This window comes from Caballeronia sordidicola (assembly GCF_000729995.1).
Taxonomy (GTDB): Bacteria; Pseudomonadota; Gammaproteobacteria; order Burkholderiales; family Burkholderiaceae; genus Caballeronia; species Caballeronia sordidicola_A.
The window spans coordinates 288358-345183 of record NZ_JNFG01000214.1 but is presented as its reverse complement, the minus strand read 5'-3'; the positions used below and the strand labels follow the sequence as shown (position 1 = coordinate 345183).

The window sequence follows — 56826 nt, the reverse complement described above, 5'->3', positions numbered from 1 at the left end:
AGTTGAGCTTCAGCTTATAACCGTCGCGGATACCGCCATCTTCGGCAATGTTGATGCCGAGCGTCGCCACCGCGCCGTCGAACGTCAGCGACCAGTGTTTGTAACGGCCCGGCTCCGTGCGGTAATCGACGCGCTGGCCCACTGGCGCTGCGACGGTTTCTGCCTGTACTGCGGTTGCGGCCGATTGGCCTGCCGAGGCCGTGCCGTTAATGCCGGCCTGCTCCGCTGATTGCGCGACTGCCATGGATGTCTCCTTCGGACACGGGATATGATTTGTGTACGATAGTGCATCTAACGGATGACAGCAAGCATTTTAATGCTCTTATCGGGTTAATGCGGAGGCCAGACGACTGCTATTCGGACGCAAGTCGTGCCGCCAGCCGATCTCGCAGCGATAAATAGCATTCCGCCAGCGACTTTCCGCTGGTATCGAAGGTCATGTCGGCGCGACCGTACAGCTCGCTGCGCCCGGCCAGAATGCGCTTCAGGTCATCCATGGATTCCTTGTTACCCGACATCGGCCGTAGATCCCCCTGGGCCACCACGCGGCGCATATGGTCTTCCGGCGTGGCCTGGAGCCATACCGTAAAACAGTGCGTCAGCAACGCGTTCAAGGTAGCCGGCTCGGACACCAGGCCACCCGGCGACGCAATCACCGCACGCGGATGCTCCTGGATCACCGCCTCGAGCGCGCGATGCTCATATCGACGGTAAGCCGTTGCTCCATATAGCGCGTGAATCTCCGACGGCGGGCAGCCGGCCAGTTGCGCGATCACGCGGTTGATCTCGACGAACGGCACTTTCAGTTCATCGGCAAGCATCCGGCCGAGCGTCGATTTACCCGCGCCGCGCAAACCGATCAACGCGATCCTTTCCAACCGGTGAGGGTCCTGCGGGGCCGTGGCAAGCATCTCTTCCAACGCTATCCGCGCGCGTTTGAGGGTGTCGTGATCGCGGCCGTTCAACAACTCCCGGATGCGCATCCAGTCGGGCGTCAACGTGGTTTCGTCCCCCACGATTTCCGCCAAGGTGCAGTTTAATGCTTTCATCAACTGCCGGAGAAACAGCACGGAAGCATTGCCGACACCCGATTCGAGGTTCGCCAGATATCGCTCGGACACGTCAGCCTCTTTCGCCAGCGCTTTTCTCGTCAGTCCGCGACGCGCACGCATCAAACGCACGCGCTCACCCATCCCGACCAGGAAAGGATCGCGGCTCTCGCGCCCTTTTTCGACGTCCGCACTCTGATCTCCGCCCTCAATTGGCTGCAAAACGGCGGTTTGCTTCATATCCATAACTCTCGGTGAGGTATATAAATGTATTATAGTGCTTGACATGCAACGTGTTGCAAGCTAAGTTTAATGCACCCAAGTACGAAGAAGCTGACCCGTCGCCGCGAATATCGTGGAGATCGGCGCGGCTAACGGCGAACAGCGCTTTAGCGCGACGGAGATACGCATGTCCCCCAACGAGTTCCAGAGCCTGATTGCGCGCGTAACGGCAAGGATCGCGTCCCGGCCACTCGATGCAGCGCTTGAAGCGTGGCTGAACGTCGAGTACGCGGCAGGCGGTACGGGATATACCGAACTCGCGAGCGCGTGCCGCACCGGCGTGCAGGAGGGCTGGCTTGCCGAGCGTGAAGCGGCCGGAATTCGTTACGGACGCATCTTCAAGGCGCTGCCTGATACCCACGGCTTTTCTGTTGATGTCGTGCAGATGAACAATATCGCCGGTCCCCACCATGCGCATCCGAACGGCGAGATCGACCTGATCGTGCCGCTGACCGAAGGGGCGACGTTCGATGGCCACGCCGCCGGCTGGTGCGTGTACGGTCCCGGCAGCGCACATCGGCCGACCGTAGCAGGAGGAGAAGCGCTCGTGCTTTATCTGTTGCCCGAGGGTGCGATCGAATTCACGAAGCACGCGGCCTGAGCAAGTGCTTCGGTTCAAGTCGCTCCATCAATGACCACCAAGGGCTTTTGAATGGCCGAACTATTAAGAAACTATGTCGCGGGCGAATGGGTGGCGGGCAATGGCGACGGTACGACGCTCACCGATCCGGTCACGGGAGAAGCGCTCGTGCGCGTTTCCAGTGGTGGTCTCGATCTCCGCGCCGCCTTTGACTACGCGCGCACGTCCGGCGGCGCGGCATTGCGCGGCTTGACCTACGCCGCTCGTGCCGCGCGGCTTTCGGAAGTCGCGAAGCTGCTGCAAGCACGACGCGATGACTACTACGCCATTTCGCTCGCGAACTCGGGAACGACGAAGAACGATTCGGCGGTCGATATTGACGGCGGCATTTTCACGCTTTCGTATTACGCGAAACTGGGTGCCACGCTGGGCGACGTGCACGCGTTGCGCGACGGCTCGCCCGTGAGTCTTAGCCGGGACCAGAGTTTCCAGTCGCAGCATGTGTTGACGCCCACGCGTGGCGTCGCGCTATTCATCAACGCGTTCAACTTTCCGTCCTGGGGCCTGTGGGAGAAAGCGGCGCCCGCGCTGCTCTCGGGTGTGCCGGTGATCGTCAAGCCCGCTACCGCGACGGCGTGGCTGACGCAACGCATGGTGGCCGATGTCGTCGATGCGGGCATCTTGCCGGCCGGCGCGTTATCGGTGATCTGCGGCAGTTCAGCGGGCCTGCTCGACCAGATCGAAACATTCGACGTCGTGTCGTTCACCGGCTCCGCTGAGACCGCCGCGACGCTGCGCGCCCATCGCGCGTTCGTTGCACGCGGCGCCCGGCTCAACGTGGAAGCGGACAGCCTCAACAGCGCCATCCTCGCAGCCGATGCGGCTCCGGGCACTGCCGCGTTCGACCTGTTCATCAAGGAAGTCGTGCGCGAGATGACGGTCAAGTCGGGGCAGAAATGCACGGCCATCCGCCGCGCGTTCGTGCCGAAACAGTATCTGGGCGCAGCGGCCGACGCGCTGAGCGCGAAACTCGCAGACGTGAGCGTGGGCAATCCGCGCAACGAGTCCATGCGCATGGGTTCACTCGTCAGCCGCGAACAATACGACGCGGTTCGTGCCGGCATCGCGTCCTTGCGCGAAGAAGCGCGCCTGGTGTTCGACGGTTCACAAGTTCAGCTCGTCGATGCCGATCCGGCTATTGCCGCGTGTATCGCGCCACATCTTTTCGTGATCGACGACGCAAGCCGCGCGGTACGTGTCCACGATGTCGAAGTGTTCGGTCCCGTGGCGACACTGTGTGGTTATGAAGTCACGACGGGTGACGCGCTGCTCGAAGAATCTCACGCAGTTGAACTCGCGCGGCGCGGCCAGGGCTCATTGGTCGCTTCGGTCTATTCGAACGACGACGCACGCCTTGCCCGCATTGCGCTGGAACTCGCCGATACGCACGGTCGCGTTCATGCCATCTCGCCCTCGGTCGCGCAGAGTCAAACGGGCCACGGCAACGTCATGCCGATGTCACTGCATGGCGGTCCGGGACGCGCCGGAGGCGGTGAGGAACTCGGAGGAGTTCGCGCCCTGAATTTTTATCATCGACGTGCGGCAATCCAGGGACCCGCCGCTTCTATCGAAGCGCTCACGGAATCGACAGGAAAATACGAAATTTGAAGGACCGCGCTGACCATAGCGGCCCGCGTTAAACGCATCACCGGTCCGCAGCAATCTGCGCACAGACAGAACCGAACGCATGGCGCACGGCATTCGCCCGGCGCATAGGCGTCGCCCCATTATCAGGAAGGAGACAGCATGGACGCCATCATTGCGCCGCCCGCGACCGCCGGACAACCCGCCGCCAATGCCCCGCCGGTCCAATTCAACTTCGCAACGCATCTGTTCGCGTTGAACGAAACGCGAGCGCAAAAAGTTGCCTACATAGACGATGACGGTACCACGACGTATGGCGAATTAGCGGATCGGGCGCGCCGGTTTGCTTCGGTGCTGAACGCGCTGGGCATTCATCCCGAGGAGCGCATCCTGCTGGTTATGCTCGACAGCGTGGACCTGCCCATCGAGTTTCTCGGCGCATTTTATGTGGGAGTTGTACCGGTTGTCGCTAACACCTTGCTGACGCCGATGGACTACGCCTACATGCTCGATCACAGCCGCGCACGCGCGGTCATTGCATCGGCTCCGTTGCTGCCGGGCATCGCGCAAGCATACGCCGATACCGCCAATGAAGGCCGCGCGCTGATCGTGTCGCATACGCAAGGGGACGACCTGCCGGGCGAGCGCGTGTTCAAGCCGATGCAGAACCGCGTTCCACGCCATTCATGAGCTGCGCTAACGACATCGCGTTCTGGCTCTATTCGACGGGCAAGCCAAAAGGCGGCGTCCATAGGCGTTGTTCGAAGGGTGAGGATCTCCCCGCCGCGGACGCAACTATGCATTTTTTTACACGGCCGGACTTGCTGATTGTCGCCGTCCACTGCAGGCCCCATGCGTTTTCAGCACAGTATGTTCAACATCGAGTGTTCGGCGATGGCCGGAGGTGCCGGATTCATAGGGCAGGCAATCATTTGGCGCGCGCCACCTGATGCCGAACCGGAGGGAGCCTTTAGGTCGGGCGATCTCTGCTCCTTTCCAACCAGCGCGCAAGCGATCGGATCCGCTAGATTTCAGGCCGAGATCTGGTGTGATGAAGCCGACGGCTTAGGTGGCAGCCGGGACGACTTCTCCTATGAGCGGCTTCTATTGCCAATCGCAAAACCGCTCCCCCCGGCGCAAGGCAACCGTCCACCACCCGGAACACTTAAGCGCCGGTCCTGAGCATGCGGCGGAGGATGTTGCTTTGAACGGCGAGCTATTCGGCTTTGCGACAGCCGCGGGCGCGTTTCGAGGGAACTACGACTTCCGCTTCGAAGAAAAATTGACCCGTCGCTAGGGGCGGACTTGAACGTTCGAAGTCGTTTTGGTCGATTTTTCCTAAGGCGTGGGATCGGGATGAAGTCCAGTTTGTCGATGCGACCCACGTTCGCGTTCAGGTGCAGGCCTAATTCACGATACCCGAAATGCAGCGTTGGAATTTCAGGGCTATGCGGCGAACTAGATATCCAACAACAACCGCTGTCCTTTGCAGCGGCAAATCTCTCGGCCCAATGCTCCTCCCGCGCGTCGCGGGAGTTTTTTCCCAAGAATCGCGGGTTCCATCCCTGAGCCGTCTGTCACCCTTGCCACTGAATGAGCACCGCTCTGACCTGTGCAAGGGCTTGTTTCGAATGCCCCAGTGAAACAAGTATCTCGGCCGTATCTAACGCACTCAGCGCCTCACTATCGCCTTCGAATGAACACCGAACGTCTGAAATAAGCGCTCCGATATCCGTGAGCAACCTCATGTAATGAGCTGGAGTGCACGTGTCCGCGCGCTCTAGCAATGGCCGCAGCGCGACGTAGAAGTTCCAAATTTCATTACTGTCAGGGGTTCTGGACACATTCCCTCCCAATGTAGGGAAAAGTCTGCAGCGCAGACGCTAAAACCGTTCGCGCTCTAATTGCGGTTCCCGCAATACAAGAAGGCGCCTCACTTTAAGCAACGCGGCTAAAGGAAGGCCTACGAGCAGAAGGGAACTTGCGGTGTCCAGAGTGCTCAATGCGAGTGGGTCTGCAGGGTAAAGCAGGCCTGCCCACCATATGGTCGTATTTATCTCCGCGTGCAGCACACCAAGATCATCAGGTAGCCCGCGTTTAAAGCTATTCAGCAACGCCACAACGATCACGTAGAGGTCATCGCTTTCGATGGAAGTTTGACGGTCGTCCATACCAGCTCCTGAGGATTGTGTGATTCTCACATCGCTCTGTGCCAAACGCTAGCTTCGCGTTCGCTAGGTACGCCACGAAAAGCACCCGTATAAACGCTTTGAAAAACCCGCCGAAGCTGGCTCCCCCATGCTAGCCAACTAGAACAACCCGCTCGGCCTCGCTGCGTCGTTCCGGCTAAAAATGATCAACTCCTGGCTATATAACCTTCTCGGATTTGTCATGTTGCGCATTAACTGTATCGTCGTTCCAAACTTCCAAGTCATGATCTTCGGCGGCCTGACGGCGATTGAAATGGCGAACAGGCGCCGCAGGAAATCCGAGCGATTGAATTGTTCGCGCAAGGCGGCGGCGCTCATGCGATAAGCAAAGCCCGGGAATTGAACCTGGACGCGCGTCGGCATGGTATCGCCGCCGGTCAGGATAGGAACGCCGGTCACCTTCACGGCCGATTGCTGCGATTTCCGCCGAGTTGCCGTCTTCCATCGAGCGCAGCAGAGAGATGATGGCCGTCGTCGGGAAATTATTCCTTAGCCATCCGCTTAACGTTTTCCGCTCGTGCGTGTAGTGTAACGTGATGCTCCAAAAATGTAGGAACAAACGGCACATCGCGGTAAGGGACTTTGATAAGCTTATCGATGAGGGCCGCTCGTTAGCGCTGGTACGGCGCCTTGGTGTTCGGGCCAGCGAAATCAATGCAAGCTAGTGCTCTGGCTCCTTCGAGGCCCGAGCTCCGCGCAAAACCGCTTCTAAACTCGTCGCATCCACCGGCTTCGTCATGTGAGCGTCAAAGCCTGCCTCCATCGCAGCTATCTTGTCCGAGTCGGATGCATAGCCCGTAATTGCGACGAATGTAGTGTTCGCCAGACACTCAAGGCCACGCATGGCCCGTATGAGCGCGTAGCCGTCCATGTCCGGAAGCCCGATGTCGCTCAGTACAACCTCAGGCTGCCACTCGTTGGCGATGGCGAGCGCTTCGGCCGCGCTATAAGCGACGCGGGTGGTATTGCCCGAAAGCTCCAAATAAAGTGCAAGCGCGTCCGCTGTATCGTGATTGTCCTCGGCAATCAAAATGGACATGGGCATGGTCGACGCCGCAACTTCGACACGCGCCGCGCCGGGCATGTCCTGAGGAGTCGCGCGGCCAAGCGTTAGAGTGAATTCGCTCCCGCGCCCGATGCCCTCACTGCGAGCGACGAGCGTCCCGCCGTGCAACTCGGCCAATTTTCGGGCGAGTGTTAGACCTAGCCCCATTCCTCCTGCGGACCTGGCGAGCGGCCGCTTCCCCTGCTTAAAAAGCTTGAATATCGCATCAATGTCCTCGTGCGCGATTCCAATGCCGTTATCCGCCACGCGAATGAAGACGTTCGAGCCGTCACCGTCCGCCGTCATGTGTATGTGCCCGTCGGCCGGCGTGTATATGGCAGCATTCTCTATCATGTTCGCTATCACAATTGAGCACTGAGTCGGGTCAGCGCACGCATAGAGTGACGCGGCGACGGAGGTCGAAACCGTGTGCCCTCGGTCGACGATGGCGGCGTTGGTAAGCTCCAGGGCGTTTTCAATCAAATCCTTCACAGCGACCGGTTCCGGGTTCAGTTGCATGACGCCGGTGGTCGCCAACGACGTCGATAGCAGATCGTCGACGATACGGCTCATCTGCCCGACATGGCGCCGAACAATCTCTCGCGCCCAGGCGCGGTCTGCGTCCGTGGCTTCAGGTCGGTCGAGAATGGCGATGCCGGTCTGAATGGGCGCCAGCGGCGCGCGAAGCTCATGCGCAAGCATTGCGAGAAACTCTTCCTGGTAATGCTCAGTCTCGTCGAGGCGGCGTTGCATCTCCAGCAGTTCTGCCGACGCTTGCCGTTTTTCAAGATGCAGCACGGCGTGTTCCGCCAGAGTTTTAAGTGCCGCTCTCTCGGACTCACTGAGATTCCGGGGCTCATGAGCGATTACGCACAGCGTTCCAAGGGCCGTGCCATCCGACGCTTTCAATACCGCGCCAACATAGAAAACGACGTTGCGCTCACCAACCACCTGAGGATGGCTCCGAAATTCTTCATCGGCGGTCGCATCTGGAATAACAAGGAAATCGTTAGTCAGGAGGGCCTGCGCGCAAAGCGACTCTTCCCGCTTGGCCGACTGGGGCTCCATTCCCCACGCTGACTTACACCACTCTCGGGTTTCGTCGATGAAGTTGAGCAATGCAATCGGAGCCTGCAACAGACTTGCAGCAATCCTGGTAATGGCGTCGAAATGCTCCTCCACCGGGGTGTCGAGAATCCCGAACGTTTTGAGTCTGCGTAATCGATGAGACTCGTTAAAAGGAAAGGCCACAGCCATGGCAGGAAACCTTTCGGGAGGGAGTCACCGGGGAGGCGCAATAATCATTCCGCAGCTGAAAAGTGTCTGTCCGAGAACGACAGCACGTTATGCCGGACCCGCTGGCTAGCTTGACGCGCTTTCGACCGTCGTGGCACGGTGATTGCAGCGAATTCAGAGCGCAGATGGACCGGTCGCGCAACTCGCTTCTTCGCGAATAAAGGAGACTGCCATGCAAGCTTCCACAAGGGATTGTTGGTTTCGGCGTTCGTTTTGACTTTGTCCGGCGCCGCTTATGCGCAGCGACCAGGTGGTGGTACCGCGGGAGGCAACGGTGCTGGACAAGGTGGGAACGGGATGGGGACGGCGAATGGAAGCGGCATTACCGGTTCAACGCCCGACGCTTCCGGTTGGAGCGCGTTGGGGACAACATCAGGCAACTCGCAGAAGCAAATGAATAACGGGAGATAGATTCGCCTGCGTCGGGCAGCGGAATAAAGAAGCCCTATTGACGGCGGTGCTCAGGTTTGGGTCTCGTTGGCGTTTGCATAGCACCCCCATGCCAACGAGGGTTGAGCAGATCCTTCAGTTTCGCGACCTTGGATATGGCGGTCCGGCCTGTGGACGCTAATGTACTGCTTCTGATCTAGATCGAGTGCGCATTGAGTCTTGCCTGCGGCATTGATACCCGGTTCGCGTGCCCATGCGCAAGCTTGCAATCAATCCGACTGAAGAGCCCCATGCAGTGGAGCGCTTCCTCACACCGCTCTTTAGTCCCTTCCCCGCGGGTGTGCTGCTAGCCGCCCCGCCGCTCCCTGCGCGTCACAAGTGAGTGGACTATTGAAGCCGCCCGATTCTGCGCCGCTCGTTCGACCAAAGACAAGCGGCGCTCATTTTTTAAATGTATCGGTTTGTACCTCAGCGCCGAGGAATAGAATGCCCGATTCGCACGCCATGACGTCGAGCCCCACCTATGCACGGTCGTCTCGCTCCAGCGCCAAGTGTCATTTCAAACCGCGTCTGCCCGCCTGATAAGCCTTCGCATTGACAGATCCACCTCGAACTACGACTGTTGAAGGCGACGCGTGCGCCGCTCACGTGGGCCATGAGCAGCAACGCTCACCAATTTGCCAAACGACTGGGCAACTACCACGCAGGCCCGGTTGCCGAGCCTGCCTACTACCTGGTGGTCAGGGCGTCGAGCCGCGCCATGCACCTCGGACTCGCTACGCCGCCGCGTTTATACCACTGCAGTGCGCGGGGCCGGTCCGGGAGAACGTCGCCTGGCGCGGCGCCGCTCCAACAGTTTTCCCAGTAAAGCCCGAGGGTATGAGCCGCATCTCGCATGCCGAGTTCGAACGCTATCTCGTACTGAGCTTTGGCAAGCGTTAGGTCCACGTCTTCTCCACGCCCTAACCGCGCGCTGTCGCCAAGAGCGGCGGCGGATAGGCCTTTGAGTTTGTCCGGGGCGTGTTCATCCTTCAGCACATCCCTCAGCACGCGGTGACCCAACGCGTAGTCGGCCTCGCCACCGGTGCCACTGAGCAGCGATATCGCGTAAGTGACCCGCAGGGCCGGGTGTTTGTCGACGCCCACCTGGTCCAGCATCTTGCGCCCAAGATACGCCGCCCCAGGCAGTGCGGACACGAGCAATGCGTTCGCAGTGGAAGCGATAGATTCTAAAGGCGCAAATCCAGACTTATAGGCCGACAGCACGTGTCGATAAAACTTCTCGATGTCGAGACCTGGGTCGTGCCGGGTCAGTGCTGCCCACTCGCGGTCTATCTGGTTGAACCAACTAACTTCAGCCATGGCAAGTCGCTCTGTAGTGGAAATCGCCGCCCATGATACGCCCTCCGATTTCGGCCTCGCCTCGTTACGGTGAAGCCGGCTGAACTGGCGTTTGAATGGGGTACGCAATGGTCTCGGCGATTTCTTCGGCGAACTTGGTCAAAAGAGCATCGCCGGTCATCACCGTCGGTTGACGGTGCAAGAGCCCGTCGCTGTTGTTCCAGAGCGCACGCTGCTGCACATCGGCTAGTCGTTGCCAGCGTCTGGGTGCAGAAACGCAAGCAGTTGCTGCCGTTGCCAATAGAGACGAGCCGACGCCATGTGGTTTGCAAGTGAGCGCGTGGTCGTCACCCGAGGGCGTGGACGCCGGTTCGCTCGCTGCCATCGACCGTTTTTCAATCCCATCGCCGCGCCGACGTCGTCGACCACGACCGTGAACAGAAAACGCCCCTCGGATTTTCGTCAGCGAGGGGCGTTATTACTTCAGAACAACTGCTCTTACAGCGCGGCGTCCTTCAGCTTCTTCAGCGGGCGCACCTTGAGCCGCACCGAAGCGGGCTTGGCCGCAAACCATTTGTCATCACCCGTGAACGGGTCCTTGCCGAAGCGCTTCTTCTTGGCCGGCACATCTTGCGCGACCACCTTCAGCAATCCCGGCAGTGTGAACTCCTGCGCGCCCTTCTTGTGAATCGATGCGAGCACCGTTTCTTCGAGGGCTGCCAACAACGCCTTGGCCGCCTTCGGCTCCACGCCCGAGCGCTCGGCCAGGTGAATGGTCAGCGACGCTTTCGTGAACGTATCCTTGATCGGTTTCAAGGGAGCCGCCGCATCTGGCTTCTTTACTGCAGGTGCAGCGGCCTTTTTCGCGACTGGCGCAGCTTTCTTGCTGACAGTCGGTGCTTTTTTCGTAGCGGGCGCTGCCGCTTTCTTCGTAGCGGGAGCAGCGGTTTTCTTCGTAGCAGTTGTTGCCATGAATGCCTCTCTTCTAAATTAGTCAAAGGTTGCCCAAGGCCTTTGCCTTTGCGTCGTCACCGACTAACGCAAAGGTACAAATTCTCGGGTTGGCCGCCAGCGTAACAACACCGACTTGAAGACGCAACGTTTCGGCCCATGAATCAAGGGGTTTTTGCCATAAAGTCACGCAAATGCTGACCTGTACCCCGCTTTATGGAGGCTGGTCCAGTAGAACTCTTACCCAATACGGCTTGGAACACGCTCAAAGACAGTCAAATCAAACAATAGACTGACGCTCTGACGATCACTGTTCTGCGAAAACCAGCGCCTCGCCTCGCATGACGCGGCGTTATCGAGCGTACACAAACGGTGGCAGCTAGACTCAAATCGCAAAGGATCCTAACCGGTCCAACCGTCGTCGTTGGTTGCATCTGCGTAACGCGAAGACCCTATCAGCGCTTTCACACTATCGAGGCTCATGGCATAGTGCGGCCATATCCATTTAAGGAGCTCACGATGCCCACCCTCGAACAGATCCAACAAAAGATGAAGAAATTGCAGGTGCAAGCAGATACGTTGATTGCAAAAAAGGCGCAAGCGGCGGTCGACCAAATTCGAAAAATTATGCTCACGCACGGTTTGACGACCGTAGACATCGAGGCCAAAGCAAAGGTAAAGCGCGATGCTAAAGCGGCGAATTGGAGTACTCCAAACGTCAAGGTGAAGGCTGCCAAAAGTCTAAAGGGCGGCACGCCGCCCAAGTATCAACATCCTATTGATATTTCCGTAAAACATGACAACCAATTGGAGCCCGGCGCGTTATATCTTCAATGAACTGTTTGAGGGTATGAGGCATGGTCAAGAGGCTATCGGACGAGGCGACAAAGAAACGATTGCGTGCAGCGCGACTGCTGCTCAAGGGGAAAAAGCCTGCCGAAGTCGCACTCGAAGTGGGGGTGGCCCGGCAAACCGTGTACACGTGGAAGGCCTTGCTCGATGAAGGCGGGATCGAAGCGTTGCGTAGCGTGCCATCGAGGGGCCGTCCTGCCAGACTGGACGAGTCCCAGTTGGAAGGTTTGCGCCGAGCCATTCTGCAAAAGCCTACCGAGCACGGCTTTGGTACAGAGCTTTGGACGCTCAAGCGTGTGGGAGTGCTTATCGAACGGCTGTACGACGTCAAGTTCGGCCAAACGCAAATCTGGCGAATCCTGGGCGCCTTGGGCTTTAGCGTGCAAAAGCCTGAGAAGCGGGCCATCGAGCGCGACGAAGATGCAGTGCGCAGTTGGAAACGCTGTACGTGGCCGGCTCTCAAAAAAAAGCCCGTCGAGAAGGTCGACTGATTGTCTTTGTAGACGAGTCCGGAATCAGCGAGCGCCCTACGCGCGTGCGCACCTGGGCGCTCAAGGGTCAGACGCCGGTCATCCAGTTTCACTTCAACTGGAATCACGTCTCGGTGATCGCCGGACTCACGCGCACCAACTGTTTGTTCAGATTGCACGAGGGCAGCATCCGCAAGGAAGAGATCGTCGAATTTCTCAAAGCACTCAAGGCCCATCTCAAGCAACCTCTGCTGGTAATCTGGGATGGTTTGAAGGCGCATCGCAGCCGCTTGGTGCGCGACTATCTCGATGCACTGAACGGGCACATCCAAATCGCCTTTCTTCCTCCCTATGCCCCGGACCTCAATCCGGTCGAATATCTGTGGGCGTGGCTCAAGCGACATGGGCTGGCCAACTACTGTCCTAACGATCTGAGCGAGTTGCAGTTCACCGCGCGCAACAAACTCAAGAGCGCTCAAAAGCGACCCTCGATCATTGCGGCGTGCTGGATGCAGGCTACGCTCTGGTAATGTCATGAATTATGGAAGTCTCAATAAGACGGGCGCCACCTGGACCGGCCACGGTCGCGCGCCGGCGTGGATTGCGGATACCAAGAACCGCGCCAAGTTCCTAATTGCGAGTAGTACCGAGGATATCCGCGCGGCGAGCGTGAGTGCTGTGAATCCAGTAAATAGGGCCAAGACCGCAACCAAGAAAGCCGCGGTAGCAGGCGCACTTGCTTCCAAGGGACAGCGTAAAGGACCGCAGCCGGCAAAATACCTCGACCCGAAGACCGGAGCCACATGGAGCGGACGTGGTCCGGCACCCGCGTGGCTGGCGGCAGTGAAAGACCGGACGAGGTTTCTGGTTGACGGTGCCGACACCAGTGCGACGGATGCGAGTAGCGCGAAGCTTCCTGGCAAGAAAGCTTCCGCCAAGAAGGTAGCGAAGAAGACAGCTGTAGCGACGAAGCCTGCTGCCAAGAAAGCGCCGACCGCCAAGAATCTGGCTAGAAAAGTTGCGGTGAATGCGATGCCGAAGGCAGCCGCAACGAAGGCGCCGACGAAAAAGATTTCGCCAAAGAGCACGGCCGTGAGCAGCCCCTCGGCAGTTGTCGAGACCCGTGTCGGCTCAACGATCTGAAGGTGATCGCCCGGTTTGGTCAGCGACTGCTTGCCACACCGGGCGAACCAAGGACACAACGTCTTGTTGGCGCTGCAATAAGGAACCGGTGCCAATCCTTTCATCCACAGCCGTGTCTAGGGGCGTAGTCGCTATGCTCTTGGTACATTTGCAGTGGAGACCAGCTCGCCCCCCAACGATGCCACCCAGCCCACCTACACCACGTGATCCGCTCGGACCTATCCGGTCGAGTCCGCATGGGCTCGACTCTCGAAGTTTCAGACGCTTAACCGTCTAAGCTGGCAGCAACTCACGGAAGCACTATCGGTATTTCGCATGACCAATGCAGAATGTCGCATCGATCCGCACGCCTCGGATTTCTTCGATTTCCTCAATCTAGCGAGAACCCTGAGAGTTTCTCCCGCCGATCTTCAAAGTGCATTTTTTTAAGGATCAGCCACGAAGCGATAGTCGATTCCGCCAGTCCTTTTTACGCTTCAGGCAATCTTCCGCTGAGACTAGATTTCACGCGACGTTGTTCCAGTTTGCGGCATTCACGTATTGTCCGGTCCATCATCGCATCCTGCGCGACACCTCTGGATTCGATCAAGACCGGCCTCCGAAATCGTATTTCGAGACCTCGTTCGGTGGCCTTATCAGGCCGATCATCCCCTGCTCGATAACGCCGATCCGCAACAGCCGGCTTCGCTCCGTCCAGTCAGTCCCCGACGGTAGGCGTCGATGGCATAATTGGCTTCCACCTGAACGGCCGCCGGCTCCCGATTTCAAGCATGCAACTCGATATTTTTGCAGACAGCCGTGATGTGATGCTGCGCAACGATGTCCTGAACGCGCTGCAACGCTACGACGCGATTGAGACACAGCAGACCCTTCGGCGGTTGAGTGACGAGTATCCCGATGACGACAGCGTTCCCCAACTGACCGTACTGGCTGGCGCCCTCGATCTGCGGTCATCCACCGCGTTCTCCAATCATCAATCCGCGGCTGAAGCACGCAGTGCTCTCGTTGAAAAAACCACGCCGGCCGCCCTGCGCATGTGGGGCGAGCATGCGGGCAGCAGATGGCTTCTACCCCTATGGCGGGAACTGGCGCAGCGCGCGAGTTTGCTGCCCTTCCGAGCCGATTCGATCGACACCCATGCAGCAGCGCTATGGCTGAAGGCAGGTGGTTGGTCGGATGCGCGCGACGCGGTCCTTACTATCGAATCATGGCGTCGCATTCCAGCGCCGCTAGCATGGATGGCCGAAGCCTCCTACCGGCTCGACGCACTGGAGCAAACCTGGCCCCTCCTGGCGGAGCTCGCATGGCTCGCGCCGGATCGCTGTGCCGGGCTTGTCGAACGAATGGGCGACAAGCCGTTGGATTCGTTGCTCAGGAAGTTCTACGCGAGCTTTGAAGGCGCATACTGCCTGGGTCTTGATCGAGAAACCCGCTCTTGCGCGCCTCCTGATCGCAGCGCAGCCCTCAACGCAGGCGAGTCCAGAACGCGCGATGCGACTGCTGCTTGAATTGCTCAGCCTTGAGCGACAAGGCCGCCACTACGACGTTTTGGATTACCGCAAGAAGCTTCAGGGCTTGCAGACTTCGCTCTACTTGTCCTACATGAGCACTCGCTGATTGAAAACTCCCACGATCGGAAGTAGCCCCCACAAGTGGGCATTCGCTTCCCACTTTCGACGTCAGGCTTTCGGTTGGCGCTCAGCGCTGCCGATTCAGCGTCTGAAGGAAGCGGTAACAGAAATCAAGCGCGCGGCGCGCACCGACCCTCTGCTTGCGGCCGACGGCGCTGTTTTGCTTCTCGAAAAGCTCTCGCCCGCGCTGGAGCAAGTCGATAGCTCCTCCGGCGCACTGGGAAGCGCGGTGAATCGCGCCATCGACGTGCTCGTCCCGATCATCGCCGCGCCAGACGTGACAGAATCCGTGCGCGAAGCATGGCTTGAGCGGCTATTCGATGCGCTACAAGAAGACCGGATGCCGTACATCGAACACTTAGGTGACTTTGGGGGCCAGTTATGCGTGACGCCGTCAATCGCCTCGGCTTGGGCAGAGCGGCTTTTGACGACGACCACACGCGTGTTAGGCCGAATGGCACTTACTTAAGCCAGCATGGAGGAGAAGACGCGGGTAAGTACTTGAAGAGAAACGGAGGAGGCTGATCCAGGGATTGATAGGATGGTTGTTACCAGGCAAACACCCGTCTCATTCCAAGGACCAGCCCCCATGGATCGTAATGCACGAAGTCATCACAGGCAAACACTAGGCGGCGTTCAAAGCCGGGCACGCAGGGCCCAGGCGGTTGACTACTTCAACATACTGACGAGCCCGGAGCTGTTGGACATAACGGAAGCGCATTTGCCAGAACATCGGGAACGGCTGTATCCGCCGACGGTGACACTGTCGATGTTCATGCGCCAGGCACTGGAAGAGGACGCCTCGTGTCAGAAGGCGGTCAACGGGTGGGCTGCGCAGCGAGCTGCCGACGGGCTGCGACCCATGAGTGTGCGTACGGGAGGCTACTGCCGCGCTCGCCAGAGACTGCCTCTGATGATGGTGCGGGAGTTGACGCGCGAGACAGGACGTCAACTGCACGAGCAGGCCAGAGCGGCCTGGACGTGGCGCGGGCGCCCGGTCAAGCTGGTTGACGGGACAGGGATCTCGATGCCCGATACGCCGTCGAACCAGGCCCGCTTCCCGCAGTCCAGTTCTCAGGCCGAAGGAGTGGGATTTCCGTTAGCCTATCTGGTTGCGGTGATCTGTCTGGCAAGCGGCGCAGTGCTGGAGGCGAGTGTCGGAACGTACGCGGGCAAAGGCAGCGGGGAGCTGACGGCGTTTCGCATGCTGCAAGATACGTTTTGCAAAGGTGATGTGATCGTCGCCGATGCCTTGTACTGCCACTACTTTCTGATGGCCTCAATGATCGCCGCCGGAGTGGATGTCGTGATGCAACAGCATGGGGCGCGCCGCACCGACTTTCGGCGAGGCAAGTCGCTGGGCATGCGCGATCACATTGTGACGTGGCCCAAACCCCGGCAGCGTCCCGACTGGATGACGCGTGAGCAGTACCAGGCCTTCCCCGATGAACTGATGGTGCGCGAGTCCAGGCTGCATCACCGGGTGCTGGTCACCACGATGCTTGATGCACGCAAGACCAGCAAACAGGAGCTCTCGCAGTTGTACGCCAGGCGTTGGAACGTGGAACTGGATCTACGTAACATCAAGACGACGATGGGTATGGACGTACTGCATTGCCAGACCGCCCACATGAACGAGAAGGAGATCTGGGTCCATCTGCTGGCCTATAACGTGATTCGGTTGCTGATGGCTCAGGCCGCGAGCCACTATGCCACCGATCCGAGAACACTGAGTTTCAAACACACCGTGCAGTTATGGACTGAATGGCTGGCCCGAGGTCTGGCAGCAACCCACGACCAGAGTCTCCTGTTCAACCTGATCGCGCAGTCTTGCGTTGGGAATCGTCCCGGTCGCATCGAACCACGAATGCGCAAACGAAGACCGAAGTCTTACCCATGGCTGAAAGAGCCTCGTCACATCGCACGCGAGCGCGTCCGAAAATATGGGCACGTGCCACGGGCTTAAGTAAGTGCCATTCGTGTTAGGCCCTGATGGCCACGGCGATTTCTTTACGGGCACAAACTGCTTGCCTGAGCGCGCTCTACGGCGCGCAACGCTACGACGAATTAATCCGGTTGGTGGACAGCGCGCGCTTCAGCTGGTGGCACTACCGTCGCTGGGGAGTCGATGCGCTGATGGCGCAAGGCCGACCAGCCGAAGCACTCCGCTATGCACAGGCTTCACAGGCATCCAATGCCTCACTTGGCGCGGTCGCGAAAGCCTGTGAGACGATCCTCTTGCAGTCCGGAATGATTGATGAGGCTTACGCCCGCTACGCAATCATCGCCAACGAGGGAACCACCCATCTGGCGACATTTTGATCTGGTCCCCGAAAAGTGGACGCCATGAGGTTGATAATGAGCCTTGTGGAGGCAGCCATGAAATCAGGACCGAATCGGAGGTACACGGAGCAGTTTTGCACGGCGGCGGTTGAGCAGGTGCTAGTGGGCCGGCGTGGACTGCGGGAGGTTGCGCGGAGTCTGGAGATGTCCGACAAGACGCTGGCGAACTGGGTGGGCAAGGCGCGTAAGGGGGAGGCGCTAGTCAAGCGTGGGCCAAGGCCTCCGGTAACGGATCTTGAGGCTGAGAACGCGCGTCTGAAGCAGGAGAATGCGCGGCTGCGAATGGAGAAAGAAATATTGAAAAAAGCAGCGGCGTACTTCGCGAAGGAGTCGCTGTGAGGTACACCTGGATTGAGCGACACCGAGACGCATACCCGGTCGGGTTGATGTGCGAATCGCTGGGCGTGTCGAAGAGCGGCTGGTACGCTGCCCGCAGGCGCGCGCCATCGCAACGGGACGAGCAGAACGCGCGTCTTGTTACACGCATGCAGTCGCTGCAGCAGCGTCATCGCGGCCGCTACGGTCGCCGGCGCATGCATCGGGTGCTGCGCGGCGAAGTCGGCGCGATCAACGAGAAGCGCGTCGGTCGTCTGATGCGTGAACACGGTCTGCAAAGCCGGCTGCGTCGACGCTTCCGGGTGGTGACCACCGACTCCCGGCACGCGTATCCGGTAGCGGCTAACGTGCTGGATCGCGACTTCGAGGCGAGCGCACCCGACCGCAAGTGGCTGGTTGACCTGACCTATGTAGCGACCGACGAAGGCTGGCTTTATCTCGCACTGGTGCTTGATCTGTTCAGTCGCAAATTCGTCGGCTGGGCGATGAGCGAGCGCATCGATGAAGACCTCGCACTGCAGGCGCTGGTCATGGCGCTGGACTGGCGCCGCCCCGCGGGCGAGCTCATGCATCATTCTGACAGGGGGTCGCAGTATGCGGCAAACGAATACCGCAAGGTCCTCGCCGCACGCGGCATCACCGTCTCAATGAGCCGCAAAGCGAACTGTTGGGATCAACGCACCGATGGAATCGGCCAACGGCACGGTGAAGGTCGAGTGCGCGTATGCAGAGCACTACGCCACGCGCGAACAGGCCCGGTTGTCCATCACGGAGTACCTCGCGTACTACAACACTGAACGCCTGCATTCGTCGTTGAATTACGTGAGCCCGAGTGAATTCGAGCGGCGCTGGCGCGCCGGGAACAAACACAAGGAGGAACCCGCGTCATAATGAGTGTCGAGTTACCCACCGCCGGCCGGCGTCGTGGTCGTAGCAGGCGACCCGCCGACCGGCCGTGGATAACTCTTGAAAGCCAGTTCATGGCGTCCACAAAATGGGTACCGCTCCATTTCGCGCCATCGTTAAAAAGTACCCGCACAAGCAGGCGGGCGATGTCCTGCACGACCTCGTGGCCAGCGATCCGGGCTCGGAAGGCAAATGGTTTGCAGCGACCAAGGACGCGAGTCTCTTCGAATTGGCCGCGTCGCTTGCCAGACAAAGTCCCACCGATCCGCGAACACTCACCCGCGCAGCGAGAGACTTCGGCGATAGTCAACCTGACTTCGCGATGTCATGTGGGCTGAGCGCGCTGCACTGGATGGCGTCGGGCTATGGTTACGATATTACACGTATCGATGTACTCAACGCATACGCTGCAATCGTCCATGCCGGCGAAACGCTGGGCATAGCCACGGCCGAAATCAACGCGCGCATTCGAGCCCAGCTAGGCAACCGAGGCAGAGATCGAACAGTGGTCGAGGAAGCTTTGGCACATTGCATCCGCTGATGCGAACACCAGCGCGCAAAATATGAGTGTGCGTCGAAACGATTAACGCGGATTGCGCGAACGGCCCTTGATGAGCCGACGCAATGACTTTCGTCGACCCTCAAGCGACGCTCGCAATTTCCCGAAGCGGACGTTCATCTAAGCCATATCTATAACGTGCGTATCGACGGCCGATCCGTACAGTTCGATCTGGCCAACGGTCCGGGCGAACTGGAAACCATCGTTGTGCGCATGCGCAATCGCGAAGAGGCAAAGGTGCTGGTTGATGCGCTTCCGACGCAGGTAACCTGTACTTACGCGACCGAAAACCGAGCGCGGCTGCTGTTCCTGGAACGCATCGACGCGCGCACGCCGCACGTGTGGGCCACGTGCACCATCGTCACGATCTCGACGCTGGTGTACATCGTGGTGCCACACAGACAGAGGCGATCAATGTCCTGGATCCGCAGTGCATCCAGCGCTTAGATGCCCGGTATCTTTAAAAAAAATTACGCCGACAGCGAAACCTAAAGAATCGCAATTGTGGGCCGTAAAAGAAGATGCGCCTTTTCGTCGGTCGATGCATCTGATGCAGTCCGATCCGTCGAGCAGCGGCTACCGGGGCTAGCTTCTCTTCCAGATAATCCGAAAGAATAGAAACAAGAGATATTTATGTTCAATACGAAACGTACAATCGTGCTTGCCGGTGCAATCGGTCTTACCCTATCGCTCTCCGCCTGCATGACGCCACATTCCTATGTGGACCAGTCGCTCGGCGAGCCGCACTACGCGGATCTGAAAAAGTCCGCAAGCCCACAGCCAATCCAGTTGCTGGTCGAATTCCAAAGCAAGGGCGTAGCAAATGCACGGGCTACTGAGGCCGTTAAACCACGCGTATACGAGCAGGTATCGCAATCCGGCCTGTTTAGTCAGGTGTCGTACGACCCTGTACCATCTGGCCGCAAGCTGTCCATTTCAATCAACAACATCGCGTTGACAGACAACGTAGCAGCCAAGGGATTCGGTGTCGGACTGACGTTCGGCCTCGTGGGCACGATGGTCACCGATGGGTATATCTGCACCGTCAACTACGTCGAACCTAAACATGATGCAGTGACCAAGGTGGTCAAGCACGCTATTTACACGACGATCGGTAACGCATCTGGCCCCACGGGACTTCAACCGATGCCTATTCAACAAGCCTCCGACACAATGATCCGACAGATCGTGGCCAGGAGTCTCGAAGAAATCGATCATTCGTCGGACCTAGCCCAGTGACACGCTACCTCGGAGCCCGTCGGCGCTTTGCCAGATCGCTTGCCGGATCGGCGCTCCTGGCTGGTGCGCTGACCGTGAGCGGGTGCGTCACGCAGCAAGTGCTGTCCTACCAGGCCAGCGTGGCGAACCAGATGACGCTAGCGCGTCTTCCTCCGGAAGCACGCTACCGAGTGACGACCGGGGCCGATCCCGCCGACGTTCAGACATCGGTGCGAGCCATTCGATTCTCTGCGCCCGGAAGCGGTTCGTGGTCCTCATACCTGAACGAAGCGATGCGTACCGAGCTGTCAACGTCGGGGAATTACGACGCTAGCGCTACTGCGACGTTGGAAGCAACGCTGCTTGAAGTCCACGTGACAGACGGTAAGGCAGAACTGGCGGCACACTTTGTCGTCAGACGGGGCCAGACCGTCCGGTATGACAAACTGCTGCGCGTGAACACCCATTGGGATTCGGAGTTTCTTGGTGTGCTCGCCGCGTCGAACGGGCTTAACCACACCACGGCCATCTTCCAGGATCTGCTTCGCAAGCTCTTCGAAGATCCGGATTTCGTCAAAGCCACGTAGTCCGGAGCTTCGTCTGGATCGCCAGGTTGGGCGGCAACTGGATATTTAATCGCTAGTGCATGCATTGCGATTCGTCAATTCTCAGGGTGTTGTCGTTCGACTCATACGGGGATCGGTCCGGAAACGTCGAGATCCCCGTATGCGGTCGAATTGCGACCCTGCATCGGCCATACCGCAGGCTGCAGGTCGCTCGTTTCATGCCGGCCGCGATAAGAAAGATGAGCGCATTTGATAGCGCTTCGCAATCGCCAAAATTGCCGATCCGAAGGTCGCCATCCGGCGGCGCCTGGGTTCAAACTTCAGTCTGCTCCACCATCTCAAGCACATCATCTGCCCCGATGCCAAGAGATACCATCGAGGCAAAGGGGAACGTTGCAGAGCGTTCAATCCATTGCCGCGCTGGCTTCATCCATGCTCGATGCCAATCAGCCGCGCGTCCAGCCGCCGCGCCAGCGCCGCGCCGCCTTCGCGCATCACTGCATCGTGGTTCCATCGGAAAACCGGTCGCAACAACGGCGCCAATGCATTCATCCACGCACGGTTCGTATGCACGCACCAGTCATAGCGGACCACGGTAAGGTTGCATCCGTCGGTCGAAAAGCTCCGCCGGCCGGCGCCTTCGACGTCGCCACTGGCTTCCCCCTCTAGCGCGACCAACGGGTCGACACGCGTCACCCGCATCTCGAACACGAGGCGATAGGGCAACCAGCCTTTCCAGGTATAGCGTTGTACGACGCCCACACCCTGATCGGAACCCGCCTCTAGCTGGTCCACGCGCTCGACGTTATTCCACCACTCGGGCCAGCGCGCCGAATCCTGGATTGCCGCCCAAACTTCCCGCACTGGCGCATCGATGCGCCAAATGGTGGAAAAGCGGTATTCGACCGTCCGCAAACTGCCTCCGTTCTTAGTATTCTTCTAGAGATTTTGTCAGATGCTCACTGCACTGGATATCACCGGCGAAACAGCACCGCGTTACCACCCCTCGATATCTCGTCGAGCCATCTGCAAAAAAACGTACGATAGCTAGAGGCAGCCGGTCCGTGCACGAGCGCTGACGGCCGAGAGCTTCACCTCAGCCAAATTCGGCAGCGCTGCCTGACGCGACCGCCTCACGTCGACCCACAGGAGGCCTTCAGCAGTACCGAAAGCGGCCATACATGCGTAGTCAATCGCGCATCACTGCTCAAAGGCTAACTAACTCCTTGACCGCCAGGCGCTCAGGAAGTGCAAGGTGGCACCCGCATAAAGCGTTGCTCGACTACCTCTTTCCCCCACTGTCTGCCCCGGCGCTCTTCTACCAAGGTAAAGCCGAAATCTTCGTACAGGCCGCGCGCTGCATCCAGTCCCTGAAATGTCCACAGATGAATGGCCGTGAAGCCTTGCTGATCACAGAATGCCAGAGCCTTTGTCAATAACCTGCGGCCCACCCCTGCGTTGCGCACACCGTCATCCACGATGAACCAGCGGAGATGGGCGATGCCGTCTCCTAGGTCCTCGCCATCGATGGCGATGGATCCCACAATCAGGCCTCCGAGCAATGCGACCCAGAGTCCATTTTGGCGCTTTTCCGCCCGGGCGGAAAATTCCGCAATTCCGGTTGCCACCTGACTTTCGAAGAACTGGCCAAATCCGGCTTGCCGTGCATAAAAAGAAGCGTGCATCTCCACTACCCGACCGATTACGCCGGGGACATAGCCCCGTTCGATCTGGACCTGGATTTCAGGCGTCGCCAGTTTGCCGAGACGGTGATCCTCCAGTGCTTGGACGTACGCCGTCAAACCGTGAACCACTACCTCCTGCTGCATGGTAGTCAGGTGGGCCATTGCACTCGTGACCTGTTGTCTGCCGAAGGCGTGGATTGCGGCTAAGGTGCGCCTCCCACGTGGGGTCAACGTGAGCGGTTTTGCCCGAGCGTCGCCACTACTGACGGTTTCCTTCAGATCCCCGGCGTCGATCAGCTTGCGCACCATCCGGCTAATGCTGGATTTTTCGAGGTTCAGGAATTCGGCGAGTTCAGCCGCTGTCAGCGAACGCCGTGCGCCGATCTCCATAATCGCATGGACGGCTGAGGGCGGGTAATCCGTCGCGGCAAGTGTCGCACGCATGAATCCCAGTTCACGCACCATTTTTCGTGATGCCGCTCGTATGGTATCGATCAGCGAAGTGTCGTAATTTGGCATGATTTATACTCGACAATAATGTTGTACGATACAACTAAGTAGGCGTCTCTGGCCATTAGAATTCCGCGTTGGGCACCGCGAGGTTCGTGTGAAATTGCTGACTTCAGAAGGGGGGGACATGGAAGCATCGATGCAGCCGGGAAGCTTGAATTCGCGTCGCGACCGTATGTTGGGCCGTGTTGGACTGGTCACAGGGGGAGGAAGCGGCATTGGCCGCGCGACCGCCATCCAGATGGCACGCGAAGGCGCCATGGCCGTGGTAATTGCAGGCCGCCGTCAAGAAGAAGGTGAAGCCGTGGCTGCGGAATGCCGCGCTGCCGGTACGCATGGCATGTTCGTGCAAACGGATGTCACGCGGGAGGAGCAAATAGAGCGCCTTACCAGAACGATTCAGGCGCAGTTCGGGCGCCTCGACGTGGCGTTCAACAATGCTGGCTTCCAAGAGCGACGGGCGCCGATCGAAGAGCAAGATGCTTCTGTCTACGAGAGCGTTTTTGATGCCAATGTACGATCGGTTTTCTTCTGCTTGAAGCACCAGGTGCCGGCCATGGCGGAACAGGGTGGCGGTCGTATCGTCATTAACGCTTCCGTCAGCGGCCTGCGCAACCCCAACCCAGGTCTGGCGCTTTATTCAGCCTCCAAGGCTGCTGTGATTTCGTTGATGCGTTCGGCCGCTATGGAATGCGCACCTCGCGGGATTCGCATTAATGCAGTAGCGCCGGGGCGTGTCGTGACAGACATGATGCTGGCTTCCGGTATCGCGGACATGTCAGCAGTTGCCGCTGGTTTGCCTCTGCGGCGCATGGGGCAACCGGAGGAAGTCGCCGAGGCGGTCATCTGGCTGGCTTCGGATGAGGCTTCATATATCGTCGGTCATGTTTTGGCAGCCGATGGCGGGTTCATTGCATCCTGAGGCCCGGCAAGCTGGAAGTACCCGCGTATTGCGCAACGCCTAGCCTCCATCCCACGCCAATCACCGGTTAAGCATGACTGACCTTCTGCCCGGCGTCCGTTAGTTTCCGAGGGCATACCGGAGATCGTGCTCTGTCAATTCCGCTTTTGCCGGAACTTTCAGCCACGCAGGTGCGGATTCAACTCAAGGAGTTGACGGGCTAACCCGCCGGTGATCACAAGGCAGCACCTCGCACAGACGCCATTCCTGGTTTCCTCACCACAGGACAGGCAGAACCACCGCCCCACATCGGACGACGCCAACTTACCAGACGAAGGAACCCCTTCCGATATAAGCGTTTCGAACCGCTCTCGGACGAAGCGGCTAAATAGCGAGCCCGTCGACGAACATTGGAGTTCCCCTCCGGCAGCGTTAGAGAGCTCAGCGGAACAATAAGGACAATGCATAGTGGTGTGCGGTCTCATTGATTGACGATCTAGGCGGCGATGTGAATGACTGAAACTGTCCCCACGGAGCCCGATGTCGACCGACTCAGGTCGACCCACGGTAGCCGGTGAAACGCCCAAAACCGGCCTTTCACCTCAACCAGCATAGCGCGAAGCCAGATAGCGGATGATCGAGTTCGACTCCCAAAGCACAAAATCATCGTCCTTGATGACGGGTACAAGACCATTGGGATTCAACGATAGAAATTCGGGGGTATCAGTGTGTCTGAATCCCATGCCCCAGTCCTCCCGCTCGAAGGGAATGTGCAACTCGGCACATGCCCAGAGCACTTTGCGGACGTTGATGGACGATGCTTTTCCGAGAATGTTCAGCATGCGGAGCTCTTATGGCTGGCAATGCACTCAATGCGGGCAAACGAATTCTTGACACGATATTCCGCCGGGCGAAACACGTCTCTCGCTCTCGCAGGCATCAGGATTGTCGCCAATTCATGGCCTGCTGTCCAACGTCTCAAACTGGCCGAACGTGGACCACGCCGTCGGCTGCGCAACAGGATATCGATGACGACCATCGGTGCGCCGCATTGCCGCCAATCGAAGGTCGCTGCAGTAATCGGAGTCTAACCGTGGCTACGAACGATAGCCGATGCTGATGGCCCCGAGCGCAACAACGACGCAAGCCGCGATACGCCGAGGCGTCCGCGTCTCCCTGAGAAAGAGCCACCCGATCAATGCCGCGAAAACGACACTCGTTTCCCGGATCGCCGTAATAGGACCGGCTGGACCCAGGGCGAAGGCCGCAACTATGACGCCGTAGGATATGAGCGAGAACAACCCGCCACCTAACGCCTTCAAGGTTTCCGTTGCCCGAAAATCGACGGTGAGCTTCCCCCGAAAAGCGACAAAGGTGGCGGGCAGCAAAGCGCCGTAGATCACCAGAACCCATGCGGTGTAACTTCCACTGCTTCCTGCCTGTCGGACGCCGATCGCATCGACCGTCGCGTAGCTTGCGATGATGACTCCCGTCGCAAGAGCAAACAGGATCGATGCGGTTGGCGCTCGGGCTTTCCCCAAGGAAAGGCTCATGATTCCGACCGCAACGAGAGTAACGCCAATGGCCTGCTGAATTGTGGGATGCTGGTGGGCGATCAGGGACCCGCCGAGTGTAACGAGCAGCGGCACACTGCCACGAATGATTGGATAGACCTGTCCTAACTCTCCGTATCGATAGGCCGCTACAAGGAATACGCTGTAGGTGACCTGAAGGCAGGCCGAGAGGACGACATATGGCCAGGCGTGAGGCGCCGGAAAGTGGAAGATCGCAAACGGGACAGCCACGACCGTACTCGAAAAGCTCATGACGGTGACGGACCACAGACGATCGGCGCCTGTGCGAAGAAAAGCATTCCATGTCGCGTGCATGATTGCCGCGAAGAGCGCTAGACCGATGACCGCCAGACTCATCGCGGCACTCCGGGTGAAGCAATGATCGTGGCGGCCGCCTTCCAGGCGTTCCGAATGGCGGCATCTCCCTGCCCCATCTCAGCCATCAGAGTTGCCCCTTCAATGAGCATCAATAGCGCCGCCGAAGTGCTCTCGGCTTGATTGCCGGGCATAGCCCCTTCGAGGATTTGGCGTAGCCGCCGCTTGAGGTCGTTCTTCTGCCTGAAGGCGACCTGGAACACCGGATGCGTGGGGTCCCCGAATTCAGCCAGAGCGTGCGCGAACAGGCATCCGTGGAAATCGGGGCTCCGAAACCAGCGCTTGTACCAACCGAAGATCTTCTCGATTTTCCGTTTTGGGCTGGTGGATTCTTCCATGAGGCGGTCAAGCTGGTGTTCGAACCGCTTGGCGCGATATTCCAGCACCTCGACGATCAGACCGTCCTTGTTCGGGAAATGACGATACATCGTCATCTTGGCCACGTCGGCTTCAGCGATGATTCGATCAATGCCTGTGGCGTGAAAGCCCGCACGCTTGAACAACGTGTAGGCGGTTTCGATGATGAGTTGGCGCTTGTCCGAGCCAACGGGAGAGGATGACATAAAGACACCTAGAGGTGAGACAGGTCTGTCTCAATTCTAGGTTCGGGAGCAGCACTCCGTCAAGGTTTGGCTCAGCAAGCTCGAATCGCTCTGCGGAAGGCCAGCAAAACGATTTTCGCCGCGATGCCGAGTGTCCGTTCAGGCCGAACCAGGTCCCATGATAAACCTTCGAGTTCGACCCAAATCCATCGGTCGTGATCTCAGGGTGATCAGTCCGTTAGCATTATTTACCCAGCCATTTCGCGCTAAGCAGCCCATATTCACCGCTGGCTTTGCTCAAATGCAGCCACTGGTCAACAAAGTGTTTGAACACATCATCTCCATTTGGCAGCAGATACCCCATCTCGGCATACTGCAGGGGCTTGTCGGGATTCACCGCACATAACTCGGTATGCGCCTTGCTCTGCACGATCGCCTCCGCAGCCTCAGTGACAAAGACGTCTGCGCGCCCCTGGATGACTTCGTCGAAGATGGTCAGGTTGTCGGTATGCAGTGTTAGTTGCGCGTGGCTTAGTTTCGTTCGCGCAAATCGCTCATTGCTTCCGCCTGGATTTGCGATCACACGTACGGCCGGCTGGTCGATAGCCTCGATGGTCTGGTACTTGGCAACGTTCTCGCACCGCGTGAGCGGCGTTTTTCCGTTGACCATATAGGGTGCACTGAAATAGGCCTGCTTTTCGCGCTCGAGTGAAACCGAGATTCCGCCCGCGGCGATATCACACTTACCCGCGACGAAATCGGGCAGCAAATTTGCCCAGGTTGTTTTCACGAACTGTGGCTTGGCATTAAGCGCCGTTGCGAGTGAACTCATCAAGTCAACATCCAGACCTTCAAACTCGCCAGGCGCACGCTGGAAGCTGAACGGTTTGTAGTCACCGGGGGTGCAAACCCGCAGTACGTTTGTCTGCATGACGCGAGTGAGCGTCGACGCCGGGGTTTGTGAAAATGCCACGGACTGCGCTAACAGCAGGGCCAATGCGACCAGGAATTTCATGTGCAAAATCCTCTATCAATTAAATTAGAACGACGAAATGGAACGATTCAAATCCAGAACTTCCAAAAGAAATACCCGGTCATGCAGAAGCTGAATGCCAGGATCAGAATGCGCAGCATCTTCGCGTCAATACGCTGCGCGACACGAGCGCCCGCCAGACCACCGATCAACGAACCTACCATCATGAGACTCGCGGAGGCCCACGCGACCTGACCACCGACTGCGAACGCGGCAATCGATGCACCCGCGGCAATAGCGCCCAGAAGATTCTTGAAGCCATTGAGCAATTGCGTTTCCCGTATCCCGCAAAGGCTCAGGCCCGCCATCACGATGATGCCGCTCCCTGCATTAAAGTAGCCGACCATTAAACTCGCGAAAAACTGGATCACGGCGGTGCCACGTGTGACGTGCTCTTCTGACCCGTGAGCCATGTCACTATGCCGGCGTGTGAGCGCCAAAAGGCGGGGTGAAACGAGGTACATGATCGTCGCCACGAACATCAGCACGGGGATCGCGCGGGCAAAGGCGGCGCTCGGGGTCAACAAAAGCAGTGCGCCGCCGCTCACACCCCCGATAAGGCTCGTCGCCGCATAGCGGATTAGCTTGGCGGGGTTGCTCAACAACTGGCGCCGATACCCATATGCGGCCGTCATCAAACCCGGCCACGCAGCGACGGCGCTAGTCGCGTTGGCGACGGCCGGCGGGAGACTGAAGAAAAGCAGTGCGGGCAGCGTGACGAAACTGCCTCCGCCAGCTACTGCATTGATGATGCCGCCGATAAGTGCGGCAAGGAGAAGGACTGCTGATTCGAAGGGATGCACGTTTAGCCTCATGTGAAGGCTGTCAGTTTCCGTGCTATTCCTGAGTGGAATTTAACCATATCGGTCTTGCAACAGTCGATCAGCGCAGGAATCTACTAAACGGTACCCGAATGTGAGAAGTTACGGCTTTTGATACGACCTATCGCCGTCCTTCTCACTTGGTACCGTTCGGTCAGGCCGATACCTCCCCCGACAAGTTGGCTTTGCGAGGACGCGTTGGAGCGATGGTCTGGCGCTCCGGAACTGACGCGAAACATCGGACTCGCGACCCGCTTTCAAGCCTCTCGCAGACGCCTGAAAGGCTGCTCGCAGTCCTTTCGCATCGGCTGACCGCTGGCCCTATTGAGCTAAAATGCGGCTAGCAATAAGGTGTCTAGCTCACGCTTGGTTAGAGCAGTGGACTCATCATCGCCATTCAAAGCACGTGCCGGTTCGACTCTGGCCTCGGGCACCAACGACGACCTGTGGCTCGCTCAGGCATCGACAGCAGGCTGTCGCGGTTTTTTCTGAACGTTGCTTCGATACGCGCATGACAGGCACAAAGCGAAAACCCTCCCGCCCGGATGCCATCCGAAAACCGCTGAGCAAGTCGGCGCTTTTGCCGATGCCTGCGCCATCAGCACGGGAGTTGTCGCTCGCCCATCATCTTGCATTGGCTGCCTGCCGCGGCGACCGCGCGAATCGGCATCAGATCAACGAACTGGTCCGTTCGGTGTACATGGCCTACTTTCTTCAGCGCATGGGCTTTGGTGATATGCCGTTTGAGTGTTACGAACATGCAGAGGCGGCGTTCGAGAACGCCCTCGCCGTCGCAGCGAAAAGCGCCCGGTGGATGATCAGCGAGCAGGACGCACCCGTGATCGAACGCTTGTTGGCGCTGCACGACCAGCAACTGAGCGAAGCACCGATGCACCGAGTGATGGAGGCTAAAAAACAACTACGTCAATTCATCGCCGGCACAAGCGTATCACCGCTGGTCCCCCCAAATCGGATTAACGGTCGGTCTTCCTTCCAATGACCGCGTTCACTTTTTAGCCATGCCGCCCACCAAACGTTTCAGATCTTGCGCCCGCCTCCTGCTGAAGACGCGTCCCAAGCGTGGGGCGCTGGTGCGTTACGGCGACCGAATTGCGGAGGTGCTCGGTGAGGCACGGGGCGAGCGCGTCATGATCCGTTCGCTTCACGCCGATGGTATCGAGCGACGCAGCGCGGTGAAGTGGAAAAATCTAAGGTTGCTCGACGATCAATTGTTCTAGCGTGAGGCCGTCGGTATCAAGCCGAGCTCATTGCCACCGCCTGCGACCCGCGCAGGCCCGCGAGAGTTAAGCAAGCAACAACAAAACCTTTAACGAGAGCGGAACGGGCGGACGATGGTTCGGCGTTCCTCGCCGAGAAGAACATAACGCCGATGCCGACATACAGAGCAGCCCCGCGCCGACCGATCAGTCCGACCGGATATGAAAACTCGACACCCACCTTGACGGAAAGAAACTCGGCGCAAGCATCCAGGCGAATCCCAAAGCGAAGAAAACGGGTGCAGACAGGATTGCAAGATTGCGGAAGTTGACGTTCATGGCGATCTTTTATTTTTGCGGGACCGGACTGCCAGACCGCGACGCCGGTATCGTGTCGAGCCGCAGGTCCTTCCGAAGTGCGGCATCCACCATGCCCGCCGGCGCGAATCTGCGCAGCAATTGCAGACGACTCGCGAGCGCGCCGGCTGGGTACCGGAGTTTCGGACGAGCCGCAACTGCAGCCTTCAGCACGACCTCCGCCACGACGCGGGGCTCCGTGGCGGTTGCCATTACCTCATTGACACGGTTGCTGACGACCGCACGAGCCTCGCGGTATGCATCGAGCTTGGCATCGGGTTCCAGAAAATTCGCGTCGAACGGCGTCTTCGTGTAAGCCGGCTCAATGACTGAGACACGGATGCCCCAGGTGCGAAGTTCATGGTCGAGCGATTCGGAATACCCTTCAATTGCATGCTTCGTTGCGGCATAGAGCGCTCCGAACGGCATCGGCACGAAACCGAGCACCGAGCCGATGTTGACAATGCGACCACTGCGCTGATGTCGCATGTGGGGCACGACGGCGCGAGTCATCCGGACGACTCCAAAGAAGTTCGTGTCGAAGATCGATCGGGCCTGCTCGATCGAGCTTTCTTCGGCTCCGGCTGGAGCGACACCAAAACCAGCGTTATTCACCAGCACGTCGATGCGACCCGCCTGTCGTATGACTTCGTTGACCACGGCGGCGACGGATTCATCGCTGGTGACGTCGAGAGTCAGCATCTCGAAGGATCGCGGGCCGGTGAGGGCCGCCCGTCTGCTGGTGCCGAAGACCGTATAACCTGCGTCGGCGAGCCGCTGTGCGGTGGCTTGCCCAATGCCTGAAGATGCCCCCGTAACAAGGGCCACACCCAAATTCCTTCTGTCGACCATTCGAAGCTCCATGTAACGGGATTGCAGTCACTATCAAATTGAAATCGACTATACTGGCAAATCGAGAGCATGTCACTATCAAAACAGTATGGACGACAAGAATTTTTGCGATGAGCCGTGTCCGATCGCGCGCAGCCTAGGTGTCGCGGGCGACGCGTGGAGCATCCTTATCCTGCGCGACGCCCATGCCGGTCTCACGCGCTTTGACCAGTTCCGCAAAAGTTTGGGCATTGCACCGACCATGCTGACCCGGCGACTGGCAACGCTGACAGAGGAGGGACTACTAGAAAAACGCCGCTACTCTGAGCGCCCGCCGCGCGAGGAGTACCTTCTGACGGCTGCCGGGCGAGACTTCCTGCCGGTGCTCTTCATGATCGGTGCATGGGGGCGGCAATACCGTGGCGACGGCAAGCTGGTTCGCTTCCTCGATGCGGAAACAGGAACTGAGATCAGGGCGGTGGCGGTCGACGAGGTCACGGGAGCGAGGATCGGGACTCGTCCGATACGCGTTGTCGACCCGGGCAAAGACTGACGCTACGATAATTGTGCTGCCTCGCTTCGTTACGTAAGTCAGCCGAACGCCTGAGCGCTTCGATTTCTGATGGATCCCGCCGTAGACCGAATTAAAAGTGTCACCGACCGGACCTCGAAGCATCGGGCCGAGGCGCCGCTGAGGTGACACTTTTGCTTGCAGTCGGAACGACGTAAAACTGTCACTTCGCATAAGTCCGTATTAACTTTGTCACTTCGCATCGTGCTTAGTGCCTTTTGCCGTAACCCTATGATTTTGCGGATGATTCTCGATCTCGACCGGCGGATGCCCGTCACCCGTGCCTGCCGCATGGGCGCGCGCTTGGTAGGCTTCTTGCTTAACCGTAGAGGGCCGAGGAGTAGCGTTATGAGACTGCAATTAAGGAGATACCGTTAGGAATGCGACATAAATTCAATCTAATCCAGAGCGATGCCTTGCATCAGATATGATTGAACTCGAAGCAAGGGGTTCTATCCAGTGACCGAGGTATATTCAACCTGTGAATTCGGTCGCAGGGAGCGGGTCAACTACCGGAGCTGAACCGCTTACGCAGCAAGGGATGCGGGCCGACACGGAGGTTCTAGCGAGCGCCTCGGCCATGCCCTTTTGGTACACCGATGGCAGTACAATTCATCGCATCCTTTCGTACCGGAGGCGGTCCCACCTGCTATGCCGCCACACCGCTGCACCGCGGCCATAGATCAGGATTACGTATCATAAAATCATAAAGAAAGAGTACGATCTTCATGCTTTCCCTAGGCTTGCTTTTGCGCTCCGCAGCGCAGGAAGGCGACCCAAGCGGATTCCACGGTGACACGCTCGCGGACCGGCGGCAGTGACGATTTTCCTTCGCTCGCGCCAAGTCATTGAACCGGCGCGTTTTTTTTGCGAAAGTGACTGACCAACGCGCGAAGTGACAGTTTTATTGCCGAAGTTGTGACACTTTTACTGCGGTCTACGGGTATTGCCGACAGTGCGCGGCACATGGCTACCACAGTGTGCTGTATCAACTCAACGATGAAGACCGTTGTCCTGCGCATCGGCAATCGCTCGAAACGCGATGCCTGCACTGTGGGGAAGAGACGCCCTACATCGTCAACACCAGCCTCGTCGAAGCACCGTTCCGATGCGTCTCGTGCCACTCGCACTTCAGCTACGGGCGCCTTTCGCTACTTTCGACAACCCCGGCAATGCGCAGGCGGGACCGCGCTGCCATCAGTCATCGATTGCGTGTTCGCTCGGACGACAATATGGACGTCCCTCGTCCTGAGCAACGTCCACGGTCGCCGGCTGACGACTTACGCGCCATGAGGCGGTGACACTTTTGATTCGCGTCCGACAACCTGTTGAATTCTCTTGGTTTTTCTCGCCGCCGGTGCTGCATTTAGGCGAGTTGACAGATTTACTAGCGAACTTGTGACAGATTTATTTCGGTCTACGCCTATGTACCTGTCGGGTCCGGAGGATACCGCACCGGACGTACCTCGTTGGTGCGAGGCAGCGCCGGTATGACAGTGGCAGCGCCCTGCTTCTGCATAAGAGTCATGGACGGCGACTAGCCGCCATATTCCGCATATTGGTGTGCGGCTGCACCGGAGCTCCAACGTCCGGGCGACTAGATGCGTGATGCCGGGCAGTGTGCTGATGCCCGGTTGAGGCTGCCATCCCTGCGCTAGTGCAGCTAGTGTGGCGACCAATCAAAATGACATCGCGGTATTGCAGCGCGCCGGCAGAAACTCGTCGCGCAACATCGCCGGTGCGATGACAACGGCCTGTTCCATGAATCTCAGGCTCATCTTTTTTCTTCGGTTCTGATTTGCGTTTCCCGGAAACCGCTCACGAGGCGGTCGCGGTAGCGAGCGTACCGGAGATTCCTCATGATGCCGTGCACCATTCGACGACCGCATGACGCGGGACAGCGAGAGAAACGGCGTTTGATTTCGTAACGTAGTGGTTGATACGCTTTCAGACTCAATTGATACAAGCGTCCTGGAAGATCGATGAATTGACGTCGGTGATCGAAGAAAATCCCCGTTAAAACGCGCCGAGGCCCGAAATGTTTCCTTGAACCGTGAAACATTTCGGCTTTTAATGCCCTTATTCCTTACTGGATATGGCTTTGCGGCCACCCAAGTTAGATGTTAATTGTTTCACGGACCTGACGCGCACTGCGGATCTCCCTCGCACAAAGTCCTGCCGGGTGATCGAGCGAAAGTCGACGACGCCACGCGCTTCGATACTGGGAGCGGACGCACTGTTGCGCACACCTCAATGAATCCTGACGGCGACCAAGGGCCGCAGCCCAAATGGCCGGAGACCGGTCGCTCCGTTCTGCTGGTCGGCGGTCTACTGAACATTACGCCCATAATGTCTAGTAGTTTCACACTGACCTGGCGATAAAACACGTAAATCAGCGTGGTCCGGTCGCCTCGATTGCCCCCACGCGAGAATCCGGTCGGCAAACTGTTGATGCAATTATCAGACAACGCCGTCCCGCCAAAAACCGGTCTGAACATGCTTAAAACCACGCTAGAGCGAATTCAAACCATCAGCCAGCGTGCGCGTTCGGCGAACGCACGCGCAAAATCTCGTACATCGCCGCCAAGTGTCGCTCCCCTACTCCATCCGTCCGCACGCATTGACTCGTGAGCCTGGGAACGGATAGGCCGAGTTGCCGGCAGACTGCGGACAAATACGGTTTCGAGTCGCCGAGGGTGCATGCCCGCGCGGCCGCCGCAATCGCTGCATCCCCTACGCGTTCACGTAGCCAGTTCAATACGCTGCGGTCGCGCTCATTTTGCACCCGTATCCACTGTTCCATGGTTTCCTCGCAGGCTGTATGTTTATACAGTACTCGAATTCCGCGGCTCTCTGATGACAAGTAGTAGGCCTTTTCCGCCGCCGAACGTTGAAAACTCGGTTGTCGCGGTTGCCCTGGCGGGAGACCGTTAGTTGCGTCGTTTAGTAATACAACGCATTGTTATTACGTGCCGATGCGGGTTTCCCACTCGTGTCCATAGAGCGATCCGGCTCAACCGTCCATGTGATACGAAAGCCCGTCGCTCAAGACGCTTCCGAAACCTCACCTGTTACCTCAATTAATGCGTGGAGAGCCAGTGGTTCCGTACTTCTTGCGCCCTTCACCAACTGCAAAGTTAACTTGCGAATGGTCAGTTTACTGAGTACGCTTTCGGAAATTAAACGCTCAGCGTGTTTTTTTTCGTTGAGCGTTCACTAAATCTTCCAGCGAATAACTTTTGGCTGACTAGTTTGACACGGAGTTGAGAATGACGACTGCTGCTCGAGCACGTGCGGAGAAGCCGATTGTATCGATTAAACCTCAAGTAAAACACGTGCCCAAACGCATGCCATTGTCTGCGATAAAAGCCATCGCGGACAATGCTAGCGGCATGTTGGTCGACGTCCGCGAGAGCATGCTTGCCCCGCACCCTAGAAAGAATCCGCCTGTCTTCACAACTGCCCAAGTTGGGACTCTTTGCAGAATCGACCGGCAACGAGCTAATTATTTTCTCCGCGCGGAATCCGAACTCCCGCAGGGCACCTTGCATGGAAGCGGTCGTAGCCGGGAGTTTTCGCTGGCCGAGGCACGTGTCTGGATTGATAAGGTTGCGCCGTTTACAAAACGACCGACCGGAGTTAAAGGGAAAAAAATTGCGATCGGAAACTTCAAAGGTGGTGTGAGCAAGACTACTACCGCGATGACTCTTGCGCAGGGACTTTCCCTTTTTGGGCGTCGAGTTCTAATTATCGACTTGGATCCGCAGGCCTCGCTGTCTGCACTGAACGGGATCCTTGCAGATAGTGAAGTGTCCGATGAACAGACGGTCCTGCCACTCATCTATGGCGACGCCAATAATTTGGAATACGCGGTTCAGTCGACTTACTGGGACGGCATTGACCTAATTCCAGCAAGCGCGGCGTTATTTGGTGCGGAATTTTTCCTTCCATTTAAGCAATCCAAGGATTCTTCGTTCCAGTTCTGGGATGTGCTCAATAAAGGAATGGAATCTTTGTTGGATACCTACGACGTGATCATTATCGACACGCCCCCAGCTTTGTCCTACATGACCATAAATGCGTTCATGGCTGCGGACGGCTTGATTGTGCCTACGCCGCCAAGCGCGCTGGACTACGCATCTTCAACACAATTTTGGAGTTTGCTGTCCGATCTGTCCGAGAGCATGAAGCAGGTTGCCCCTCACTTAGATAAGAGCTTTGACTTCATTCATGTCCTTCTTGCGAAAGTGGATCACAGCCAAGCTGCGACCCACATCGTTAGGGAATGGATAAACAAAACCTACGAAGGTCTGGTTCTGCCGGTTGAAATCCCGACTACAACGGTGACACAAAGCGCGGCAGCTGAGTTCGGCACGGTCTATGACATTTCGAGATATGAAGGAAGTCTGAAGACGTATCAGCGCGCCCGGGAGGCGTATGACCGTCTGGCTGAGCTGATTGACCAAGAATTGGTTGCGTTGTGGCTATCAGATGCGGAGGCCGCATGAGCATTAAGGATAGGTTGGCATCCAAATCTGCCACGATTGGATCGAGTCCAAGAGTTCCCAAGACACCCGATGATGGACCGGCCCGTCCAAAGACGGCGCCTGGCCAGCTCATGTCATCGCTACCCTTCCTCGCAGAGAAGGAACGTGAACTAAGCGTAATGGCTCAAGAGAATGACGCGTTGCGCGAACAATTGCGGAACGGGGGTGTTAGCGAAGTGGCCCTATCAGAACTGCACGAAGTTGAAGGACGTCGGCGCAGATTGACAGTCGAACAGTATTCAGAACTTCGAGAAAACCTCCGCCAAAACGCACTCGTGCAAGCCATCACAGTTCGCGCAAGGGATTCGGGCGGGTACGAAATTGTTTCTGGTCACAACCGTGTCGCGATTTTCCGTGAATTGGGCAGAGAGCGCATCCCAGCTGTCTTCTTCAAGGAACCGGATGACACAGCAACCGAAGCGAGCGCGCTGTACGCCAATCTTTTTCAGCCCGATCTCACCGATTATGAAAAGTATTTGGGGTTTAAAAAGTTGCTGGAACAAACCGGAAAGCAACAGAAAGAATTGGCTCGCGAGTCCGGAGCGGACGAAGGTTCAGTCTCCCGCTGGATGTCGTTTGGCGACCTCCCTATAGAAGCGCTTGCGGTCATCGAAACAAAGCCTTCGTGTATAGGTGGAAAGGCAGCGATGGCGCTAGCCTCCCTCTCGCGGGAAGGAAAATCCGACGCAGTAGTGCAAGCGATCAAAGCCCTCGTTGGGGGGAGCATTACTCAAGATGCGGCGGTTCGACTAGCAAAGGAAACCAAGGTTGTGTCGGCCAAACCGGCCCGAGCAGCGCCGGTGACATTTCGCCAGGGCGCGAAGGTTTATTGCAAAGTAGTCGGGGCAAAAGAGACGATTCGAATCGACTTTCATTCCGAGGAGGCGCGAGTTGCCGCCGAAGAAGCAATTCACGCTGTGTTAGCAAATTTTTCAGGCACTAAACGATAGTCTCACGGTGAGACTCATTTCAAATCAACCACTTACGGTTTAGACCAAGAGAATCGAGATGATTTAACCGATCTGAAAAAACAAAAGCCTTCGGTTGGCGCCGAAGGCTTCTGAATATTGGGCTTGCTGTTGCTCACCCTGCTGCTTCACTTCCCCGACGGCAAATCGGGTAAGGACTCACATCTCGAAGTGTAGCGGATAGCGATCGGCAGTCAAGCGTTTGTCCTCCATTTTTTGTAAATGGACGCATGACTATGCTTATCGCGCAACGCTTCGTTGCTGGCGAGGGTGACGATCGACCTTCCCCGCTCGAAATAGACTCTCCAAACCTCGACAATGAAGCGTTCGAGGACTTCGCGTGTGACCGCTCCAACCTGCCCTGGATAGTCTTCCGGGCAGCGCACCGCGCAAATCACATTGCAGCCATCCCTTCACGCTCACGCGCCCTCCTCGCGGCACTCGCCCGTACCGTCGACGCTCAAAAGCCGTACGCCGCTATCTTCGCCCGTCGAGAACTCCTCACCGGTCGCGCACTGCAGTCCATGCGCACGTTCTACCGCAGTCTTGATGATCTCGCCGAAGTCGGCCTCATCGTGCGAGCCCCCCAGAAACGCCATGGTGATGCTGGGCTCTTCGGACGTGCCTATATTCATCTCACGGAAAAAGCAGCCGAGCTGCTGGGATTCGTCGAAGAGAAAAATCCACCGACCTCGGCAGAAACATCGAAATCCACAAGCGAAAGTCCAACGAATTCAGAAACTGACGCCCAACAGGATCCTTTGCTCATCCGCCCGTCTGCCACCGTGGCAGACGGAGGTATATATAAGGATCTATTCCCTAAGAATCAAAAGAGACAACCAGGCACGCTCCCGCCGGACCTTCAACGTCTGCTGAACTTGGGTTTTCATAAATTTTTAGTTTTCAAACTCATGCGGGAAGCAAAGCAGCACGGCAAGCTTTTGACAGAAGTGGTCGAAGTCACCTGGGAACACCTAAGCGCGGCGAAACGCCCCATCAGCTATCTCCGGTCCCTGCTTCGATCGCCGGTTGATTTTGGTCACCAACTTCGCTCCCATCACGCAAAGATTCACGAACGACTCACGCGATTGAATGAGATCAAAGCCGTTGACGATCTCGCAGCACGCCACGCTGGACAAGTCTTTTTCGACGAAGCCATCAACCGGCGCTTTGAGATTTCTGCGGATGGCAGCGAGATCGCCATTCGCGATTGTCGTGAGCCCCGCGCTCGTGTGTCGGCAGCCGGTTGGAAACAGGATTTTGCTGCAGCACTTAGAGCCGATCGCCTGGTAAGCGCTTCACCCTCACGCGACGCTGCCTTTGCCGAGAAATGCACGTCTGTACTTACGGTCGCCAGCGTGAGCGGTCGCGCAGAGAGCGATCCGAAGGATGGTGTTAGATTCAACATCAAACCGGCCCCGGCAGTTGCTATTTCTGCACGCCTCGCGGACATGAAACAGCTCCTTCGGGCCACATGCGCTGGCGTTCGAAAAGATGTGGCCGCGCAACCTAATGCCGCGTACTGATGGCTGGTCGCATAGTCTCGGGAAGTAACCCTGGAGCGGGTTGCTGCGCCCGTCCGCCATCGAGAAAGTTTTCAATATCCGCCCGCCGTTGGTCCACAGACTAGAGGAGACGACAGAGGCGACGGGCGAGCGAGAAACCATACTCACGCGAGCACACCGCACCTACAGGAGACACCGTAGCCGTGCGGTCTGATCATAGTTATAGAGGTCGGTCGAAAGAGACGTGACGTGCACTTCGCTATCTAAGGATGCCGATCTCTCATTCCTGGGCTGGACCATTGATTTTCAGGCGACCAAATACGGTTTGACTATTTGATATCCGTTAAAAAACTTAGGCCGCTGGGAGACGATCGTAAGCCACGCTGAGGAAAGAAACACGGAGGAGGGGAATGTCCCGAGTCCCGCGGGCGAGCTCAACCTCGAAAGCCTGACGCGTTTACTACCGCCCAGCGCTATCGACAAGACAAACGTGACTATCAATGCCGTTACCGCAATCAGAAGTAAGTCGGTTCCGCATGCGACTAGCGATCGAGCGGTAGGTAATAATTTAGTAATACTAAAAATTGGCAGGAAGACGCTATCTGCAACGGGATGCAGTCTTGTCAAGGCACAGCGCTTCAAGAATGAGGCGCTGATAGTGGCACAGCGCCTTGCGCGCGCCGAAGCAGAACTCAGTCGGACAGGGCCGCCGCGCTTAAACGATCAGAATGAGCCGCCGTTCGAGGTCATGCTCAGGTTGCTCGCCTTGGATTGCAAACGAATGTCGCCGACGGCTAACTCGAGATTGGTGTCGCCAATGTTTGGCAGGATGGCATTGATCACGCCCCGATGTTTCTGAAGTTCAGCTGAATAGATTGGGCTTTCTGTTCTGAGGCAAGCTTGTAACGCCGCCGGCGTGTGTTGTGCATAGGAAAGGACTAGATGGCCTGGGAAGCTGGGCGAGGTCGAGTCGGCGAGAGCGGAGGGTGCTCATTGATCTGGAGTTGTAATGCCGTGCGCATACAGTTTCTGATACCGCCAGGCGAACAGCTAATCTGCATTTCTGGTGCTGGCTTCCAGTCCCTGTTCAACGACGGAGCGGACTATCTCGGCGAACTCGTCGGGTGCTTCGACGCACGACGTATGGCCCGTCTCAAGCACCCCAAGTCTCGAGCCCGGAATGCCGTCGCTCAGGCTTTGCGCATGGGACAAGGTGCGAGCTGGGTCACGATTTCCATGGACCACCGCAGTGGGAAGGGATGATAGTTCGCTGAGCATGCTTGTAAGATCAGTCTGTTGCAAACTGCGCAGGCTCTGGACGGTCGCTTCAGCAGTAATGCGGCGTGGATACGTCATAAACGAGTCCACCAGCTCGGTGGGGCAGACGCTTCCAAGCGAGCGTTCGGTCATGGCTTTCCACAGCGGCGGCCCCCATGTCTGAAGGACCCGCTCGATGACTGAGTCGACATCACCATGTCCTTTTGTGTTAGCTCCGCTATTGCTCAGCACGAGACCAACCACGTTTCTTTTCGTCGAGCGTAAATCGATTGCAGCGGCGAGCGCCGCGATCGGTGTGCCCACCGAATGCCCTATCAACACGGTTGGTCCGAGCTCTCTTAATAGAATGGCTACACGCGCTGCAACCGACTGAAGGTCGTGCGGACCGGCACCCTCAAGCCAGCCCACGCCGACCGCTCGAAGTTTAACGATTCTAGTGACGGGCGCGATGGCGTTTGGCGGAATGAGGGCGCCGGGCAAGAAGACGAGGCTCGGTCGGTTTTTGGGTCCATGACTGAGATGGAACGTGACTAAAGCCTGCGTCATATATCTCCGTGTGTGTTGTTGTTCGATATGAGCAGAGGAGTGTCTTCGCAATGCGGACGCAGGCGGTTTCACGATTTTTAAAATGATACGCCGAACGCTTTTTTGAAGCGTCCCGGTTGCCGCGTGGGCAATCAGAGCACTTCAGTTGGCGGGGCGCGTCATTGAAACAGTCATTTGCCACTTTTGCTTCGACAAGTTGGCATCCATATGAATAAACTTGCACGCTGTCTTTCCTATGGCGTCGTGCCGAATCGCTGGTTTCGCGTTATCTGCAGCACTTCTGGTCCGACGAATTGTCGTGGGATGTTAAGCGACGTGGCTCATGAAAAGCCGCTTCGATGCAACGTATAAGTGATCACCAGTAGCCGAATAAGCGCCAAATCTTGGATTGGTGCCTTTCGGGTTTTACTATAAAAGTGGACGTATGAAAATTCGTGAAATGAGCCTCTTGCCCGACGCCCGCGCTGACCTCCTGTGTTATCTCGTCGCCACGGCGGCGGCGACCTACGCTCTAACCAGTGACTGGCGCGTGCAACACGTGGTGATCTCCTGCCGGACGTGGCTTTCCCGCAACCGGGTAAGTCTGCCGTGGCTTGATCGAGTCCGCCTTGGACAGTTAGCGTTGCAAATTGCACGGCGCGATCTGCGCGCCGTGGGCATTGCATTAAAACAAGCCGACGTTCAGGATCTCTTCACGGGCGACATGAAGTTGAACCCGGCCAGTACGGTTGTTCAACGGATGCTTCAGGTATGTCGCCATGCGCTGGAGGATTACCGGTTCGCATGAGAATGGCAATGAACGTAACCAATTCGACAGAAGCTACCGTCGTTGACGGCGGACTCGCGGTCGCCTTCGAACTCATCGCGGCGGGTCGCATCGTGAAATGCACGGTTTCACGCGAATCACTACAAGACCACTTTTGGCTTCAACCGGGTGCGGACGATGCACGCATGCTCAAAATCTTCAATGACGGACGCCGGCGCATAGTAGCTGTCGCTGAACGCAAGGCGCGCCGGCTGGCGACAGCATCTATTATGCTGAAGGCGGCGGACTTTCAGCGGTAGGCGAGAAACAGAGGACCCGCGGCAATGCAATCCACAATCCAAACATGAAAGCGGAGAATTCAAATCCTCGCGAGGCTGCGGCGCTGGCAAGAGTGGCCGAGGCAGCCCGCGAAGTGCAGGCAGCGTCTGCTGCCATAGAGGCGCGCTTCACCGCCATAGGCGAGCGACAAGCTTCCGCCCTGGAGCTTGCGCGTCTAACTGCCGCCGTCCAGGAGCTCGAAGATGCTCGATTGGCTTTGGCGGTCGTCATAGACGACAGCAAGAGGTGAGTGCGAAGGGCACCCGCTGTTTGCCGAGACAGGGTGCAAAACGAGCGCTGTCGGGGACGAACCAACGGCGCGGTCAAACAACCTGTTACAGCCTTAATCGTCCTCGTCACACGCCCGTGCTTGTCCAAATTAAGCCTAAAGCACTGGTTATCCGAAACGGATCATCGCCATACGCGATGCCTGCTGTACCAACTGCGGGCAAAAAAAAGCCCGCTCATGATGGCGGGCACAATCCATATCAGTGGAGACATGGAGGAGACGAACTAAGTATAAACCCTTACTGTTTGCTGTGCAACCAAACTCTCGCTGGCGGTGAAACAGTTCTCCCCGGGCAACAAGCACTGAGCGTCTGATCGTCAGGCGTTGTTGCCAAAATACCGGACTTCATACGAATAAGTGTCGCGAAAGTTGCTTCGCCGTTGATGGCAACCGCTCCGGTATCATTTGATCTATGATGCAGGATCAAATGATTTTTTGGAGATATGCCGTGATTCTCGTCTCCCCAGAGAAAATCGCCGCCGTGATGGCGCTCACCCCCGTGCCGCACTCGGTCGCAGAACTCGACGATCGCGTTCGCGAAGGCTTGCCTAAATCCGCGCTGCGCGAAGGGGTTGAGCACGCGACGCGCAGTCCTGAAGAACGCAAGGCGTTGCTCGCGCGCATCGTGCCAGAAGCGACTTTCAAGCGTCGGCGCGAGCGGCTGAGTCCAGACGAGTCGGAGAAGACTGAGCGGCTCGCACGTATCTTTGCGACAGCCAACTACGTATGGGACGACGAAGACGACGCTCGCGCGTTTTTGAACACGATGCATCCGTTGCTCGATGGTCGCACGCCGCTCGACGTGGCGATGACGGAACTTGGCGCGCGGCGGGTCGAAGAGCTGCTTTGGAAATTGTTCTATGGGGTGCCGGCGTGAGCTCTTGCATGACAGCAGTTGAGGCGCTGGCCTGATGCAGATTTATAGAATGGCGGATAGCCGGCATCCGGTGTGGGGCGGCACCGGGGCGATGCTGGTCGGGGGCCGTTTTAATAGTCCCGGTCGTCCGGTTATTTATGGTGCACTGAGCTTTGCAGGCGCCATGCTCGAAGTGCTGGTGCACGCTCGTATTGGCAAGGTGCCGCGTCATCACGTGTGGGTGCAAGCTGAGGTTCCCAATTCCGTTGTGATCGAGCGGATTGATGTGGATGATCTGCTCAGGGCCTGGGATGGCCCGGACCCGAAGATCGCCCGAGCAGTAGGTGATCGCTGGATAGAGGAGGGCAGAACCGCGGTGTTGATTGTTCCATCAGTGGTCGCGCGCGCTGAATTCAATGCATTGGTCAATCCGGCGCATCCTGATGCGAAGCACTTGTCGATCACAGAGCCGCAACCAGTGGTATGGGATGAGCTTCTTTTTACGAAACCCCAATAACTTTCATGATTGTCGATGGGCGTGTGATTCACCACAATTAAACGACCTTCGGATGAGCCGACGGAACCACGTGGACTGCAAGCGCCGAAACGCCGAACCCGCAGAGTCCGATTACAGCAGGTCCAGTTGCTCCGGGGGTGCGCCCGAGGTCTTCTGCGGAACTTCGGAGGTAGCTGAGGCGCGATCTCGCTCACTATCCGCTTTGAAGGGGATCGGGCGACCCGTCGCAACATAAAACCAGTCCGCCGACAACACATCGGCTGCGAATAAAACGCCAGGTGCAAATTCGATAAGTCGAGTCATGGGCTTCTTTGCATGGCGGACCGTTTGCGGGTGCGCTTGAAATAGTTTGGCCGGTGTCGAAGTGGTGGCGGACGGTCGGCAGTTTCGACAATATGCAATCAACGCCCCGGCGAAACGATCTCGATACGCATAATAAAAACGGTCCATTGCTTTGAGGCTACCTGGTGCAACAGACGAATTAGACTAACACGGTCCATGCTCCGTATAAGCCGCACGCGCGGACGACCTCGGGAATCCAACACCTTGAGCAATGTGCTGGGCAGGTCACCTATCGGCAACGAAAGCGCAATTTCTCGATTCACGGAACGGTAGCGGGAAAATGCGCGTTCGGTGCAACGGGCGGAAGAACTCGCTCGCTATTTTGTCCGAGACTACCTTCAGCTGCGCCTTGAACGCACCCCCCAATTAACCTACCGCGCAGCCTCTGCCACGAAGGCATGAAGCTGGGCAATCGGTTAGCACGCGTCGAACTGAATTGAGACGTTTGCAAGCCACTCCGAGCGGGCTATCAGAGCAGCGCTCGTTTCGATGTAATGCTCAAGCTGAGTGCAATGACGTGCAAGCGCAAACAGTCAGGACCCAACTCGATGTTCGCAAATCAGATGTTCGGCGCAACGGCTTGCCAGCTCATCGGGTGTCTCGCATAAGCAATTGGGAGGGTAGTGGCTGCGCTCGCAGGCACGCTCACGTGGCTAGGGCTAGGGGTGCCTCGATCCATGCCTTTCGACGCTGGATTCAGTCCCCGCGCCTCTCGCCTTGCAGCTTAGGCTGGCGATATGGATGTCGAAGCCGACACGAGCACGACTCGATACCCTACCCATCATCCTGATCTCTTTCGTCACCGTCGCTTCGAAACGCCGGTGGGTGGACGGGCAGGCGGTAGAAAAATAAGATCAAAAACCGCGACATGGGAGATGCGTAACACATTCTTGCGCGGTCATGGCGCCGCAAAGCTATACGATTTCGGCGAGCTTTCCGGTTTTTACGCGATGGCATGCCATTCTCAAAGGTAATCGAACTCTGCCCCGATAAGCCTAGAGACAATGCTGATAGCGTTTTCGCACGGCGCGGGGGTTCGAAACAGGTGCCGCTCGTGTACGTAACCCACTTCGAAACGCAATGCTGGAGCGATTCGCGCCTAGGGAAATGAGTCTGGAAGTCACTCGGGGAACGGTTCACTTGATAGTCGGTGAAAATGGCGCCAGTAAGTCGACGCTGATGAAGCTGCTGGCCGGCGTTGCGTGGGCTGAGCAGACGACGGCATCGACGCCGGCGGGCCAGTTGGCGAGCCAAGTGTCGAATGTCATCCAGACCCTCGGCGCCTGAAGCACCAATTGCCACGAAGTGGGGCATCCATCAGCGGTCCCGCGCCCTCAAGACGGGCCGGCCGTTTTCAAGCCGTGAAGCCGTTTTATAGTAAGTGATGGGTCGTCGACAACTTATGCAACTAACTGTCTGACCCTCTGGCATCCATTAAGTCGAACCCACTGCGGGCCGGTCACGGAGTCGACAGCCTGAAAGTGCGCCAGTTGAATCAAACATAGTCAGCCACGCAATACCCGGCGCATTGCCTTAACGGTTGGCAGATGGTTCCCTCCGTCGCCACCACTGCATCAGGTCTTTCTTACGGATGCATCCGAGTGCAACGGCGACACCAGCGCTTCTGACCATTGAAATGGCTCTGATTTGATTGACAACTCCCTCCCTTGGGCACAAGTACCGTCCTCGAGTAGCCCGCGTGTTAGCTCTCGCAAAGAGCATCGGCTGATGTAGGGGAGAAGAAAGCGGCAGCCTCATAAAACCGAGCTCTCTCAAGCCCTTGTGATCTCGAAAATGTCCGCGTGATACACCAGCGTTGCCAACGCTACACCACCCTCGGGAAATTCCACGGCATGGTGGAAAAAGGAACTGTCCGCGCTTGACGCGGAAGATCGGCGACAAACAGTTCGTGGGTCGCGCTTAGATGTGAACCAGTCAAGACTCCGAGCAACGGATTGCCTGACCAAGCAAAGGCACTCTCTCCGCTTGGCCTTGTAGTACCAGGTAACCGCGGCATTACGGGGGCAAGCACCGGGCCATCGTGCAAGCATTTCTCTAGATTGTCATGATTGATCGATGGTTCGATAGCGGGAGAAACTTACCTTTTTGCGAAATGATTCTCGTCGCTGAAAACGGTGCACCCCGCGCCGAGCGTTTTCGCCCGGTACATGGCGTGGTCCGCAGCGCCCAACAGCGCTGCAATGTCCGTGGGGGCGGATACCATGCAGGCGCCGATACTTGCAGACACCTTCACTGTTTGACCCTGTATCGATGTCATGTCGGCGAGCGCCGAATGAACAGCGTCAGCAATTGCGAGCACGGCGTTTTTGTCTTGTATATCGCGAGCGAGCACAACAAATTCATCGCCGCCCAGTCGGGCGACAGTATCGACCCTGCGCATACGTGATTTGAGTAGACCCGCGAATGTCTGAAGCAGCACGTCACCCACTGCATGACCATAGCTATCGTTGACCTCCTTAAAGCCGTCGAGGTCGATCAACATGAGCGCAGATGTCGAAGAAGTCGACGTTGCCAAGATGGCTTGTTCGAGCCTTTTGTTCAACGCGAAGCGGTTACATAGGCCCGTAAGAGGATCGGTGCCGGCCTGGTGAGTGAGTTGTTCGATGACACGGCTGACGCGCTCGCCCAGCAAACCTAAGTAAAATGAAGTCACCAATACGCTGAGTGCGAGTCCCAATGCCACTGACCAGTTCTCGATCCACCAAGGACTCAGCAGAGCCAGAACGAGTATGCCGCTGACCGCGGAGGCACAGGACAATGTCAACGTCGATTTGCCGAACCGGCATGCCGAGTCGATCAGAAACCAAAACACTGCCCCCATCATTGGAAGGGTAAGCGGTGCGGCGGCAAGTATCCCTACGACCAGTGCCTGGTCGAGGAGAGTGGTAATGGCGAGTCGAGCACGCAATGGCCGATTTACCAGGTCAACGGCGAGCCAGCTGGCCGTGGCATAGGCAACGTAGAGCAGGGCCACGAGAAATGCATCAATGGTTTGCACCGGTCGAATCGTGCCTGCGCACATCGGCCAGGTGACGAGGACCACGGTACCCAGCGTCACGCGTCGAGTTGCCTGTTGCCTCTCCAACTCGCGATACGAATAGCGGCCAAATTGAAACGGTCCATGCACGTGCTCGCTCGTTTGATGCGCGCCGAACATCCTTGATTTTGTCTTCGAGATTCTCATAGATCCTTGCTCTTCTCTATTGCGACACCGGAACGCGCGAATGCGCAGCAGCACGGAATGCCGATGTGGCCAACCGCTACAGAGCGGGGGCGCTTGCAACTGGGCAGACAGCGGTTGATTCAATTCTGCGGTGGCAAGCGTTCGTTGCAAGTCAGCCGCGCGCTGCCAGCGTTCCGGTATCCATAAATCAACGAGTTGGAGCCTGGCGTGGCAGGTGGGAGAGGCAGCAAAACAATTCGATGCCTATTATTTGGACGGACTCTCGGTGGCTCAAATGCACAGTCGCGCTCCCGTAAATCGGGTATGCGAGCATTCGGCTTAAAGAGGCGGGTTGAGAATGTGCACAAGGACTTGCGGCGCGAAGCCACAGGGCGCGACGATCAATAATATGGTGCCGGGGGCGAAATCAGCTTCGGTGTTGAAAAGCTCGAACGCCACCGATAGCGACCGCGGCCGCCCTCCGTATGTGACACAGAAGTGATCGCACCTTTGGCACCAGCGAGTGGAAATCCAACACTGGGTAAGAACGAATGGCAGAGTCGTCTGCCGGGTGCTCGCCGTCGTCTAAACTATTAGAATCGCGCTCGCATCGACTGTAAGACGAAGCAACGCACTTTCTCCGATCGCGTCGCGGTGTCGGCAAGCACTGAGCAGATCTCTATAAAATCGCTCGGGTCACTGTGCGGATTGCCGACGCCGCGGTCCGGTGCATTGACTGTCCATTCCACCACCAACCCCAGCACCGACTACCGTGATTCGAATGACTGCTCGTCCGGAAGTAGCCCGTGCTCCGAATCAGGCCCGGACGGGCAAGAGAATACTCAGACATGGCTATTTATTATCGAACGTACTACGCAACGCAGAGCGCATATCGACCACCGTGATTGTCTTGGTACCTTCACGCAAATGCCTGAGCGCCGCACTATCGATCGCACGTTGTAGCACAGAGTCTGCGTCAGCTATCGAGCATCCCAAAAGTTCCGACACGAGGTATTCCGTTGTATGGCGCGACACCCCAAATGCGCGGCCTGCGAGCAACCGGAGTTTCGTGCGTACATACGTCGCGAGCGCCTCATCGCTTGGAACATCGAAGCGAATTTTTTGCTCGAATCTGCCGCCTCGAATCGCGGCGCTGTCGAGTGAATCCGGGTGATTCGTCGCGGCGATGTACAGCACGTCCCGCACGCGACCATCAGCGCCGTCGATGGCGGTGAGGACCTTGTTAGCCACTGCGCTCACACCTGACATCCGTCGATCGGCAAGCACGTCATCTGCCTCGTCGATAAATGCGATAACCGGTCTAAGACTTTTTGCATCTCGAATAAGTTCGTCCCATGATGAAGGATTGGAGAGCAGTTCCGCCCCTGTTGTTTTCAGAAATGCGTAACCGCTGGCTGCCGCGAGAGACATTGCGGCTTGCGTCTTGCCTGTACCTGGCGGCCCGTAAAAGAGCAGGCCTCGTGGCAGGTCTCCACCCAGCTTTTCGAGGTTGAAAACGTGCTGAAGTTTGAACGCAAGATCGTGCAGATCTTGACGAGATGCGTCAGGCATGATGATTTCCTCGATCGTCTTGACCTTCTCCGGCAGGTGCCCCCTCGATCCCTGGATGCGACGCATGGCCTGCATGGCAATTTCGAACGAAACGACCCCACTGAATGCGCCTGCGCGCCGCATGTCGGCAAGCTGAGGTCCAAAGGCCATCAGACGCGCCGCACTGAACCCTTCCCAGCGGGCCGCGAGACTCCTGAGCACAGGCGCGCCGAGCGTGTTGGGTCCGAGCGCCTGGAAGACAGTACGGGAAAGCAGCGCTTCACGTGCCGGCGCGTCTGGCGGGGGCACCTCGATCTTGAAGTCGAAGCGACCCTCGCGCACAGCGGCGCCGTCGAGCCAGTCGAGATCGTTGGTGGCCGCGACCAGGATAATCCGGGTGCCGCGCAGGCGGACGATCTCGGTGAGCATGGTGTTCGTCAGATCGCGATCCATGTGGTGTGAGACATGCCTCGACTTGATGAACCCGTCGACCTCGTCAATCAGGAGAACAGCCTGGCCTAACCGGGTGGCCTGCGCGAAGGCCGCCTTCACGCGCTCAGGCGTTTCATTGACCCACTTCGAGGCGATATCCTGGTAGGAGATCGAGAAGAAGGGGATTCGCAACTCGCCGGCGAGTGCTTCAGCAAGCATCGTTTTACCATTGCCGGGTTCGCCGGAGAGCAGGATGCCGTTTCTCGCCTGCGCGGGGTTGGCGAGGATGTCGCGCGCCGCATTGAGCAGCCGGTTCTTTGTGTCAGCCATGCCCGTGATCGCGTCAAAGGCGAACCGGGCGCGCAGTACACGCTCGTCCAGGGAATACGCCCGCTGGGGCGTCGCTTGACCAGGTGCGTGCGGCGCCCCTGAGCGTGGGGCGGGCTGTTGTACGGACGGCTGGGAGGGTTGTCTGGTCTTGCCGTACCCATTCCTGGCAAGCAATGCCAGCCACAGTACGATTCCGGCGCTGAGCAGACCTGCACCCAGCACAGAATACTGACCGATCGCAAGCACCAGCATCGCAACGGTCCCGGTTATCATCAGCCAGCGGGCCGCGCGAACGTAATGGTGGAGTACGAGCGCCAGGCCGGCGCAGACCAGCATCGCTAGCAGCCAGTACCGGTCATGGAGGTGAAGAAGCGACCTGATGCCGGCACCCGCGAGGGTGCCGGTCAGGATCGGAGGGAGCAGGCGGGCTGTGAATACGATGACATCCTTCATGGTTGATTCTCCGTGCAGGCGAGGGGGCAATGGCAAAGGGATGGGATGCGGGCGTTGATACACGCGGCACGCCTAGCGATACCGGGGCATGATCTCGTCCTCGACCATTTGATACAGGTCGTCGCGGATGAACTGCGCGAACTGCTCGCGTTCGTAGAAAGCCACGGTGAGGAGAAGGGCCGTGAACGCAATGGCGCCGCCCTTGATCATGTCGACTATCCCAAGGGCAATCCCCTGCGCTAGCGCTGGGTAGGCCTCCTGCAGGCCAGCGAGCCCCAGCAAGATTCCAAGGCACGAAGTACAGGCCATGAAAACCGGGGCGAAGAGCGTCAGCGTGGCGACGGTGTTGCAGAAGGCCCTGACGGAGCGGGGAAGGCTCGCATGGTCCGGGTGGATGAAGGAAAACATTGACGTTTGCTGTTGATCGTTATACATCTGTACTCCTTAGATAATGAACTAGATCTGTTCCCGTCGCGACGGCTCGTCGTGCGGGAACAGATCCTGGTTCCCATGGCCCAGTCAGAAAGCAAGTTGATACGGACTAGCGAAGCACGATAAGCGGGCGACCTCGTTTGGGCAGCCACAGACGAGGTCCGGGACGCCCACGGCGCGTACTTTTGCGCATCGGCCGGGTCGTGCGGCGCCGGTTCTGCCGCAGCAAGCGTCGCGAGTGTGCAATGGGGCGCCGAAGGTCGGCGCTCAGGCGTCGGTACCAGATTGCAATCGCTTCGGGCGGGATGCTTGCTTCGATGAAGCCAGTGACGCCCGAATCGGTCACGACCTTGATAACCTCGCAAGCGTTGGCTGCAGTAAAGCGTGTGTTTTCCATTTGGGGTCTCCGTGCTCGTACTTTTTACGTTTCACTTGCAGATATGGCGCCGTACCCACCGTGCGACTACGATGAGCGGCGTGCACATATCAAGGAAGCATAATTTGCATTCCTTAATGAAGACATACCAGAGGCTGTTTTGGGAGTTGCCCATAGGGGTGTCCTTGTATAAGTTGGTTTGCCGGGGGAAACATGTTTTGGAAACGGAAGCAGGCCGCTCACGAACGCGTTATGAAAGCGACGCGAACGTGCTGGTGTAGGGGCTAACGTAGCGGGATGCCGCGGTGCTGTTCCTCCTGCATAGCCTGGATGTCCCGAGGCATCCGCGATAGATCGGCACCTGCGCCGACAAACGTGTATTCACGGCGACCGGTCCTGATTCCTCTGTCTTCGCTGGGCGTGCAGTCGATGCCCGGTATCATGGCATCTGTTGTATCTGGCATAGTCAATGAGGTGACCTCTGCAAGTTGGGTCGTTGCGGGTGGCCTATGTTCCGGCGTCACGATGCTCACCGGTCCAACACCGTCTTCCGTCGGATCGGAACCAGCGAAAGAATGTGAAGTTGTGTGCGCCGATACGGCGACGGTAAAGATCAACGCGACCGCGATCTCTGCTGTAATGGATTCCTTAGAATCTTTGATGCACATTGAGTCACTCCATCTGCTTATGGTTGTTCATCAGCCGGACAGAACCTAGGGATGCCATCCGACAGCCTTGCCTGCGCGTGATGCTGCGCGAGGACAAATCCAGAGTCACATGGATTTCCGAGGATGCAAGTCAGGGTGCCTTCGCTTGATTTAGTCGTGAACGTCCATGCGTTGGCTATCCGTTAGAGATAGTGATGTTGTCGTGGTTTTCTCACATGGCGCTGATCGGCGACACGGCGATGAGCAGCCCCAGGGCTAGCGATGGCGTTAGGTCGGTTATTGGGTGCGACATTAGGGCAGACGTACTTCGAGTCGTCCTTAAAGTCATTGCTGCGTTGCGCAAAGCCAAATCGGTCAGCGGCGATGACGCTTGAAGAAGTAGCAGTAGTTCTGATTGGGAATCCGAACCGTTGTATGCGACCGTCTTATTTCCAGTTGCAGCACATTGCGCTCTTGATGGCAGTAAGCGATGCCGATACCCGCAACGCTGCCATCAGAAGCTTGAACGCCTATCATCTCGACAAGCGCGCGAAAGAGCACTTCAAGCAGGCTGTCCGCCGACACAAGACGGTATTGAATGCGGTCAGCTACAAATAGACGCGTACGTGGATGAATTCTTCCAGAAACTCTTGCGCTCATGGGAATCGGCCCTCCCGAAGGACCATCGTCCGGCTATAAGCTCATCCTGCAATCAATATCCGGGGGTGCCGGACTTTCAGCCAAGATCGTGAGGGCTGGTCATTAGAGACAGACGGCTATTACGAGAGCTGAGGTCAGCCTCGGTCCGGACGTTGAAGGCAGGTGCGCGCATGTCTATTCAGTCGGTCGCCGACAACTGCGCGACCCACGTGACTGGAAAGCCATATTGGTGACAGTTACTTATCTGCCCACTCCTTTGCCAGCAACTCCACCGCTTCCCGCATCGCCGCCGCGATTGTTCCCGAGCCTCGTTCGGCCTCGCTTCCAGTTAACGAAGTTCCGACCGCGTTTGCTGTTTTGCCGGAAATCTCACTCACTTTTTCAAGCAAGGTCTGCGCGAAGGCCACCCGGTCTCGTGCGCGGCGGCGCCGATGAAGCTGGCGTCAGAAAAGCGAAAAAGCGCACCGCGTGGTGCGCTTCTAGGTGTTGGGTGGTGGAACGGATTCAGCAACTAGGTCAAGGAGACTGAGCCGCGCCACTGTCTGCCTGTAACTGTTGAAGTTTGTTACGCAGCCGTACTCGAGACTCCTGACCCTCCTCGACTTCCTGGACCTCTTCGTCAAGCGCGTCAAGAAGTGCGAGCACAATAGCGTGTTGCAAGCGCGGACACACTATCTCATTGCGCTCAGCACTAAAGAACGGGTCTTCGGTCCGCATGAGTCCTGCGCCTTTGGCCACGAAATACAATTCGAACGAGACGCCGCCCTGTGTTTTGTGAATCTGGCCAAACACGAGAAGCGACGCGTCCGTTTGGTTGGCGAGCGTAGCCGCCTCGGTCAATGCCGATGCAGACACAAGTTCCCCGTATTCGAGGGGGGTCTCAATGGCGCGCCCCAGAGGCGCTCCGTCGATTCCGTGTCAACGCATCCACTTGATGAGCAGGTCTCGCATCTCATGCTCATCATCATCTTCAAGGTCCGCGACCAACACGCGGTGTGACCCGGCCAGAGGGTGAGGAAGCGGGGATTGGTGAAAATACTTGATGGCTCGGGATACCCCCGGTACGACCCCGAATGCCTCGCGATAAGTCCACGCGAAGGTTCCCACTACGAAAATGAGTGTGACAGTAAGGGTGAGGCGCGATGCAGCCCTTAATCCGAGACGCTTCACGAGCCATACGTAGATATCGATCAGGAAGTCACTGGGTGAAGGTGTCTTGGGAATCTGGCTGTCGGAGCCTGTCGAAGCTTCCAAGGCCGCTATCTTTTGGGTTCGCGTTGCCCACGCCGAAAGCGGGCAGCCTGCAACTCGCTCTCGCACCTTCGTGCGTTGGCGGTTCAGATGTGGGCAATTCGCCAAGCGTTTCATGGCTCCCTCGCGTATCCGGCTCTGCCAGATTCTGGGAATCATTGTCGCTTGCGCTCACTTAAACGCCACTTAAACTCCGCTCAAATGGCAACTGGATAACGACAGCTGCGCATACAAGCTAGCGACATCGAGCGGAGCAGAAATGAAGCACGGGGAGCAGGCCCCGGAGGTGACGTTCGAGCATTCGGATGCTACCGACTTTGAGGTCATGGAGCATTGCTTCCCCTGGATGCTGGCCGGCGCAGACGCATTGGTTGAAGCTCTCTTATCGGAGCTGGTCTCTGGGGTAGGGACGGACTCAGGCAAGAAAGGTGGCAAGAAGACGTTCGATTCCGAGAATTGCAAAAGGTACTGTGAAGTGGTGTAATGATGCGGAGGGATTTGGATTCATCACGCCGGATGTTGGCGGCGATGAATTGTTCGCGCATTTTTTGAGATTCAAGGCAACGGCTTTAAATCGCTGCAGGAAAATCAGAAGGTATTGTTTGAAGTAACAAGGTGCGAAGGGTAATCAAGCCTCAAAAATCACACCGCTGTAACACGTTGCTGCACGCTTGATTGCATGAAGAATGGCCCGCATCTGCGGGCCATTCTTTGTTTGACGCCTGTCATCGAACCAACAGCGCACAACTGCGTTGGCGCCGATATCATTTTCACCCAATTGTCAGGATTGGATTGACCAGGACCGGCTCATTTTCTGAAACGCGAGCGAGTGGCGGGGTGTTACCGGCGCCGACATCGATTCGGCGCAAAGGACGCGTCTTGCCGTCTCGCAAGCGGCTCTGGTGCAAATAGGTTCGGTGGATCGATTCAAGTATTCAGCCCAACAATCTAGTGGCCGGTGATGAACAAGCGGAAAGGTTTGGAGCAGGTGTTCGATGGACGGCATTTTGATCGGGAAATAATCATTCTCTGCGTGCGTTGGTACCTTCGCTACAAGCTCAGTCTGCGTGATCTTGTCGAGATGATGGCCGAGCGGGGTTTGTCGCTGGCGCATACGACGATTATGCGCTGAGTGAAGCGCTTTACGCCGGAGTTCGTCAAGCGTTGGAATCGTTTGGGCATACCCACAGGGCGATCATGGCGTGTTGACGAGAGTGTGTCACGAACACAAGCGAAAGCTTGCGGTGCTGTACTGAAGATGGGAGTAGGCCTCCCGAAGCCGGCTTGCAGGAGCAGGCTTCAAACCGCCCGGTGCTGCTGCGTTCCAAAGGCGTGGTGGTGAGCGATCGTGGAAAAGTCATTCATAAGAATGGCAGGTACGTGTTGAGAAGATGAGCGCAAGCAAACCGTTCGATGATGCGTCGTTAATTCGTTAAAGCGCTGTCAAAACTGGGGTCATTTCGTCGCTCCAGGATCAGTCGGGACGAGACCTGTTTACGGACCTGACGGCAGCCGGCGTAGAGGCGGCATGAGTTCAACACAGGCTTTGGTATGGAACGTGAGAACCTTGTTGCGGATGTGAAGGGAAATGACAAATGGCCAACACCATGAGGAAGAATACCGATACCGTAACGAGGTGCGGAGCTGCCCGTAGTAGTGCTGAAGCCCTTGTAATGAGGGTGGAGCGAACATCCATGATGGCTAGTACCGACAGCAGGCACGTCAAAAGCAGAATGTACGGACGCAGTCGAGACCTTCAAAATGCAAACCGATCTTGCTCATAGGCGGGAGTCCATGTACGAATATAGATTTGCAGCCCATCTTGTCTGTCAGAACAAACGAAAACTCGCGCAAACGGGACGCGTTGATATATATGCACATGATCAAAAAAGGGCAGATGAAATGTGCTCGCGGAACCCATCCGTCCGCCGCCGATCAGTTTTACGAACTGGCAATGTAAACAGTACTTTGAATACCGATTCGACTTTACTCCGCAAGCCTTACTGCGACAAAACCCAGTCACCTGCACTCCATGCCGCACCGCGCCTCAAGAACAGCCGATTACGAGCCGCCGCCCGCGCATGGCCTGGACTGGTATCGGTCATCGCAACTGACAGTTGGCTTGCTCGTGATGGGACGCGCGCCTCAGGTACTCGGGGGCCCTTCGGATTCCCGGGGCACCAGGCTGCATTCGATCTTGGTAATCGGATAATGCTGGCGGTCCCGCGGCTTGCTCTCATACTCTTGCAGATGGTCGATAGTCCAGCGGCCCATTGCCCGGTGCGGGAGCACGCAGGTGGTCAGCTTCGGCCGCAGATGACGCGAAATCTCTTCATCGTCATAGCCGACCACTGACACGTCGCCCGGCACGACCAATCCTGCTTCGCGCAGTGCGTCGTAGCAGCCCAAAGCCGTGCGGTCATTCTGGCAGAAGATGGCGGTTGGCGGATGCTTCAAAACGAGCAGGCTTCGTGTAGCCTCGTAGCCTCCGGTGGTCGAACAGTGGTTCATGTCGCAATAACGATGCCGCGTTAAAGTTCGGGATGCACAAACTTTGCTTCGGCTCACGATGAAGAAAACCGCGACACCACGAACGGCCTTTGCTGCAGGCATTTCGAAGGTTTTGAAACGGCTTCATTATCCGCCGGATGTGATGCTGCTGTGCGTGCGATGGTATGTAGCCTATTCGCTAAGTCTTCGGGATCTCGAGGAGATGATGGCTGAGCGCGCCATCGGCGTCGATCATTCGACCGTGCATCGATAGGTGATCAAACTGGTACCGTTGTTCGAAAAGACGTTCCGTAAGCACAAATGCCCTGTGGGCAAGAGCTGGCGCATGTACGAGAGCTATGTTAAGGTCAAAGGCTGGTGGACATATCTTTATCGTGCCGTGGACAAGGCGGGTAACACCAACGACTTTCTTTTCAGAGCCAAGCGGGACAAGGCCGCCGCGCGCCGCTTCTTCGATAAAGCCATCGCTCGGAACGGCGCACCCGAGACGGTGACCATCGACAAAAGCGGTTCCAATCTGGCGGCGCTTCATGCGGTGAACGCCGAGCGCGAGACGCCCATCAAGGTTCGGCAGGTCAAGTATTTGAACAACGTGGTGGAGCAGGACCATCGGGCCATCAAGCGTCGCACTAGACCGATGCTCGGGTTCAAGGACTTTGACTGCGCGCGTGTCATTCTGAGCGGCATCGAAGTCATGCACATGATCAAGAAAGGACAGGTGAAGGACTTTGGTAAAATCCCACTATCCGCCGCGCAGCAGTTCTATTCGCTCATTTCTTTAGTAATAGAAAACAATCGCGTTTGCTCATCCATCGCGCCTTACTGCGGCTAAACCTCTCTTAGTGCGATCAATTCGGCCGCCCTATCTGATGCCTTGTTCGCGGCCTTCAGCGATGCGAGGACCTCGACACGTTGGTGGTTCACAAAGATTTTACCGGGAGGGCGGCACAGAGCAAGTACGGGCGAGTGTCGCAGTGCGATAAGGTCGTCGATCTCAAGTTGGAAGACCGGTGCAAGAAGGTCGGTCCGACCGGACTTGCGCAGCATCAGCGTGGCACGCGTCACAGCATGCGCGAGTTCAACCCGCAGACATTCGGCATAGCCGGGTTCCACATGAGCTGACGGCCCGGAGGCGATTGCGGTTTTTGCGGTCAATAGCTCCTCAAGAAATTCCTTGAGCGGTGAAGATGAGAATTGTCGGACCACGTCGGCTGCCTCGGCTTTCAGCTGTCGTTTGCGCAGATCAAGGGTGCTCCACGGACAGCTGATGTTGACAAGTTCGAGCTGCAACGCGAATTGCCACATCATTCTGAACAGCCGTATTGCGGTATCCGGCGCACTTGAGCGACTGTCGTCGCTGTACCACGTCAGGAAATCCTCTTCGCCTTGGATCGCCTCGAGAGCTGGGTCATTTTGTTTTGAGAAATACGCAGTGAGCACCTCGATTTCGTTGCTGCGAAGGGCGGCGGCTCGTACTTTAGTGAAAGGCAGAGAGCACTGTTCGAAGCCGCGTAGCAATTCGAGCGCAGTTGCAGGATGGGCAAGCTTTACGAGGGCTCGCTGCTCCTGTACCCACAGAGAACATGCAAGCTGAAAGTTCTTGCCCAGCGCAAGCTTTGTGCCATCTCTGCGCATTAAATAGTAGGTGGCTGTCCCGCTTCGATCGCGTCGCACACGCATGCCAGCTGGACGGTTAGGTAGCCGTGGCATCTTATTTTCTCTTGGTTGTATATACAAGCGATATGTCGCAGCGAAGATGTCCCATCTCTTGGGAAATAATCTCCAGACAGTCGATGGGCATGAATCCCATCTCCAGCAGCGTCTCAAGCCGCGACTGT

The 56826-nt window shown here is 57.5% G+C and carries 56 protein-coding genes and 8 pseudogenes (2 of these 64 cut by a window edge); 34 read left to right on the top strand and 30 right to left on the bottom strand.

The window, feature by feature from the left end; translation table 11 throughout:
* Positions 1-244 carry the 5' portion of a 2,3-epoxybenzoyl-CoA dihydrolase gene (gene boxC, locus FH08_RS0146250; protein ID WP_081889843.1) on the bottom strand. Its footprint begins 1511 nt before the window's first position, so the window shows 244 of its 1755 coding nt (coding positions 1-244); the start codon lies at positions 242-244; the stop codon falls past the left edge of the window.
* Positions 245-353: 109 nt separating this feature from the next.
* Complete coding sequence (locus FH08_RS0146245; protein WP_031364869.1) at positions 354-1289, bottom strand: helix-turn-helix transcriptional regulator; 936 nt, start codon at positions 1287-1289, stop codon at positions 354-356.
* 169 nt (positions 1290-1458) lie between these two features.
* Here FH08_RS0146245 and FH08_RS0146240 point away from each other — a divergent pair, with 169 nt between their 5' ends.
* The 4 genes from FH08_RS0146240 to FH08_RS52400 all read left to right on the top strand — a co-directional run bounded on the left by FH08_RS0146240 (position 1459) and on the right by FH08_RS52400 (position 4852).
* Positions 1459-1932, top strand: coding sequence for a DUF4863 family protein (locus FH08_RS0146240; protein WP_031364868.1), 474 nt, complete (start codon positions 1459-1461; stop codon positions 1930-1932).
* A 51-nt stretch (positions 1933-1983) separates the two neighbouring features.
* Positions 1984-3579 carry a 3,4-dehydroadipyl-CoA semialdehyde dehydrogenase gene (locus FH08_RS0146235; RefSeq protein WP_031364867.1) on the top strand — a complete coding sequence of 532 codons (1596 nt, stop codon included), beginning with the start codon at positions 1984-1986 and terminating at the stop codon, positions 3577-3579.
* A gap of 138 nt (positions 3580-3717) precedes the next feature.
* Positions 3718-4245: an AMP-binding protein gene (locus tag FH08_RS0146230; protein ID WP_031364866.1), complete on the top strand. Its 528-nt coding sequence runs from the start codon at positions 3718-3720 to the stop codon at positions 4243-4245.
* A gap of 403 nt (positions 4246-4648) precedes the next feature.
* Entirely contained in the window at positions 4649-4852 is a 204-nt protein-coding gene (locus FH08_RS52400) for a hypothetical protein (protein WP_152603106.1), read from the top strand.
* A gap of 586 nt (positions 4853-5438) precedes the next feature.
* On the opposite strand, the gene FH08_RS0146225 is transcribed toward FH08_RS52400, so the two are convergent.
* From FH08_RS0146225 to FH08_RS0146200, 6 genes and pseudogenes are all read right to left on the bottom strand, one after another.
* Entirely contained in the window at positions 5439-5726 is a 288-nt protein-coding gene (locus FH08_RS0146225) for a hypothetical protein (protein ID WP_031364865.1), read from the bottom strand.
* Between the two features lie 291 nt (positions 5727-6017).
* A pseudogene (locus tag FH08_RS51120) lies at positions 6018-6246 on the bottom strand (Crp/Fnr family transcriptional regulator); the annotation flags it as partial.
* A 180-nt stretch (positions 6247-6426) separates the two neighbouring features.
* Positions 6427-8067, bottom strand: a complete 1641-nt coding sequence (locus FH08_RS0146215) for an ATP-binding protein (protein ID WP_051889034.1) — start codon at positions 8065-8067, stop codon at positions 6427-6429.
* Between the two features lie 1158 nt (positions 8068-9225).
* Positions 9226-9858, bottom strand: a complete 633-nt coding sequence (locus tag FH08_RS0146210) for a hypothetical protein (protein ID WP_031364862.1) — start codon at positions 9856-9858, stop codon at positions 9226-9228.
* A 64-nt stretch (positions 9859-9922) separates the two neighbouring features.
* Positions 9923-10222, bottom strand: a complete 300-nt coding sequence (locus FH08_RS54600; RefSeq protein ID WP_075583468.1) for a hypothetical protein — start codon at positions 10220-10222, stop codon at positions 9923-9925.
* 113 nt (positions 10223-10335) lie between these two features.
* The gene (locus tag FH08_RS0146200) at positions 10336-10809 is read right to left on the bottom strand and encodes an HU family DNA-binding protein (protein WP_031364861.1); all 474 of its coding nucleotides are present in this window, start codon (positions 10807-10809) and stop codon (positions 10336-10338) included.
* Positions 10810-11307: 498 nt separating this feature from the next.
* On the opposite strand from FH08_RS0146200, the pseudogene FH08_RS51545 reads away from it, so the two are divergent.
* The 14 genes and pseudogenes from FH08_RS51545 to FH08_RS49910 all read left to right on the top strand — a co-directional run.
* Positions 11308-11473: pseudogene (locus FH08_RS51545) on the top strand (H-NS histone family protein); the annotation flags it as partial.
* Between the two features lie 172 nt (positions 11474-11645).
* Positions 11646-12640 (top strand): IS630 family transposase gene (locus tag FH08_RS52390; protein ID WP_152603105.1). Its coding sequence is split into 2 segments (ribosomal slippage): positions 11646-12111 and positions 12111-12640, totalling 996 coding nucleotides; the frame shifts between segments, so codons are not numbered across the junction.
* A gap of 4 nt (positions 12641-12644) precedes the next feature.
* A complete protein-coding gene (locus FH08_RS0146180) occupies positions 12645-13253 on the top strand; it encodes an H-NS family nucleoid-associated regulatory protein (RefSeq protein ID WP_051889033.1) in 609 nt (202 codons plus the stop codon).
* 770 nt (positions 13254-14023) lie between these two features.
* Positions 14024-14761 (top strand): hypothetical protein, encoded by a 738-nt coding sequence (locus FH08_RS49170; protein ID WP_235210723.1) that lies wholly within the window; start codon positions 14024-14026, stop codon positions 14759-14761.
* A 124-nt stretch (positions 14762-14885) separates the two neighbouring features.
* Positions 14886-15329, top strand: a pseudogene (locus tag FH08_RS0146170) (hypothetical protein); the annotation flags it as partial.
* Between the two features lie 144 nt (positions 15330-15473).
* Positions 15474-16850, top strand: a complete 1377-nt coding sequence (locus FH08_RS0146165) for an IS4 family transposase (protein WP_031364855.1) — start codon at positions 15474-15476, stop codon at positions 16848-16850.
* A gap of 26 nt (positions 16851-16876) precedes the next feature.
* Entirely contained in the window at positions 16877-17206 is a 330-nt protein-coding gene (locus FH08_RS0146160; RefSeq protein ID WP_031364854.1) for a hypothetical protein, read from the top strand.
* A 57-nt stretch (positions 17207-17263) separates the two neighbouring features.
* Entirely contained in the window at positions 17264-17566 is a 303-nt protein-coding gene (locus FH08_RS0146155; protein WP_031364853.1) for a transposase, read from the top strand.
* A pseudogene (locus FH08_RS49165) lies at positions 17563-18219 on the top strand (IS3 family transposase); the annotation flags it as partial. The gene FH08_RS0146155 and the pseudogene FH08_RS49165, both read left to right, overlap by 4 nt.
* 28 nt (positions 18220-18247) lie before the next feature.
* Complete coding sequence (locus tag FH08_RS54595; protein WP_081889838.1) at positions 18248-18454, top strand: IS3 family transposase; 207 nt, start codon at positions 18248-18250, stop codon at positions 18452-18454.
* A gap of 103 nt (positions 18455-18557) precedes the next feature.
* Entirely contained in the window at positions 18558-19010 is a 453-nt protein-coding gene (locus FH08_RS49160; RefSeq protein WP_051889032.1) for a hypothetical protein, read from the top strand.
* 156 nt (positions 19011-19166) lie between these two features.
* Complete coding sequence (locus FH08_RS0146140) at positions 19167-19475, top strand: hypothetical protein (RefSeq protein ID WP_031364852.1); 309 nt, start codon at positions 19167-19169, stop codon at positions 19473-19475.
* A 186-nt stretch (positions 19476-19661) separates the two neighbouring features.
* A complete protein-coding gene (locus tag FH08_RS0146135; RefSeq protein ID WP_031364851.1) occupies positions 19662-20267 on the top strand; it encodes a hypothetical protein in 606 nt (201 codons plus the stop codon).
* Positions 20264-20833 carry a hypothetical protein gene (locus FH08_RS49910; RefSeq protein ID WP_051889031.1) on the top strand — a complete coding sequence of 190 codons (570 nt, stop codon included), beginning with the start codon at positions 20264-20266 and terminating at the stop codon, positions 20831-20833. Before FH08_RS0146135 ends, FH08_RS49910 begins: the two co-directional genes overlap by 4 nt.
* Positions 20834-21238: 405 nt before the next feature.
* Here the strand turns inward: FH08_RS49910 and FH08_RS0146115 are convergent, their stop codons facing one another.
* Positions 21239-21727 (bottom strand): SRPBCC family protein, encoded by a 489-nt coding sequence (locus tag FH08_RS0146115; protein WP_031364849.1) that lies wholly within the window; start codon positions 21725-21727, stop codon positions 21239-21241.
* A gap of 326 nt (positions 21728-22053) precedes the next feature.
* Positions 22054-23016, bottom strand: a complete 963-nt coding sequence (locus FH08_RS0146110; protein ID WP_031364848.1) for a bifunctional helix-turn-helix transcriptional regulator/GNAT family N-acetyltransferase — start codon at positions 23014-23016, stop codon at positions 22054-22056.
* 118 nt (positions 23017-23134) lie between these two features.
* Between FH08_RS0146110 and FH08_RS0146105 the strand changes: the two genes are divergently transcribed.
* Positions 23135-23929: an SDR family NAD(P)-dependent oxidoreductase gene (locus FH08_RS0146105; RefSeq protein WP_035568930.1), complete on the top strand. Its 795-nt coding sequence runs from the start codon at positions 23135-23137 to the stop codon at positions 23927-23929.
* Positions 23930-24513: 584 nt separating this feature from the next.
* On the opposite strand, the pseudogene FH08_RS0146100 reads toward FH08_RS0146105, so the two are convergent.
* The 5 genes and pseudogenes from FH08_RS0146100 to FH08_RS0146080 form a co-directional block, all read right to left on the bottom strand.
* Positions 24514-24750 (bottom strand): annotated as a pseudogene (locus tag FH08_RS0146100) (glutathione S-transferase N-terminal domain-containing protein); the annotation flags it as partial.
* Between the two features lie 255 nt (positions 24751-25005).
* Positions 25006-25839, bottom strand: coding sequence for an EamA family transporter (locus FH08_RS0146095; protein ID WP_031364845.1), 834 nt, complete (start codon positions 25837-25839; stop codon positions 25006-25008).
* The gene (locus FH08_RS0146090; RefSeq protein ID WP_031364844.1) at positions 25836-26420 is read right to left on the bottom strand and encodes a TetR/AcrR family transcriptional regulator; all 585 of its coding nucleotides are present in this window, start codon (positions 26418-26420) and stop codon (positions 25836-25838) included. Before FH08_RS0146090 ends, FH08_RS0146095 begins: the two co-directional genes overlap by 4 nt.
* A gap of 223 nt (positions 26421-26643) precedes the next feature.
* Positions 26644-27414 carry a transporter substrate-binding domain-containing protein gene (locus FH08_RS0146085; RefSeq protein WP_031364843.1) on the bottom strand — a complete coding sequence of 257 codons (771 nt, stop codon included), beginning with the start codon at positions 27412-27414 and terminating at the stop codon, positions 26644-26646.
* A 47-nt stretch (positions 27415-27461) separates the two neighbouring features.
* Positions 27462-28235 (bottom strand): sulfite exporter TauE/SafE family protein, encoded by a 774-nt coding sequence (locus FH08_RS0146080; RefSeq protein ID WP_160172572.1) that lies wholly within the window; start codon positions 28233-28235, stop codon positions 27462-27464.
* A 529-nt stretch (positions 28236-28764) separates the two neighbouring features.
* Here FH08_RS0146080 and FH08_RS0146075 point away from each other — a divergent pair.
* Positions 28765-29253, top strand: coding sequence for a hypothetical protein (locus FH08_RS0146075; RefSeq protein ID WP_235210722.1), 489 nt, complete (start codon positions 28765-28767; stop codon positions 29251-29253).
* 565 nt (positions 29254-29818) lie between these two features.
* Here FH08_RS0146075 and FH08_RS0146065 read toward each other — a convergent pair.
* Entirely contained in the window at positions 29819-30679 is an 861-nt protein-coding gene (locus tag FH08_RS0146065) for an oxidoreductase (RefSeq protein WP_031364839.1), read from the bottom strand.
* 88 nt (positions 30680-30767) lie between these two features.
* Between FH08_RS0146065 and FH08_RS0146060 the strand changes: the two genes are divergently transcribed.
* From FH08_RS0146060 to FH08_RS0146035, 4 genes are all read left to right on the top strand, one after another.
* Positions 30768-31211, top strand: coding sequence for a winged helix-turn-helix transcriptional regulator (locus FH08_RS0146060; protein WP_031364838.1), 444 nt, complete (start codon positions 30768-30770; stop codon positions 31209-31211).
* Positions 31212-34498: 3287 nt separating this feature from the next.
* A complete protein-coding gene (locus FH08_RS0146045; protein WP_081889836.1) occupies positions 34499-35737 on the top strand; it encodes a ParA family protein in 1239 nt (412 codons plus the stop codon).
* Between the two features lie 110 nt (positions 35738-35847).
* The gene (locus FH08_RS49155) at positions 35848-36726 is read left to right on the top strand and encodes a ParB/RepB/Spo0J family partition protein (RefSeq protein WP_235210721.1); all 879 of its coding nucleotides are present in this window, start codon (positions 35848-35850) and stop codon (positions 36724-36726) included.
* Positions 36727-36974: 248 nt separating this feature from the next.
* The gene (locus FH08_RS0146035; protein ID WP_235210720.1) at positions 36975-38270 is read left to right on the top strand and encodes a replication protein O; all 1296 of its coding nucleotides are present in this window, start codon (positions 36975-36977) and stop codon (positions 38268-38270) included.
* 1029 nt (positions 38271-39299) lie between these two features.
* On the opposite strand, the gene FH08_RS0146025 is transcribed toward FH08_RS0146035, so the two are convergent.
* On the bottom strand, positions 39300-40073 hold the full coding sequence (locus tag FH08_RS0146025; RefSeq protein WP_051889027.1) for an alpha/beta fold hydrolase: 774 nt from the start codon (positions 40071-40073) through the stop codon (positions 39300-39302).
* A 424-nt stretch (positions 40074-40497) separates the two neighbouring features.
* Between FH08_RS0146025 and FH08_RS0146020 the strand changes: the two genes are divergently transcribed.
* The 5 genes from FH08_RS0146020 (at position 40498) to FH08_RS0146000 (ending at position 42819) form a co-directional block, all read left to right on the top strand.
* On the top strand, positions 40498-40860 hold the full coding sequence (locus FH08_RS0146020; protein WP_031364832.1) for a hypothetical protein: 363 nt from the start codon (positions 40498-40500) through the stop codon (positions 40858-40860).
* 8 nt (positions 40861-40868) lie between these two features.
* Entirely contained in the window at positions 40869-41138 is a 270-nt protein-coding gene (locus tag FH08_RS49150) for a DUF1488 family protein (RefSeq protein WP_035569007.1), read from the top strand.
* Between the two features lie 44 nt (positions 41139-41182).
* The gene (locus FH08_RS53915; RefSeq protein WP_031364830.1) at positions 41183-41407 is read left to right on the top strand and encodes a hypothetical protein; all 225 of its coding nucleotides are present in this window, start codon (positions 41183-41185) and stop codon (positions 41405-41407) included.
* 487 nt (positions 41408-41894) lie between these two features.
* Positions 41895-42323, top strand: a complete 429-nt coding sequence (locus tag FH08_RS0146005; protein WP_031364829.1) for an antitoxin Xre/MbcA/ParS toxin-binding domain-containing protein — start codon at positions 41895-41897, stop codon at positions 42321-42323.
* A 34-nt stretch (positions 42324-42357) separates the two neighbouring features.
* Positions 42358-42819, top strand: a complete 462-nt coding sequence (locus FH08_RS0146000) for an RES family NAD+ phosphorylase (RefSeq protein WP_031364828.1) — start codon at positions 42358-42360, stop codon at positions 42817-42819.
* Positions 42820-42930: 111 nt separating this feature from the next.
* Here FH08_RS0146000 and FH08_RS0145995 read toward each other — a convergent pair whose 3' ends face one another.
* Positions 42931-43122, bottom strand: coding sequence for a hypothetical protein (locus FH08_RS0145995; protein WP_031364827.1), 192 nt, complete (start codon positions 43120-43122; stop codon positions 42931-42933).
* 1119 nt (positions 43123-44241) lie between these two features.
* On the opposite strand from FH08_RS0145995, the gene FH08_RS54105 reads away from it, so the two are divergent.
* Positions 44242-44448: an ATP-binding cassette domain-containing protein gene (locus tag FH08_RS54105; RefSeq protein ID WP_031364826.1), complete on the top strand. Its 207-nt coding sequence runs from the start codon at positions 44242-44244 to the stop codon at positions 44446-44448.
* A gap of 811 nt (positions 44449-45259) precedes the next feature.
* Here the strand turns inward: FH08_RS54105 and FH08_RS0145985 are convergent.
* The 9 genes from FH08_RS0145985 to FH08_RS0145935 all read right to left on the bottom strand — a co-directional run bounded on the left by FH08_RS0145985 (position 45260) and on the right by FH08_RS0145935 (position 52480).
* Complete coding sequence (locus FH08_RS0145985) at positions 45260-46339, bottom strand: GGDEF domain-containing protein (RefSeq protein WP_035568927.1); 1080 nt, start codon at positions 46337-46339, stop codon at positions 45260-45262.
* 858 nt (positions 46340-47197) lie between these two features.
* Positions 47198-49111, bottom strand: a complete 1914-nt coding sequence (locus FH08_RS49145; RefSeq protein WP_035568924.1) for an AAA family ATPase — start codon at positions 49109-49111, stop codon at positions 47198-47200.
* Between the two features lie 72 nt (positions 49112-49183).
* Entirely contained in the window at positions 49184-49546 is a 363-nt protein-coding gene (locus FH08_RS0145970; RefSeq protein WP_031364823.1) for a hypothetical protein, read from the bottom strand.
* Between the two features lie 106 nt (positions 49547-49652).
* Positions 49653-49940, bottom strand: coding sequence for a hypothetical protein (locus tag FH08_RS0145965; RefSeq protein WP_031364822.1), 288 nt, complete (start codon positions 49938-49940; stop codon positions 49653-49655).
* Between the two features lie 263 nt (positions 49941-50203).
* The gene (locus FH08_RS0145960) at positions 50204-50587 is read right to left on the bottom strand and encodes a hypothetical protein (RefSeq protein WP_031364821.1); all 384 of its coding nucleotides are present in this window, start codon (positions 50585-50587) and stop codon (positions 50204-50206) included.
* A gap of 354 nt (positions 50588-50941) precedes the next feature.
* The gene (locus FH08_RS52385) at positions 50942-51226 is read right to left on the bottom strand and encodes a hypothetical protein (RefSeq protein ID WP_152603103.1); all 285 of its coding nucleotides are present in this window, start codon (positions 51224-51226) and stop codon (positions 50942-50944) included.
* A 236-nt stretch (positions 51227-51462) separates the two neighbouring features.
* Positions 51463-51633, bottom strand: coding sequence for a hypothetical protein (locus FH08_RS52850; RefSeq protein ID WP_160172570.1), 171 nt, complete (start codon positions 51631-51633; stop codon positions 51463-51465).
* 109 nt (positions 51634-51742) lie between these two features.
* A complete protein-coding gene (locus tag FH08_RS0145940; protein WP_031364818.1) occupies positions 51743-52081 on the bottom strand; it encodes a hypothetical protein in 339 nt (112 codons plus the stop codon).
* 63 nt (positions 52082-52144) lie between these two features.
* Entirely contained in the window at positions 52145-52480 is a 336-nt protein-coding gene (locus tag FH08_RS0145935) for a hypothetical protein (RefSeq protein ID WP_152603102.1), read from the bottom strand.
* Positions 52481-52905: 425 nt separating this feature from the next.
* Between FH08_RS0145935 and FH08_RS51100 the strand changes: the two genes are divergently transcribed.
* From FH08_RS51100 to FH08_RS53120, 3 genes and pseudogenes are all read left to right on the top strand, one after another.
* Positions 52906-53088: a cold shock domain-containing protein gene (locus FH08_RS51100; protein WP_419178061.1), complete on the top strand. Its 183-nt coding sequence runs from the start codon at positions 52906-52908 to the stop codon at positions 53086-53088.
* A gap of 350 nt (positions 53089-53438) precedes the next feature.
* Positions 53439-53693, top strand: a pseudogene (locus tag FH08_RS52380) (IS6 family transposase); the annotation flags it as partial.
* 657 nt (positions 53694-54350) lie between these two features.
* Positions 54351-54437, top strand: a pseudogene (locus tag FH08_RS53120) (IS6 family transposase); the annotation flags it as partial.
* Between the two features lie 185 nt (positions 54438-54622).
* Here FH08_RS53120 and FH08_RS0145915 read toward each other — a convergent pair.
* Entirely contained in the window at positions 54623-55090 is a 468-nt protein-coding gene (locus FH08_RS0145915) for a substrate-binding domain-containing protein (protein WP_081889834.1), read from the bottom strand.
* Between FH08_RS0145915 and FH08_RS49135 the strand changes: the two are divergent.
* Positions 55047-55820, top strand: a pseudogene (locus FH08_RS49135) (IS6 family transposase). The gene FH08_RS0145915 and the pseudogene FH08_RS49135 overlap by 44 nt on opposite strands.
* Here FH08_RS49135 and FH08_RS0145905 read toward each other — a convergent pair.
* Together FH08_RS0145905 and FH08_RS0145900 are read right to left on the bottom strand one after the other, a co-directional pair.
* Positions 55817-56698 (bottom strand): hypothetical protein, encoded by an 882-nt coding sequence (locus FH08_RS0145905; protein WP_152603100.1) that lies wholly within the window; start codon positions 56696-56698, stop codon positions 55817-55819. The pseudogene FH08_RS49135 and the gene FH08_RS0145905 overlap by 4 nt on opposite strands.
* A gap of 1 nt (position 56699) precedes the next feature.
* On the bottom strand, positions 56700-56826 hold the 3' end of the coding sequence (locus FH08_RS0145900) for a hypothetical protein (protein WP_051889026.1). Its footprint extends 785 nt past the window's final position; 127 of the gene's 912 nt are visible here — the last part of the coding sequence; its start codon lies beyond the right edge, outside the window; the stop codon is at positions 56700-56702.

Bases quoted from the DNA above. Each gene is read 5' to 3' on its own strand.
- FH08_RS0146180 (WP_051889033.1), top strand. From the start codon at position 12,645: ATGAATTATGGAAGTCTCAATAAGACGGGCGCCACCTGGACCGGCCAC.
- FH08_RS54105 (WP_031364826.1), top strand. From the start codon at position 44,242: ATGCTGGAGCGATTCGCGCCTAGGGAAATGAGTCTGGAAGTCACTCGG.
- FH08_RS0146105 (WP_035568930.1), top strand. From the start codon at position 23,135: ATGGAAGCATCGATGCAGCCGGGAAGCTTGAATTCGCGTCGCGACCGT.
- FH08_RS0145965 (WP_031364822.1), bottom strand. From the start codon at position 49,940: ATGGAAAACACACGCTTTACTGCAGCCAACGCTTGCGAGGTTATCAAG.
- FH08_RS0145995 (WP_031364827.1), bottom strand. From the start codon at position 43,122: ATGACTCGACTTATCGAATTTGCACCTGGCGTTTTATTCGCAGCCGAT.
- FH08_RS49145 (WP_035568924.1), bottom strand. From the start codon at position 49,111: ATGAAGGATGTCATCGTATTCACAGCCCGCCTGCTCCCTCCGATCCTG.
- FH08_RS49170 (WP_235210723.1), top strand. From the start codon at position 14,024: ATGCAACTCGATATTTTTGCAGACAGCCGTGATGTGATGCTGCGCAAC.
- FH08_RS0146210 (WP_031364862.1), bottom strand. From the start codon at position 9,858: ATGGCTGAAGTTAGTTGGTTCAACCAGATAGACCGCGAGTGGGCAGCA.
- FH08_RS0146155 (WP_031364853.1), top strand. From the start codon at position 17,264: ATGAAATCAGGACCGAATCGGAGGTACACGGAGCAGTTTTGCACGGCG.
- FH08_RS54600 (WP_075583468.1), bottom strand. From the start codon at position 10,222: ATGGCAGCGAGCGAACCGGCGTCCACGCCCTCGGGTGACGACCACGCG.
- FH08_RS0146085 (WP_031364843.1), bottom strand. From the start codon at position 27,414: ATGAAATTCCTGGTCGCATTGGCCCTGCTGTTAGCGCAGTCCGTGGCA.
- FH08_RS49150 (WP_035569007.1), top strand. From the start codon at position 40,869: ATGAACGTAACCAATTCGACAGAAGCTACCGTCGTTGACGGCGGACTC.
- FH08_RS0146230 (WP_031364866.1), top strand. From the start codon at position 3,718: ATGGACGCCATCATTGCGCCGCCCGCGACCGCCGGACAACCCGCCGCC.
- FH08_RS49160 (WP_051889032.1), top strand. From the start codon at position 18,558: ATGGGTACCGCTCCATTTCGCGCCATCGTTAAAAAGTACCCGCACAAG.
- FH08_RS0146075 (WP_235210722.1), top strand. From the start codon at position 28,765: ATGACAGGCACAAAGCGAAAACCCTCCCGCCCGGATGCCATCCGAAAA.
- FH08_RS0146000 (WP_031364828.1), top strand. From the start codon at position 42,358: ATGCAGATTTATAGAATGGCGGATAGCCGGCATCCGGTGTGGGGCGGC.
- FH08_RS0146020 (WP_031364832.1), top strand. From the start codon at position 40,498: ATGAAAATTCGTGAAATGAGCCTCTTGCCCGACGCCCGCGCTGACCTC.
- FH08_RS0146110 (WP_031364848.1), bottom strand. From the start codon at position 23,016: ATGCCAAATTACGACACTTCGCTGATCGATACCATACGAGCGGCATCA.
- FH08_RS0145905 (WP_152603100.1), bottom strand. From the start codon at position 56,698: ATGCCACGGCTACCTAACCGTCCAGCTGGCATGCGTGTGCGACGCGAT.
- FH08_RS0146060 (WP_031364838.1), top strand. From the start codon at position 30,768: ATGGACGACAAGAATTTTTGCGATGAGCCGTGTCCGATCGCGCGCAGC.
- FH08_RS0146245 (WP_031364869.1), bottom strand. From the start codon at position 1,289: ATGAAGCAAACCGCCGTTTTGCAGCCAATTGAGGGCGGAGATCAGAGT.
- FH08_RS0146025 (WP_051889027.1), bottom strand. From the start codon at position 40,073: ATGACGCAGGCTTTAGTCACGTTCCATCTCAGTCATGGACCCAAAAAC.
- FH08_RS0146045 (WP_081889836.1), top strand. From the start codon at position 34,499: ATGACGACTGCTGCTCGAGCACGTGCGGAGAAGCCGATTGTATCGATT.
- FH08_RS0146200 (WP_031364861.1), bottom strand. From the start codon at position 10,809: ATGGCAACAACTGCTACGAAGAAAACCGCTGCTCCCGCTACGAAGAAA.
- FH08_RS54595 (WP_081889838.1), top strand. From the start codon at position 18,248: ATGGAATCGGCCAACGGCACGGTGAAGGTCGAGTGCGCGTATGCAGAG.
- FH08_RS0146135 (WP_031364851.1), top strand. From the start codon at position 19,662: ATGTTCAATACGAAACGTACAATCGTGCTTGCCGGTGCAATCGGTCTT.
- FH08_RS0146095 (WP_031364845.1), bottom strand. From the start codon at position 25,839: ATGAGTCTGGCGGTCATCGGTCTAGCGCTCTTCGCGGCAATCATGCAC.
- FH08_RS0146035 (WP_235210720.1), top strand. From the start codon at position 36,975: ATGACTATGCTTATCGCGCAACGCTTCGTTGCTGGCGAGGGTGACGAT.
- FH08_RS0146065 (WP_031364839.1), bottom strand. From the start codon at position 30,679: ATGGTCGACAGAAGGAATTTGGGTGTGGCCCTTGTTACGGGGGCATCT.
- FH08_RS52385 (WP_152603103.1), bottom strand. From the start codon at position 51,226: ATGAGCGCAAGAGTTTCTGGAAGAATTCATCCACGTACGCGTCTATTT.
- FH08_RS0146090 (WP_031364844.1), bottom strand. From the start codon at position 26,420: ATGTCATCCTCTCCCGTTGGCTCGGACAAGCGCCAACTCATCATCGAA.
- FH08_RS49155 (WP_235210721.1), top strand. From the start codon at position 35,848: ATGTCATCGCTACCCTTCCTCGCAGAGAAGGAACGTGAACTAAGCGTA.
- FH08_RS0146235 (WP_031364867.1), top strand. From the start codon at position 1,984: ATGGCCGAACTATTAAGAAACTATGTCGCGGGCGAATGGGTGGCGGGC.
- FH08_RS53915 (WP_031364830.1), top strand. From the start codon at position 41,183: ATGAAAGCGGAGAATTCAAATCCTCGCGAGGCTGCGGCGCTGGCAAGA.
- FH08_RS0145915 (WP_081889834.1), bottom strand. From the start codon at position 55,090: ATGCCTGCAGCAAAGGCCGTTCGTGGTGTCGCGGTTTTCTTCATCGTG.
- FH08_RS52400 (WP_152603106.1), top strand. From the start codon at position 4,649: ATGAGCGGCTTCTATTGCCAATCGCAAAACCGCTCCCCCCGGCGCAAG.
- FH08_RS0146215 (WP_051889034.1), bottom strand. From the start codon at position 8,067: ATGGCTGTGGCCTTTCCTTTTAACGAGTCTCATCGATTACGCAGACTC.
- FH08_RS0145970 (WP_031364823.1), bottom strand. From the start codon at position 49,546: ATGTATAACGATCAACAGCAAACGTCAATGTTTTCCTTCATCCACCCG.
- FH08_RS0146160 (WP_031364854.1), top strand. From the start codon at position 16,877: ATGGCCACGGCGATTTCTTTACGGGCACAAACTGCTTGCCTGAGCGCG.
- FH08_RS0145985 (WP_035568927.1), bottom strand. From the start codon at position 46,339: ATGTTCGGCGCGCATCAAACGAGCGAGCACGTGCATGGACCGTTTCAA.
- FH08_RS0146240 (WP_031364868.1), top strand. From the start codon at position 1,459: ATGTCCCCCAACGAGTTCCAGAGCCTGATTGCGCGCGTAACGGCAAGG.
- FH08_RS0145960 (WP_031364821.1), bottom strand. From the start codon at position 50,587: ATGTGCATCAAAGATTCTAAGGAATCCATTACAGCAGAGATCGCGGTC.
- FH08_RS0146165 (WP_031364855.1), top strand. From the start codon at position 15,474: ATGGATCGTAATGCACGAAGTCATCACAGGCAAACACTAGGCGGCGTT.
- FH08_RS0146225 (WP_031364865.1), bottom strand. From the start codon at position 5,726: ATGGACGACCGTCAAACTTCCATCGAAAGCGATGACCTCTACGTGATC.